Below are 57,671 nucleotides of genomic sequence, written 5' to 3' on the forward strand. Positions count from 1 at the left end.
AGAGACCAGCGAGAAGCGACTGTTTACTAAAAACACAGGTCCGTGCGAAGTCGCAAGACGATGTATACGGACTGACGCCTGCCCGGTGCTGGAACGTTAAGGGGACCGGTTAGCTCTTCGGGGCGAAGCTGAGAACTTAAGCGCCAGTAAACGGCGGTGGTAACTATAACCATCCTAAGGTAGCGAAATTCCTTGTCGGGTAAGTTCCGACCTGCACGAATGGCGTAACGACTTCTCGACTGTCTCAACCACAGGCCCGGCGAAATTGCATTACGAGTAAAGATGCTCGTTACGCGCGGCAGGACGGAAAGACCCCGGGACCTTTACTATAGCTTGGTATTGGTGTTCGGTTCGGCTTGTGTAGGATAGGTGGGAGACTGTGAAGCGGCCACGCCAGTGGTTGTGGAGTCGTCGTTGAAATACCACTCTGGTCGTACTGGATGTCTAACCTCGGTCCGTGATCCGGATCAGGGACAGTGCCTGGTGGGTAGTTTAACTGGGGCGGTTGCCTCCCAAAGGGTAACGGAGGCGCTCAAAGGTTCCCTCAGCCTGGTTGGCAATCAGGTGTCGAGTGCAAGTGCACAAGGGGGCTTGACTGTGAGACCGACGGGTCGAGCAGGGACGAAAGTCGGAACTAGTGATCCGGCCATGGCTTGTGGAAGCGTGGTCGCTCAACGGATAAAAGGTACCCCGGGGATAACAGGCTGATCTTGCCCAAGAGTCCATATCGACGGCATGGTTTGGCACCTCGATGTCGGCTCGTCGCATCCTGGGGCTGGAGTAGGTCCCAAGGGTTGGGCTGTTCGCCCATTAAAGCGGTACGCGAGCTGGGTTTAGAACGTCGTGAGACAGTTCGGTCCCTATCCGCCGCGCGCGTAGGATACTTGCGGAAGGCTGTCCCTAGTACGAGAGGACCGGGACGGACGGACCTCTGGTGTGCCAGTTGTCCTGCCAAGGGCATTGCTGGTTGGCTACGTTCGGAAGGGATAACCGCTGAAAGCATCTAAGCGGGAAGCTCGTTCCTAGATGAGGTATCCCACCCTTTGTGGGGTAAGGCCCCCAAGAGACTATTGGGTTGATAGGCCGGAGATGGAAGGTCGGTAACGGCTGGAGTTGACCGGTACTAATAGGCCGAGGACTTGTCATGAAGGTGCTACGCATCCACTGTGCGGTTCTGAAAGAACCGAACCGGACCATCCCCCTGGTGGTTCCAGACTGTGTCTGGGGCTGTGGGGGGTGCCGTCGGGTTGGTAATTTCATAGTGTTTCGGTGGTCATGGCGGAGGGGGAACACCCGGTCCCATTCCGAACCCGGTAGTTAAGCCTTCCAGCGCCGATGGTACTGCACTCGTGAGGGTGTGGGAGAGTAGGACGCCGCCGAACATTCTTTCCCTCAGGGGTGCCCGGTTTATCCGGGTGCCCCTGAGGGCTTTTTGCGTTACCGTCCGCTGCGTGGCGGATGTGGCGAGGCACGACGATCTGGCCCAGTTCTGGGCGTTGACCAGGGATCTCTTCACCGCGGACCCGGTGTTCCACACGATTCCGATCGCGGCCGTGCGGCGGCGGATCGAGCACCCGCACCCGACCGACGAACCTCCGATTCTGGTGACGGTGTCGGAGGCCGGTGCGGTCGTCGCGGCTGCGGTGCGCACGCCTCCTTGGGCGTTGGCCCTGAGCGGTGTGCCGGTCGACTGGGTCGACACGGTCGCCGAACACCTGGTGGACGTCGAGCTGCCGGGCGTCAACGGTCCGCGCGCGGCGGCCGAGGCGTTCGTCCGGGCCTGGACGGCCCGCACCGGGCAGGGGGCGCGCGAGGCCACGGCGCTGCGCCTCTTCCGGTTGGCGGAGCTGGAGCCGCCCGTGGGCGTGCCCGGCGCCTCGCGCCTGGCCACCGAGGACGACGCCGACCTGCTCGTCCAGTGGTACCTGGGGTTCGTGGACGAGTCCACGCCGTACGAGCCGAACGAGGACCAGGCCGTGACGTTCGTCCGGGGCACGCTGGCGGCGGGTTCGGGGCACGTGCTGTGGCTCGATGAAGGCCGACCCGTGGCGTGGGCGGCGGCGGGCGCGCCCGCGGTGGGCATGTCCCGCATCGGCCCGGTCTACACGCCGAAGGAGCACCGCCGGAACGGCTACGGCGCGGCGGCCACGTCGGCGTGCGCCCGGTGGGCGTTGGAGGCCGGAGCCGAGCACGTCGTGCTGTTCACCGACCTCGCCAACCCGACCTCCAACTCGATCTACCAGCGGATCGGGTTCCGGCCGGTGTGCGACGCGGCGGAGTTCGTCTTCACCCAGGCGGGTGCGGGCACCGACTGAGCACGCCCCACCGCCGACCGGACCGCGACCTGGTCCACGTCTGCTACTGCGAGAGCGCCGAGTGCAACGCCGCCACCAAGGGCGCGGTCCGCCTGTCGTTGCTCGGTTCACGGGTGAAGCGGTTGGCGGGCGGCATCCGGGCGTGGGAGGCGGCCGGCTACCCGGTGGAGGGTTCGGGCATTCACGGGATCAGGTGCGCCTGCTGATCTACCCTCGAACGGGTGACGCGCCTGCTCGTGCTGCAACTCGACGACGACGATCCCCTCGCCCGCCTGGGTGACTGGCTGGCCGGTGCCGGCGCGGTCCTCGACATCGCGAAACCGCACGAGCGGCCGTTGCCCGCGACGCTCGACGGCTACCGGGGCGTGGTGTGCCTGGGCGGTGCGATGGGCGCGTCGGACGACGTCGACCACCCGTGGCTCGCCGACGTGCGCAGGCTGCTGGCGCACGCGGTCGCCGCGCGGGTGCCGACGCTGGCCGTCTGCCTGGGCGCGCAACTGCTCGCCGCGGCGACCGGCGGCCAGGTCCGGCGCGGTGCGCACGGCCCCGAGGTGGGCGTGCTGCTGGTGGCCAAGCGGGACGTCGCGGCCGAGGACCCGCTGTTCGCGGAGCTGCCGTGGACGCCGGACGTGCTCCAGTTCCACCGGGACGAGATCGCGTTGCTGCCGCCGGCGGCCGAGCTGCTCGCCTCCTCCCCGAAGTACCCCAACCAGGCGTTCCGCGTCGGTGAGAACGCCTACGGGGTGCAGTTCCACATCGAGACGACGCCGGAGGTCGTGGCGACCTGGGCGCGGAACGACCCCGAAGCCGCCGCGTGCGCGCGGCCCGGCGGGCTCGACCCCGAGCAGTTGGAGAGCGGGCACGACGACATCCGCGAGGCGTGGCAGCCGTTCGCCGAGCGGTTCGTCCGACTGGCTGCGGGCGACCTCGCCGAGCGGGGAGCCGCCGGCAGGCGGAACCTTCCTTTGGTGTGACGAACGCCCGCTGATGTGAGCGTTCATCGGGTGGACAGGTAGCGTTCACCCCCGACTGTGTCGGTTCAGCCGGAGGAACCAGCGTGGATGCCTCGCTCCTCGTCATCATCGTGGTCATCACGGCGTTGGCGTTCGACTTCACCAACGGCTTCCACGACACGGCCAACTCGATGGCCACGTCCATCGCCACCGGTGCGCTGAAGCCGCGCACCGCCGTGGCGTTCTCCGCGGTGCTGAATCTGGTCGGCGCGCTGCTGTCGGTCGAGGTGGCCAAGACCATCTCCGGCGGCATCGTGGACGACGCCCGCATCACACCCGCCGTGGTGTTCGGCGGCTTGGTCGGCGCGATCGTGTGGAACCTGGTCACCTGGTACGTGGGGCTGCCGTCGAGTTCGTCGCACGCGCTGTTCGGCGGCTTGATCGGGGCGACCTGGATCGCGTCCGGCGCGGACGCCGTGCACTTCGCCAAGGTGGTCGACAAGGTGGTCGTGCCGTCGATCGCCGCGCCGCTGGTGGCGGGGGTCGTGGCGCTGCTGGCCACGTTCCTCACCTACCGGCTCACCCGGAGGGCGCGCGAGTCCGTCGCGCACAAGGGGTTCAAGGCAGGACAGGTGGCGTCCGCCGCGCTGATGTCGCTCGCGCACGGCACCAACGACGCGCAGAAGACGATGGGCATCATCACGCTGACGCTGATCACCGCGGGCACGCTCGCGCCGGGTTCCGCGCCGCCGCTGTGGGTGATCCTCAGCGCCGCGATCGCCATCGCGCTGGGCACCTACCTGGGCGGCTGGCGCATCACGCACACCCTGGGCAAGGGGCTGACCACGATCGAGGCGCCGCAGGGCTTCGCGGCCCAGACCAGCGCGGCGACCGTGATCATGGCGTCCTCGCACCTCGGGTTCGCGCTGTCCACCACGCACGTCGCGTCCGGCGGGATCATGGGTTCCGGGCTGGGGCGGCAGCGGGACGGCGTGCGGTGGGGCGTGGCGGGGCGGATGGCGCTGGCCTGGCTGCTGACCCTGCCCGCCGCCGGGGTCGTCGGGGCGATGGCCGGGAAGGCGGCCGCCACCGGCACCGTCGGCGTCGTGGCCGTGGCGGCGGTGGCCGTGGCGGTGTCCCTGGTCATCTGGCTGCTGTCGCGTCGTGAGCCGGTGCGGCCGGAGCACGTGGTGGACGAGATCGCGGCGCAGGCCGAGCCGCACCGGGTGGCGGCGTGAAGGTCGACTGGGCGGCGCTGGGCACCGTGTTCGGGGTGAGCCTGGCCGTGGTGCTGGGCCTCGTGGTGCTGTTCTCGGTGGGGTTGCGCGCGCTGTCCGCGCGCGAGGAGGCGCGCGAGCGCGGCGGGTCGGTCGCCGTGCCGACGGCCGCTGCGGCGGTCTGCCTCGTGGCGTGCGTGGCCGTGGTGCTGTTCGGGATCTACTTGATCGTGGCGCGCTGATCGCTTCGGCGTCCGCCCCACGGACTACCGTGTTCGGCGATGACCGATCCAGCTCGCACCCCGACGTCCCCCGCCCGGTTCGGCCTGACCTCGGAGGCCGGTGGCGAAGACCTGCGCGCGGCCGGGTGGTGGGCCGACCGCAGGCCCACCGCGGGCAGCGAGCCGATCCTGTGGGCGCTGTCGCGCAGCCCGGACCCCGACCTCGCGTTGCGCGGCGTCGACCGGCTGCGGGTGGCGCTCGGCGACGGGTGGCCCGAGCTGGACGCCGCGCTGCGGTCGGACGAGGTGCTGCGGGGCCGCCTGCTGGCCGTGCTGGGTGCGTCCACCGCGCTGTCGGACTTCCTGGTCGCGAACCCCGACCGGTGGCGGTCGCTGGTCGACCCCGAACCGGTCACGGCGGACGTGTTCGCGTCGGCGCTGCCGGCGGCGGTGCGCGACCTGACGGGCGCGGAGGCGGTGCGCGCGCTGCGGCTGGCGTACCGGGCGCTGCTGTGCCGGATCGCGGCCGAGGACCTGGCGCACGTCGTCGAGCCGGACCTGCCGCACGTGGGGTACGACGAGGTGGCCGGGCTGCTGTCCGACCTGGCGGTGGCGGCGCTGCGGGCGGCGCTGGACGTGGCGCGGCGCGAGGTGCCGCGGTCGGACGAGTGCTCGTTGGCCGTCATCGCGATGGGCAAGTGCGGCGCGCGGGAGCTGAACTACGTCAGCGACGTGGACGTGGTGTTCGTCGGCGAGGGCGACCTCGGGGTGGCGACCCGGCTGGCCGGCGCGTTGATGAGCGTGGCGGGGCAGGCGTGCTTCGAGGTCGACGCGGCGCTGCGGCCCGAGGGCAAGGCGGGCGCGCTGGTCCGGACGCTGGAGGGGCACGCGTCCTACTACCAGCGGTGGGCGCGGACCTGGGAGTTCCAGGCGCTGCTCAAGGCGCGGCCGGTGGCGGGCGACGCGGACCTCGGGCAGCGGTACCTGGAGGTGGTGCGGCCGCTGGTGTGGACCGCCGCCGAGCGGGAGGACTTCGTGCCCGACGTGCAGGCCATGCGCCGCCGCGTCGAGGACCACGTGCCGGCGGGGCTGGCCGACCGGGAGCTGAAGCTGGGGCGCGGCGGCCTGCGGGACGTGGAGTTCGCCGTCCAGCTGCTCCAGCTCGTGCACGGGCGCGGTGACGAGGAGCTGCGCATCGCGGCCACCACGGCGGCCCTGGCGGCGCTGGGTCGCGGCGGCTACGTGGGCCGCACGGACGCCGTCGACTTCGGCGACGCGTACCGGTTCCTGCGCATCCTCGAACACCGGTTGCAGTTGCAACGGCTGCTGCGGACGCACCTGTTCCCGGCCGACGACGACGTGGCGGGGCTGCGCCGGCTCGCCCGCTCGGCGGGCCTGGCCGCCGAGGGCGGGCTGTCCGAGGCGCAGGTGCTGCTCGCCGAGTACCGCAGGCGCGCCAACCAGGTGCGCCGGCTGCACGAGAAGCTGTTCTACCGGCCGCTGCTCCAGGCCGTGGCGAACGTGCCGACGGAGGCGCTGCGGCTGACCACCGTCGAGGCGACCGCCCGGCTGGCCGCGCTGGGCTACGCCGCGCCGGACGGCGCGTTGAAGCACATCGAGGCGTTGACGCGCGGTGTGTCGCGGCGGGCCCGCATCCAGACGGCCCTGCTGCCCGTCCTGCTGGACCTGCTCGCCGCGACACCCGACCCGGACGGCGGGCTGCTGGCCTACCGGAGGGTGTCCGAGGCGCTCGCCGAAACGCCCTGGTACCTGCGGTTGCTGCGGGACGAGGGCACGGTCGTCGACCGGCTCGCGGCGCTGCTCGGCACGTCCAGGCTGGTGCCCGACCTGCTGGTGCGGGCGCCGGAGGTGCTGCGGCTGCTGGCCGACACGCAGGCGCTGACCGGCCGCGACCCGATGACCATCGGCAACCCGCTGCGCAGCGCCGTCGCCCGGTACAGCGACCTGGGCCGGGCGGTGACGGCCGCGCGGTCGCTGCGCAGGCACGAGCTGCTGCGCGTGGCGTCGGCCGACCTGCTGGGGCTGATGTCGCCGCGGACCGTGTGCGTGTCGCTGTCCGAGGTGTGGGTCGCCGTGCTGCAGGCCGCGTTGGACGCCGCCGTGCGGGCCGCGGGCGAACGGCTCGCGTCGATCGCCGTGATCGGCATGGGCCGGCTCGGCGGGCGCGAGCTGGGGTACTCGTCGGACGCGGACGTGCTGTTCGTGTGCGAGGCCGCGCCGGGGGTGACCGACTCCGACGCCGTCCGGTACGCGAGCGCCGTGGTGGAGCAGGTGCGGCGGCTGCTCAGCGCGCCCAGCCAGGACCCGGCGCTGCAGGTGGACGCCGACCTGCGGCCCGAGGGCAGGCAGGGTCCGCTGGTGCGGACGCTGGAGTCCTACCGGGCGTACTACGCGCAGTGGTCCGAGCTGTGGGAGGCCCAAGCGCTGCTGCGGGCCCGGTTCGTCGCCGGTGACGCCGAGCTGGGCGCGCGGTTCATCGACCTCGTGGAGCCCGTGCGGTACCCGGCGGGCGGGCTGGACGCGGCGTCCGTGCGGGAGATCCGGCGGATCAAGGCGCGCGTGGAGGCCGAGCGGCTGCCGCGCGGCGCGGACCCGTCCACGCACACGAAGCTGGGGCGCGGCGGGCTGGCCGACGTCGAGTGGACGGTGCAGCTGGTGCAGTTGCGGCACGCGTTCGAGGTGCCGTCGCTGCGCACGCCGTCGACCGTGGGCGGGCTTCGCGCGGCGTGCGAGGCGGGCCTGGTGTCGGAGGAGGACGCGGCCGCGCTGCGGGAGTCGTGGGTGATGGCGACCCGCGCGCGCAACGCGGTCGTGCTGGTGCGCGGGAAGCCCGGTGACCAGCTGCCCACGGCGGGGCGGGACCTGGCGGCCGTGGCCGGGGTGATGGGGCACCCGGAGGACCCCGGCGCGTTCCTCGACTCGTACCGGCGAACCACCCGGCGGGCGCGGGCCGTGGTCGAGCGAGTCTTCTACGGCTCGTGAACACTGGTGTCCGTGAAGGCGATCGCGCAGGACGAGTTCGGTGACGTCGACGTGCTCCGCGTGCGGGAACTGCCCGAACCGCGGATCGCGTTCGACCAGGTGCTCGTGGAGGTGCGGGCGGCCGGGGTGAACCCGGTCGACCGGCTGGTGCGCATGGGCTACGTGAAGGACCGGGTGCCGCACCACTTCCCGCTGATCCCCGGCTGGGACGTGGCGGGCGTCGTGCGGGAGGTCGGGCCCGCCGTCGACGGGTTCGAGCCCGGTGACGAGGTGTTCGGCTACCAGCGCAAGGACCACGTGCAGCACGGGACGTACGCGGAGCTGGTCGCGGCCACGGAGCGGGGGTTGGCGCACAAGCCGGCGGCGCTGTCCTTCGCGGAGGCGGGCGGGCTGGCGCTGACCGGGCTGACGGCGCTCCAGGCGCTGCGGCGGGTGGGGGTGTCGTCCGGCGACACGGTGCTGGTCCACGCGGCGGCCGGTGGCGTGGGGCACCTCGCGGTGCAGGTGGCGCGCGTCCTGGGCGCGTCCCGCGTGATCGGGACGGCGTCGCCGCGCAACCACGGGTTCCTGCGCTCGTTGGGCGCGGAGCCCGTGTCGTACGGCGACGCGCTGGTGGACAACGTGGCCGAGCTGGTCGGCGGCGACGGCCTGGTGGACGTGGCGTTCGACTGCGTAGGCGGCGCGGCGCTGAACGACTCGCCCGCGCTGGTCCGCGACCCGTCCCGGATCGTGTCCATCGTCGACACCAACGTGCTGGAGCTGGGCGGGCGCTACGCCTACGCCAAGCCCGTGCAAGCCGACCTGGAGTGGCTGGCGGCCCACGCCGACGCGGGCGAGCTGAAGGTCGTGGTCCAGCAGACGTTCCCGCTGGCCGAGGCCGCCGAGGCGCACCGGCTGCTCGAGGGCAGGCACGTACGCGGGAAGATCGTCCTGACGGTGTGAGGGGGCCTCCGCGGCGGAGGCCCCGGTTCACTCCTCGTCGACGGTCGGGACCGAGGTGAGGATCTCCACGACCCACTCCTCGACCAGGGTGTCGTCGGACTCCTCGTCCGGCACCAGCCGGTTGGAGACCTTCACGCCGAGGCCGAGCACGTCCGCCGCGGCGATCGCCTCGATCGCCTCGGCCGCGGAGTCGAAGATGTTGGTGGACAGCACCTGCGCGGTGTTCACGTCATCAGACACGGCGCGACCATAACCGCACGCCACGATGGTGGGACGAGCAGCCCCTGGGACGTCCGCGCCGAGCCCCGGCGAACAGCCGGGGCAGGGCGCCCGGCACACCACCCGACCCGCGCACGGCTCCTCGAACAGGGCTCCGACCAGCGAGAAGACGCCGGCCGGAGCCCTGTGCCGATCACACGTCGTAGGACTGCCAGCGGTCGGCGGCGACCTGCGGTTCAGCCCGCCGTACCATGCTTGACCTGGTGGTTTGCTCTCGACGTTTACCGTCGTCGACCAGTGCTGATCCACGTCTGACGGCCTGTACACGGCCTGATCACTGCGCGGTACGTGTTGTTCTACGGCTTCACGTGGTACGGCCAAACGTTGTAACGGCTGAAGATGTCGGTCGGCTTCATGTATGTGCGTCGGCTTCGTCGATCGTGTTCGCCATCAGCCCCATGTCGTCCCGGAGGGTGCGGTGACCATGCCGTGAGTTGCCATCGGCGCACGATCGGATTGGTTGTATTGCGCTACCCTAGAATGGTGCCCTCGCTCGCTCTCTCGTCTTGGATCACGGTCCGGGGACTGCGGATCGATCAGTTACTGACGGCGCATCGCTCGATCGGCGGCGATGGGCCGGGTCGGCGATGGAAAACTGAGCAACTTAACTGGTCGCTGGTCATGCGCATCGCGGGCGAGTTTCAAGGTTACTGTCGTGATCTTCATGACCAGAGTGTGGACCACTTTGTGGCGTCGGTGAGCGGAGGTAATATTCCGCTTCGAAACTTGCTGCGCATCAATCTTACTGCGGGTCGATACTTGGATAAAGGCAATGCTGGCCCAAGTCAGATATCCGAAGATTTCAAAAGGTTTGGTATGGATCTATGGCCTGCGGTCTACTTGGCGGCCGGAAGTAAAAGTCGGAGATGGAATCCCAGTCTTGCGAAGCTCATTGAAGCGCGAAATGGGATAGCTCACGCGGATGACGGCAAGTTGGCCAGGCTGAAAAATGAAGGTTATGCAATCAATCTGGTTCAGGTGCGAAAATGGGTTGGACACCTGAACGGTTTGGTCAACACGATGGATGACATCGTTGCGGACTATCTAGACCAATTCTTGGGATGTGGGCGCCCATGGTGAAGCATGCTCGTCGCAGGAGGCGAAGCCCCCAAGTGGGGGACAGCGTTGTCGTTGAGTGGGGCCTAGACGAAGTTGTCGGAGAGATTCGGAATGTCTACGAATCGGGTGGAGTAGTCAGGGTTCTCGTGGCAGTTGAGCTTCCTGACAGCGGTCCTGAGACCGTCGTGCTGCCGCTTGACTCCGTTCGATTGATTGATGACCAGCCGATCAAGGAGCCAGGTCATTGGCGGAATCAGGCTGCCCTTCTTCGGGGCATCGCCAAAAGGCTGGCGAATGTCGACAACCTCGATGAGCTTCATGTGAGCCCGCGACTTGCGGACGGCAGGGAGGCCGACCTTGTTCTTAAAGGTCGTGACGGCCGATCGGTCGTCGTAGAGGTCAAAAGTCTACGAAACCCCAGCCAGCAGATTGCACGGAGTGCGATATACGCGCTCAGGCAGTATATGCGGTCGGCCGGTGAAGATAGTCGAGGTATTGCTCTTTTTCTTATCGAAGACGGCCAAGAGGGAGCGCTGAAATTCTTGGAGGAGATCGAAGATCCGCGAATCTCCATAGTTTTCTGGCGAAACGCCAAGGATGGTCAGAGGCTGATGGACGCTGTGGTTAGGCAGCTTGGTGGAGGCGATAGTAACGTCGTGTAGATCATGATGTCGTCGCAGGCCCTGACGGTGGCTGGGATGTAAAGCCCGCCGAGACTCGCGACGCTGTATTCCATGCTAAAACGCAGCGTGAAGCCATCGACTACGCTCGCAAGATGATTGCAGGAGCAGGTGGAGAGATACGCGTGCATAGCGGACCTGGGCGAATTCGGCGTATCAATACCACTAGTGAAGGGTCACAGCAGTCCTGACCTTCAAGGACATTGGCCGTTTATGCAGAGCATGAGCGGCCGCCGATCACCGTGCCCAGCGGTGGTAGCCGTGTGACCGCGCGATCGTCCCGACTTTGGTGGCTGGAAGTGGCTTGGTGATTCGCGTCTTACTCGCGCGACGCCTTCCCGGCCGCGTGCACCGGCTCCGCGCGCGGCCGTCGGGCGGAGCGGAGCGGGAGCCCGGCGTGCCGCGATGCGGGGAGTCGGTGCCTACGTGAGCCAGCTGGGACCGCGCGCCGCCGCAGGCGGCGCGCCTTGATCCTCTAGAGCCAAGTTCGGCAGATGGTCATCCAGCCCGTCCGGTCAGCAGGAGGGGCGGCAGCGCCCGTATGACAGTCGAGCTGATGACTCTTCAGAGCACGGTTTGCACAAGTGAGAGCAGTGGGCGGGCGAGACCGCTGGTTACTGCGATCGTGTGGCGGGAGGACGCGGTGTGGTCGTCTCCGGAGCTGTCCAGCACGAGTGCGCCGGCTTCCCTGGCGATGAGGATGCCTGCCGCGAGGTCGAGTGTCTTGTTGGACAGGATCACCGCTCCGTCAATGCGGCCCTCCGCCAGCCACACGAGATCGTGGGCGGCGGAGCCGAACATGCGGATGCGTTCGACTTCGGCGGCCAGGGCGGCGGTCAGGGCGATTCGCTGCCTGTTCTCCTCGGCAGCGTGGTCGCCGAGGGCGTAGTCGCCTATGGCGATCATGGACTTCGGCAGCTCGGTCGTGGTGCTGGTGTGGATCTGTTGGCCGTTGACGTACGCGCCTCTGCCTTCAGCCGCTGTGTAGTGCAGGTCCGAGTACGGCAGCGAGATCGCGGCCACGACGGCGCGGTCTCCCCGCGAGAGGGCCAAGGACACCCCGGAGAGTGGCACGCCGTGCACGAAGTTGGCGGTGCCGTCGATGGGGTCGAGGCCCCACACGTACTCGCTGTCGGCGGCCTGGTCGCTGCGGCCTTCCTCTTCCCCGATGAACCCGATCTCGGGGGTCGCCTCGGCGAGGTGGGCCCGGATCTCCTGCTCGATGCGCACGTCCACGTCGGTGTAGGTGTCGCGGTCGGTCTTCTCGGTGACGGTCTGCGGGCGGCTGGTCCTGATCAGGTCGTGCCCGATGCGGACGGCCTTCTGCGCGATCTCGACCAGCTGGTCGAGCGGTCGCATCAATCGATCTCCTTCGCGCGGTTCCACATCGAGTCGAAGACCTGCGAGAAGGTACCGAACAGGCCGGGCAGGGCGTCGTCCCGCTCGATGACGAGAGTGGGCGACTGGACGCCTCGCGCGTCCGGCAGGTAGGGCTGGACCACGCACTTCACCTGGTCGGTGATCACGATGTTGTAGCGGATCGGCTCGTCGTAGACGCGGAGGGTCAGCCGGCCCTGTGCGTTGGGGCTGAACTTGGACGCGACTCGGCGCAGGGCCTTGATGTTCTGTTGGTGCCGTTGGGTTCCAGGAACAGCGCCTTGATCACGGTGCCGGTCTCGATCGAGTCCAGCAGGAGCCGGTCGGAGTACTGCTGGCACAAGACGTTGAGCGACAGGGCCGCGATGTCGATCGTCTTCGCACCCTCGAACAGCGCTCGCGCGGGACGCTGTGCAGGAACTCGGTCCGGCTGGCGTAAACGGCGGTGACGTCGGCCAGTCGGGTCTGTTGGGGCATCTGGACCGGACGCGGCACGGGCTGAGCGGAGCCCCCGGTGCGTTGGGGCGGCGTGATCAGGCTTTCCGTGTCGCCCTCGTGGGCGGAGAGGAGCTGTTCGGCGGTCCAGCCGGGGAACATCTTCTCCAGGATGCGGCAGTGGTCGGCGTAGGGCAGGCCCCTCACAGGATGTGTTGCTCGCTGCCGCGAACCGGTATGGCGGGCAAGCGGTGGAGAAGCGCGAATCGGCATAGCCGTATTCGCCCGGTTGGTTCTTGATTTGCGGTCGGTGTGGTCACGGGGACAGAGGCGGGCGTGAGTATCAGGGCGCTCGCCGAATACCTCGGGCACGCGGACCCGGCGTTCACCCTGAGGACCTATACGCATCTGATGCCTGCCAGTCACGAGCGGACGCGGGCGGCGGTTGATGCGGTGTTCGGGCAGGCGGCGTGAATCTCGGAAAGACCGAATGCCGGGTGACTGTGGTGGTCACCCGGCATTCGGCCTGTGGAGGATGCGGCGGCCTCTCCAGCTCAGACGGCCTGGAGACGGCCTGGGTGGGGCTTCAACCAGTGGAACTGCTGGTCAGAGCCCCGCGCCGATCACACGTCGTAGTACAGCGCGAACTCGTACGGGTTCGGGCGCAGGCGCAGCGGGTCGATCTCCTCCTCGCGCTTGAACTTGATCCAGGTGTCGATCACGTCCGGCGTGAAGACGCCGCCCTCCAGCAGGTACTCGTGGTCGGTTTCCAGGTTCTCCAGGACGGCGTCCAGGGTGGCCGGGACCTGCTTGACGTTCAGGGCCTCCTCGGGCGGCAGCTCGTAGAGGTCCTTGTCGATCGGGGCCGGCGGCTCGATCTTGTTCTTCACGCCGTCCAGGCCCGCCATCACCATCGCCGAGAAGGCCAGGTACGGGTTGCCCGACGAGTCGGGGCAGCGGAACTCGATGCGCTTGGCCTTCGGGTTGTCGCCGGTGATCGGGATGCGCACGCACGCCGACCGGTTGCGCTGGCTGTAGACCAGGCTGACCGGGGCCTCGTAGCCCGGCACCAGGCGGTGGTAGGAGTTCACCGTCGGGTTCGTGAACGCCAGCAGCGACGGCGCGTGGTGCAGGATGCCGCCGATGTAGTGCCGCGCGGCGTCGGACAGGCCCGCGTAGCCGGACTCGTCGTGGAACAGCGGCACGCCGTCCTTCCACAGCGACTGGTGGGTGTGCATGCCCGAGCCGTTGTCGCCGAACAGCGGCTTCGGCATGAACGTGACGGTCTTGCCTGCCTGCCACGCCGTGTTCTTGATGATGTACTTGAACAGCATCAGGTCGTCCGCCGCGTGCAGCAGCGTGTTGAACTTGTAGTTGATCTCGGCCTGACCGCCGGTGCCCACCTCGTGGTGCGCGCGCTCGACCACGAACCCGTTGGCCTCCATGTTGAGGACCATCTTGTCGCGCAGGTCGGCGTAGTGGTCGGTCGGCGTGACCGGGAAGTAGCCGCCCTTGTACTTCACCTTGTAGCCGCGGTTGCCGCCGTCCTCCTCGCGGCCGGTGTTCCACCAGCCGGAGATCGCGTCGATCTCGTGGAAGGACGCGTTGGCGGTCGTGTCGAACCGGATCGAGTCGAAGATGTAGAACTCCGCCTCGGCCCCGAAGTAGGCCGTGTCCGCGATGCCCGACTCGGTGATGTACTGCTCGGCCTTGCGCGCGATGTTGCGCGGGTCGCGGCTGTATGCCTCGCGCGTGAACGGGTCGTGCACGAAGAAGTTGATGATCAGCGTCTTCTCGATCCGGAACGGGTCGACGCGCGCCGTGTACAGGTCCGGCAGCAGCAGCATGTCCGACTCGTGGATCGACTGGAAGCCGCGCACCGACGAGCCGTCGAACGCGAGGCCCTCCGCGATGGCGTCCGCGTCGAAGGCCGAGGCGGGCAGCGTGAAGTGCTGCATCACACCGGGCAGGTCGCTGAACCGGACGTCGATGAACTTCACGCCCTCGTCGGAGATGAACTTCAGGACCTCGTCGGGATTCTTGAACACCCTCGTCGACTCCTTCTACTGCGGTGGGGGCGTGGTCGCACGCCGCGGTGTCGGGCGCGGCCTGCCATCGTCGGCGACGCTATGACCGCGGTGTTGCCCGGCAATCACCCTGGTGTTTCGCCAGTGTTAACGGGCCCACCCGAGTGGGCAACCCGACCTGCCGGTCCTCACCCCCCGAGTACGGCCTTACTCTGGAGGGGTGAGCAAGTGGACCGGTTCGTGGCTGTCTGGACCCCGCTCGGCACTGGAGCCGGGCGCCGACTCCGGTGACGGCACCGCGCAGCGCTGGAAGGGCGAACGCCTCGGCCTGCCCCGGTCCGGGCCGGGATCGGTCGCGTCGACGGGGCGGCGGGCGTTCGCGATCCTCGTCGACTTCCTGCTGGCCGCGGGTGTGTCGAGCGTGTTCACCTATCCCGAGCTGCCGCGCAACTGGAGCCTGCTGGCCTGGTTCGCGATCACCGTGGTCGCGGTGGGGTTCTTCGGGTTCACCCCTGGTCACGCGCTGTTCGGCCTGCGCGTGGCGCGGCTGGACGGCGCCGGGCTGGTGGGTGTGCCGCGGGCGGCGCTGCGGACGCTGCTGATCTTCCCGATCATCCCGGCCGTGGTGTGGGACGCCGATGGGCGCTGCCTGCACGACAAGGCGGTCGGGACGGTGGTCATCCGGGTGCGGTGACCAGGTTTTCGCTGGTCGGGCGCGCCGTGGAGGTGTGCCCAGCGCGGCTTTCGCCCTCGACGCCGGCGCGGCCTGTGGCTCCTGCGTCGGCTGCCGCCCCCCGGAGTCGATCCGGCCGGGCCTCCGGAGCCGATCCGGCCGGGGCCTGCGGGCTGCCGATCCGGCTGCGGCCTCCGGGGCGTGAGCAGGCTGCGGCTTGGCGCTCGATCCGGCCGTGGTGTCGCGGTCGCGAATTGCGGCTGTGGACTGCGGCTCGAATCGGCTGTGGCCTCCGGCCCCCGATTCCATTGTCGCACGGGTCACCGACAGTCCGGAGGGGTCGGAGACCGGCTGTGGACTGTCGGCGCGTCCTGTGGACGGAGCGGGTGGGTCAGCGGCGGCGCATGGCTCGCTGGATGTTGCGCATCTTCGCGCCCTGGGGGAGCGGGCCCTTGGGCATCGCCGCGCCACGGCTGGCGAGCGCGGTCAGGCGGTTCTCCAGGGTGTCGACCTGGGCCGCCGAGATGTTGCGCGGCAGCTTCATGAGGTGGCCCTGGAGTTTGCGCAGCGGGACCTGGCCCTCCTCCTTGCCCACGGTGACGTCGTAGATCGGGGTTTCGCCGATCACGCGCGCCACGCGCTTCTTCTCCTGCGCGAGCAGGCTCTTGATGCGGTGGGGCGCGCCCTCGGCGACCAGCACGACGCCGGGGCGGCCGATGACCCGGTGGATCATGTCGCCGCTCGTCGTGCCCGCCACGGCCTGCGTCACGCGCCACCGGCCGCGCAGGTTGTCCAGCGCCCAACCGGCCGCGCCGGGCTGGCCGTCGGCCTTCGCGTAGACGTTGCGCTGCACGCGGCGACCGAAGACGATCACCGCCAGGAGCGCGCCCACCGCGATGCCCAGGGGCAGCAGCAGCCACTGCACGTCCCAGATGAGGCCCAGCAGGAACGCCGCCGCCGCCGCGCCGAGCACGCACGCCAGCATCAGGGGCACGAGCGCCTTGTCCTCGCGGCGCTGCACCTTGAACGCCTCGAAGATCTGACCGCGGCGCGCCTTGGCAGCCGCGCGTCGGGCCTTCGCCGCTTCCTTGGCGGCCGCCTTGTCCTGCTTTCCAGCCATACCCACCAGGATACGGCGCGCCGCGTCGCCCCATCACAGCACTGCCCGCGTGCAATGCGAGGATGCAGCCCATGGACGGGCTGCTGGAGGGACTGGACCCGGAACAGCGCGCCGCGGTCGAAGCGCCGCGTGGCCCGGTCTGCGTGCTCGCGGGCGCCGGCACGGGCAAGACCCGGACGATCACCCACCGCATCGCCTACCTGGTGCAACGCGGCCACGTCGCCGCCGGCCAGGTGCTCGCCGTGACGTTCACGGCGCGGGCCGCGGGTGAGATGCGGACGCGGCTGCGGGCGCTGGGCGTGGCCGGCGCGCAGGCCCGCACGTTCCACGCCGCGTCGCTGCGGCAGCTCCGCTACTTCTGGCCGCGGGTCGTGGGCGGCCCCCAGTGGGACCTGATCGACCGCAACAAGCTCCGGTTCGTCGCGCAGGCCGCCAACCGGGTCGGGCTGTCCACCGAGTCGGACTCGCTGCGGGACCTCGCGAGCGAGATCGAGTGGGCCAAGGCGTCGCTCGTCGCGCCCGACGAGTACCCGGTCGCCGCCGGTCGGGCGCACCGCGACACGCCCGCGCCCGCCGAGCAGGTCGTGCGGGTCTACCAGACCTACGAGCAGCTCAAGAACGAGGCGCAGCTGCTCGACTTCGACGACCTCCTGCTGCACACCGCCGCCGCGCTGGAGGAGCACACCGACGTCGCCGAGGAGTTCCGCGACCGCTACCGGTGCTTCGTGGTGGACGAGTACCAGGACGTCACCCCGTTGCAGCAGCGAGTGCTCGACGCGTGGCTGGGCACGCGCGACGACCTGACCGTGGTCGGCGACGCGAACCAGACCATCTACTCCTTCGCGGGCGCCTCGCCGCGCCCGCTGCTGGACTTCCCCCGCCGGTTCCCGCACGCCGCCGTGGTGCGGCTGGAACGGGACTACCGGTCGACACCGCAGGTCGTCGCGCTGGCCAACGACGTCATCCGGTGGGCGCGGGGACGTCCCGCCGGGTCGCGGCTGCGGCTGATCGGGCAGCGCCCCGACGGCCCCGCGCCCCGGTTCACCGAGTTCGACGACGAGTCCGCCGAGGCCGCCGCCGTCGCGGGGCGCGTGCGGGCGCTGCTGGACGAGGGCGTGGCGGCCAGCGAGATCGCCATCCTCTACCGCGTCAACGCCCAGTCCGAGGTGTTCGAGCAGGCGCTGACCGAGTTGGGCATCCCGTACCAGGTGCGCGGCGGCGAGCGCTTCTTCCACCGCGCCGAGGTGCGCAAGGCGATGGTCGCGCTGCGCTCGGCCGCCGCCCAGCAGCTGCCCGGCGAACTGCCGAAGGTCGTGCGCGAGGTGCTGACGGGCGTCGGCCTGACCGACGAGCCGCCTGCGGGCGGCGCCGCGCGGGAGCGCTGGGAGTCGCTGCTGGCCTTGGTCGAGCTGGCCGAGGAACTGGCGGCCACCGTCGAGGGCGCGGACCTGCCGAAGTTCGTCACCGAGCTGGACATGCGCGCCGAGGCGCAGCACCCGCCGACCGTGGAGGGCGTCACGCTGGCGTCCCTGCACGCGGCGAAGGGCCTGGAGTGGGACGCCGTGTTCCTGGTCGGTCTGGTCGAGGGCACCGTGCCGATCCTGCACGCCGACGGCGACGAGGCGGCCATCGAGGAGGAGCGCCGACTGCTGTACGTGGGCGTGACCCGTGCCCGCGAGCACCTGTGGCTGTCGTGGGCGCTGGCGCGCGCCGCCGGCGGTCGCCGGTACCGCCGGCGCAGCCGGTTCCTCTACGGGCTGATCCCGGACGACCACCCCGCGTCGCGGACCGCCAAGCGGGAGCCCGTGCAGCGCAGGCCCAAGCCGCTGTGCCGGATCTGCGGCGCGGCCCTGGTCGACGCGCGGGCCGTCAAGCTGAGCCGGTGCGCCGACTGCCCGTCCGACCTCGACGAGGAGCTGCTGGACCGGCTGAGGGCGTGGCGGGCGGGTCGGGCGCGCGAGCTGAAGGTGCCCGCCTACGTCGTGTTCACCGACTCCACCCTCGTGGCGATCGCGGAGCAGCGGCCCGAGGACGTCGCCGGCCTGGTCGCGATCGCCGGCATCGGCGCGGCCAAGCTCGATCGCTACGGAGCCGACGTACTGGCCCTTGTCCAGGGCAAACGCTGAAACTTCACACGATCCACAGGTATTTGGAAAAACCGGTTGCATCCGCCTGGGACAGGGTCATAACCTGCTGAGGCCGGGCGCGGAGCGCCCGCTGGGGATCTTGATAGAGCGTTGCTTCGAGACGAGCCACCCGAGGAGGTGACCGGTGTGAAGACTTTCATGGGCTTCCAGACGCGCGGTCACCTCATGACCGGTGTTCAGGCTGCGTCCGGCACCGCTCGTGTCGTGGGGGACCAGTCTGCCCGCGATCGCCGTGGCGTCTCGAACCGAGGCGTCGAGCGAGTGCCGTCCGTCCAGGCGCGGGCCACCTACGCGCTCACCGTTGTCCCGACTCAGCACGTTGTGCCGTCCGCGCAGGAGCGAAGTACCTGACCCACCCGTCAGGAAACTGAGGCTCACGAAGGCCGCGGACCCGTAACCGGATCCGCGGCCTTCGTGTTTGTTCGACCCGTTTTGAGCAGGACAAACCCCATCGCAAGACCTGTGACAGGAGTCCACCTGATGTTGTCCGCGACCGTCCCGATAGCGGGGACGTTGCCCACCGAGTCCGACCTCGCCGGAGCCGGCGTCGCATCCCTGATCGACACCGCGCCCGACGCAGGCTTGGAACTCCCTTGCCGCACCAACAACCCCGACCTCTGGTTCGCCGACGCACCGGCCGAGCTGGAGGAGGCGAAGAAGTTCTGCGCCACCTGCCCGGTGATCGCGGAGTGCCTGGCGGGCGCGCTCGCCCGGCACGAGCCCTGGGGGGTCTGGGGTGGCGAGATCTTCGAGCGCGGAGCCGTGATCGCGCGCAAGCGTCCCCGTGGACGCCCGCGCAAGGACGCGGCACCCGTTGTTCCCGCGGCGCCTGCCGCGACCGTTGTCCGGGGGGCTAACGACCAGGAGGCCGCCGCGTGACCACGTACCGCACCACCACCGACGACACGCTGATCATCGAAGTGAACCCGCGAGGTAACCCCTTGTTGCTCGAAGAAAACCTGGCCAGATCCCGAATGCATGACGCGGAGGTATTCGCCCGACAGCAACGCGTGGCCCACCGGCTCGCCGTCGCCCGCAGATGGCGTCGGCTGGCCGGTTGGGCCGAGCGCAGGGCTCGGCTGAAGGCGTGGGCGCTCTGACGCTCGCCGCCTGACGGGCGACCTCTGAGGGGGAGACCTCCGACAGGAGACCCCTGCGACGAGCCCTGACGACGAGCCCCGACCCAAGCCCTGACGACCGCGGACCCGAGGTCCGCGCGCACCGGCACCCGCGGCCTGACGAACGACCTGGCACCGACCGCGGACCGAAGGCGCGCACCCTGGCACCCGCGGCGTGCAGGCCCTTGGCGTCGACCGCGGCGAACCCGGCCCGCCCTCCGCTCGGAGCGAAATTCGAGCGGAGGGCGGGCTGACTCCTCGGTACGGTCTGTCCTGTGGCCGCTCACACTCATGACGGGATCGACTGGACGACACGCCTGGCCGCACTGCGGCGAGCCGACGAACTCGACGCGGAGAACCTGCGCGTGATCGCGCGCAGACTCGTCCGCCCACTGCCGGACAACCCGACCGTGGTCGACATCGGCTCCGGCGCGGGCGGCATGAGCGTCGCGCTCGTGGAAGCCCTGACCGCCCGCGGCGGCGGCACGATCGTCGTCGTCGACGCCGTGCCCGAACTCCTCGACGCCGCCGCGTCCGCCGCCCGAGCAGCCGCGACCTACGAGCCGGACGCCACCACCCCGACCGTCCACGTGCGGCCGGTGCTCGCCGACCTGGCCACCGAACACCCCGCCGACATCGCCGGCGGCGCGCACCTCGTATGGGCGGCGCGCGTCGTCCACCACCTGCCCGACCAGCGCGAGGCCGTGACCCGCCTGACCGCGGCCCTCGCCCCCGGCGGCTGGCTGGCCCTCGGCGAAGGCGGCCTGGAGAGCCGGTTCCTGCCGTGGGACATCGGCATCGGCGAACCCGGCCTCCAGGACCGACTCGCCCACGCCCGCGCGGAGTGGTTCGTGCGGATGCGCGAGTCGATGCCCGGCTCGGCCCGCCTGCCCGTCGGCTGGAACCTCGTCCTGGCCGAAGCCGGCCTGCTCGACGTGACCGCGTTCAGCTACCTCGTCGACCACCCCGCGCCCGCCAAGCAGGCCGTGCGCGAGTCGGCCGTGGAGCACCTGACGTGGCTGGCCGAAGCCGGCGGCCCCCGCCTGCACGCGAGCGACCGCCGCACCGTGGCCCGCCTCCTCGACCCGCAGGACCCGGCGTACGTCGGGCTGCGGGACGACGTGTTCATGCTCGCCGCGGGCACCGTGCACCTGGGACGCAAGCCGTGACACCTGCGGGTCACGACCACATGTCCGTGGGCGCGAACTGCGGCGACCTGCACCGTGCCAGCCGAAAGCTGAACCGTGAGCACGGGGGTCGTGAGCCTGCGGACCGTAGCCGTTGGCCCGTGGGCCGGTCAGCGGTGGCGGACCCAGGGTCTGTCGGCCTTGATGTCCGTGGCGCGCGAGCCGTGACGCACCTCGGGTGCGACGAGCCGTGACCGGAACCTGCGCCCGTTGCGGCAGAGCCCGCGAATCGGTCACCGACCCCGCCCTCCTGCTGGCGTGGGTGCGGGAGCGGGAGGACGGCACCGACCGCTGGTTGTGCCACGAGTGCGCGCGGGCACACGTGCGGGACATCGAAGGCAAGCTGCCCACCGACTACTGGTGACGACGCCGATTACTGCCGGCCGGGTGCCACCGGGATTACCTGACTAGGTGACTCCTTTCGTTGTGGGAACTGGCCGGTGCGGAACCGGCCGGCGTGGGCATGGCGGGCTGAGCGCCGCCGCGGGGTGGTGGGTGCTCAGCGGCTGCGTGGGCATCGCGTGATCGGACGCGAGCCGATCGGGCGGGATGTTTGCCACCGGGCAGGGGCCGGTGCTGTGCCACCGGGCAGCGCCGGTGGTTCGCCACCGGGCAGCGCCGGTGGTTCGCCACCGGGCAGCGCCGGTGGTTCGCCACCGGGCAGCGCCGATGGTTTCCGACCGGGCAGCGCCGGTGCACGCGGCAGGGCGGTCAGGGGAAGGCCGCCTGGTGGTCGAGGGCCAAGCGGCGCAGGGTGGTCCGGGGTGTGCCGGCTCCCCGTTGGCTCCCGGCGTCGAGTTCGCGCAGCAGGGCCGCGACCGTGCACGCACCCCGCCGGAGCACAGCCGTGATCATGGCCTGCTGACGCCGCGGGTGCGCCTCGTTGCGCACGGCGTCCAGCACCGCCCGCTCGGGTGGCGCGAGCGGCAGGCCGTCCTTCACCACCGCCTCCGGCAGGCGCGTGGTGCGCTCCAAGCGCAGGTGGTGGTCACCGGTCTTGCGGCGTGCGGCGGGCTGGAGGAGGTGGATGCGGGGCGGCAGCGGCAGGTCCGGGAAGCCCTGCTCGCGCAGGGCGTCCACCCCGGTCAGCACGGCCTCCGGGCCGGCGTAGGTCAGGGCGGCCCGCACGCGTTGCGCCCTGGTCGGAGGGCCGGCGCTGAGCAGCAGCACACCCGGCAGGATGCGCTGCCACGGCCCGCCGGGGCGGCAGCGCAGGGCGATGGCGTAGCGGGGGACGCCCGCGGCTTCCAGGTCGGTGGTCTTGATCACTCGGGTCATGGGGTGATCTTCGGCCGGGGCGGGGGTGGGGCGCGAGGGGCGGATCGGGATCTGTGGACAACTCGGTGGCTGTGGACAACTCCAGCACCGAACGACTCCAGCAACCGGACGACGAGCAACGGACGACGAGCAGCGGGCGGCTCGGTCATGGGCCGCTCAGTCGTCGAACCCCGGCTGCCACCGGGCGACGATGGCGCGGGCGGGCACGTTCGCGTCCAGTTGGCACAGGATGCCCGTCGCGCCCAGCGTCACCCGGTGGATCAGCAGGTACTGCGGCGGCAGGTTCAGCGAGCGTCCCGTCTGCGAGTCCGGGCTGCGCAGGTCGCCGACCCGCTCCGCCTGCTGCTGGAGCCACCGCCGCGTGAAGTGGAACGTCTCCGCCCGCAGCGGCTCCACGAACGGCGCCAGGTAGTTGAGGACGTCCTGCTCGTGCAGCTCCGTACCCGGCCGGATGAAGTGCTCCGACCGCAGCAGCTCCACCAGGTCGCGCGAGCGGCCGTCCAGCGCCAGCCTCGTCATCAGCCCCAGCGTCCTCGGCAGGCCGTCGGGCAGCCGCGCGACCGCCCCGAAGTCGAGCACGCGCAACCGGCCGTCCGCGCCCAGCATGAAGTTGCCGGGGTGCGGGTCGGCGTGCAGCAGCCCCGACCGCCTCGGCGCGGAGAAGTGGAACTCCGACAGGAGCCGACCCGCCAGGTCACGCTCCTCGCGTTCACCTGAACGAATGATGCCGGACAGCGGTTTGCCGTCCGTCCACTCCGTCACCATCACCTTCGGCGCGCTGGCCACCACGCGCGGCACCAGGACCTGCTCGTCGCCCTCGAACGCCTTCGCGAACGCCCGCTGGTTGTCCGCCTCGGTCCGGTAGTCCAACTCCTCCAGGTACCGGTCCCGCAGCTCCTCCAGCAGCGGTTTCACCTCGGTGCCCGGCATGATCGCCTGGAGCAGCCTGCTGAACCGCAGCAGCTGCTTCAGGTCGGCCTGAAGCGCCTCGTCCGCGCCGGGGTACTGCACCTTCACGGCCACGTCGCGGCCGTCGTGCCACACCGCGCGGTGCACCTGCCCGATCGAGGCGGACGCCGCGGGCGCGTCGTCGAACGACGCGAACCGCTTCACCCACCCCGACCCGAGCTGCTCGGCCAGCACCCGGTGCGTGGTGCGCGCGGGCATGGGCGGCGCGGCCGCCTGGAGCTTGGTCAACGCCTCGCGGTACGGCTCGGCCAGCTCGTCCGGCACCGCGGCCTCGAACACGCTCAGGGCCTGCCCGAACTTCATCGCGCCGCCCTTGAGCTGCCCCAGCACCGCGAACACCTGCTCCGCGGTCTTGGCCGACACCTCGGCGCTGACCTCTTCCGAACTGCGACCTGCCAGCCGCTTGCCCCAGCCGCCGACGACCCGGCCGGCCACGCCGATGGGCAGGCTGGCCAGCTTGGCGGTGCGCTGCACGGCCTTGCGCGGGATCTCGCTCACCCGAAGATTCTCCCCCCGCCGGAACGACGCGGTCGCAATGGTTGACGCCTCTCCCGAACCTACACAGCACTGGCTGAGGACCCACTCACGCGAGGGAGCGGCATTCACAGCGGGGGTGCACCGGCGCGATCCGGTGCTCGACCAGCCCCGAGTACGCGTCCACCTCCAGGGTCGCGTCCCACGTCGGCGGTCGGGTGCGGGCCGCCCGGTGGTCCAGCGCGAGCAGCGCCTGGCCGGTCGCGAGCCCGGCCGTGGCCGTGACGGTCGCCAGGTCGGCCTGCTGGGGCTGGTCGACCAACTGCGCGGCGAGCACGGGCCAGCCCCGGTCGGCGTCGGTCCGGTGCAGGTCGGCGCACCTCAGGCAGCTGCTCCGACCAGGCACGACGAGCGGCCCGACCACGCCGAGGCCCTCGCCCGCCCGCACGGCCAGGTGCGGCGTGCCCTCCAGCAGCAGCGTCCGCAGCAGCTCCGGCGGCGGCACCAGCGCGTCGGCGAGCACCACGAGGTCGGGCGCCCGCACGCTGGTCGCCGTGCGCACGGTGCTCGACACCCGCCGCAACGCCTCGGCGGCGGCCTCGGCCCGGTTCCGCCCCACGTCGGCGTCGAGGTAACCCGAACCGGTGTCCTCCGGGTTCACCCGACCGCGCGCGACCACCCGGACGTGGCCCACGCCGGCGGCGGCCAGGTGGGTCGCGACGGCGACGGTGAGCCGCCCGTCGCCGTGGACGACGACCGACCGGGCCGCGCGGGTGTCCGCCAGGTGGGGCGCCGGCCGGCCGGTGCGCAGCGCCCAGGTGGTGGTCTCGGGTGTCAGCCGGCCGTGCGGGGGCGGGACGGTCTCCTCGACCAGCCCGGCGTCGGCCAGGCCGTGCAGCAGCCGCACCAGCTCGGCGGCCTGGTCACCGTGGTCGGCGAGCTGTTCGCGCAGCTCGGGGACGGTGTGCCGACCGGACAGGTCGAGCAGTGCGCGGTCCATCGGCGACGGGACGTCCTCGATCAGCAGCGAGTGCCGGGAATCGGTGCCGATCTGCACGGCGTCGGCGCGGCGGCGCAGGACCGGCAGGCCCGGCAGCACGCGGGGGCGGTGGGGCAGGTTCACGTCGTGCAGCGTGCCGGTACCCCCGGCCCGGGGCGAAATGGCCGTCCACAGATGGGGGACTTGTCCACAGACAGGCCGCCGGGCCCTTGACAGGTGGCCGGGCGGGCACCCGGCCACCCGCTCGTTCAGACCTTCGCCTTGCCGAGTATCCGGGTCACCGTGGTACCGCAGACCGGGCACTTGCCCTTGGCCATCCTGCGGTTGTTGCTCTCGTGCACCTCGCCCGTGAAGTCTCGCTTCTCACGGCACTTGACGCAGTAGCCGTTATAGGTCTCGGCCACGGCTTCCTCCCTTGTTTCGGGAGTGCGGAGCGATGTGCGCCACACTCGGGGGCTGCGCAGCACGCTACCTGGGCGGACGCGCAACCGCTGCACGTCGTGCTCAGCGTGTCCAGCCGTCGTTCGGGCGAATCTGCTGGGCCGTCCACCCACGCACCGCCGCTTGGCCGCCGCGAATTGTCGGTGCGGGGCTTTACCGTGAACGCCATGCCCGAACCGCAGGTGGAGGTACGGCGTAGTGCTCGGCGCCGTCGCATGGTGAGCGCGTACCGCGAGGGGGACACCGTCGTCGTCCTGCTGCCGGCGCGCATGAGCAAGACCGAGGAGAAGCACTGGGTGGCGGAGATGCTCAGCCGCCTGCAGCGCAGCGAGACCCGCCGGCGCTCACCCACCCGCACGTCCGACGCCGCGCTGCTCGCCCGCTGCGAGGAGCTGGCCGACCGGTACCTCGACGGCGTGCAGCCGAGCAGCGTGCGCTGGGTGCCGCCGATGCGGACGAGGTGGGCGTCGTGCACGCCGGCCGAGGGCACCATCCGGATCAGCGAACGGCTCCGCGACGTGCCCGCGTGGGTGCTGGACTACGTGCTGGTGCACGAACTGGCGCACCTGCGCGTGCCGGGGCACGGCAAGGACTTCTGGGACCTGGTGCACCGGTACCCGAAGTCCGAGCGGGCCATCGGGTACCTGGAGGGCTTGTCGGCGGCGGCCGGCCTGGGCATCACCGAGGAGGACTAGCGCCCGCTCGCCGGACGGGCCGCCACCGGCCGCCACGTCCGGGCAGCCGAACCGGCCCGGTCGCGGCGGCTACTCGTCCCCGCCCTCGTCCTTCCCGTCCTGCTCGCGCAGCGTGCGCTCCAGCTCCGCCATCGGGTCCTCCAGGGCCTTGCGCGTCCGGCCGAACCGCTCCGCGAACTCCATCGGGTCGTCCAGGTCGGCGGCCGACGGCACCAGGTCCGGGTGCTCCCAGACGCCGTCCCGCTGCTCGATCCCGTGCTGGTCGCCCAGCAGCTTCCACAGCGCCGCCGCCGACCGGTGCCGGCGCGGGCGCAGCTCCAGGCCCACCAGGGTCGCGAACGTCTGCTCCGCCGGACCGCCGGACGCCCGCCTGCGCCGCAGCGTCTCGCGCAGCGCCTCGGCACCGGGCAGGCGCTCGCCGACGGCGTCCGCCACCACGACGTCCACCCAGCCCTCGACCAGCGCCAACAGGGTCTCCAGGCGCGCCAGCGCGGCCTTCTGCTCGGGCGTGGTCTGCGGTTCGAGCATCCCCGACTTCATGGCCTCCTCGATGGAGGCCGGGTTCGCCGGGTCGACCTGGCCCGCGAGCTGCTCCAGCGCCGAGGTGTCGACCTTGATGCCCCGCGCGAACTCCTCCACGGTGTCCAGCAGCCGCTGCCGCAGCCACGGCACGTGGCTGAACAGCCGCTGGTGCGCGGCCTCGCGCGCGGCGAGGAACACCAGCACCTCGCTGGCCGGCCGCTCCAGGCCCTCGGTGAACTTCTCGATGTTCGCGGGCAGCAGCGCCGCCGTGCCCTCCGGACCCAGGGGCAGGCCCACCTCGGTCGACGTCAGCACCTCGGAGCCAAGCTGCGCCAGCGCGCCGCCCAGCTGCGAGCCGAACGCCATGCCGCCCATCTGGCCGAGCATGGACAGCAGCGGACCCGCCGCCTCCTTCGCCTCGGCGGGCATCGCCTCCACCCACGCGCCGGACACGCGCCGCGCCACCGGGTCGCACAGCCGCTGCCACGTCGGCAGCGTGCGCTCCACCCAGTCGCGCGCGCTCCAACCCTCGGACCTCGTGGTGCCTGCGGGCAGCGCCGTCGCGGGGTCGAGCCACATCTCCGCCAGGTGCACCGCGTCGGCCACGGCGCTGCTCTGGTCCGGGGTGAACCCGATGCCGCCCTTCCCGGCCAACTGCTGCAAGGCGATCTGCTTCGCCAGGTCGTAGTTGACGGGACCGGACGACGTGCCCGCGTTGCTGAACATCGCGCCGAGCTGGCTCAGCATCGCGCCGAGCTGGTTGAAGTCGAACGGGTTGCCCGCCGGCTCCTCCGGTTTGCGGCCTCGGTCGTCGGGGTCCTGCGGGCTGAACCCGAAGGGCACGTCACTCATGCCCCCACGGTACGCGGGCCGGGGTGCCCGCGCGGGACCGGTTCGCCCACGGCGTGCGAGGGTGGTCGTACCCTGTCGACCGTGAGCGAAGGCACCGACACCGCCGTGGACCAGCCGACGGCCCGACCGGCCCGCCCCCGGCGCGGCTTGACCAGGCGCACGTGGACGCTCGTGATCAGCTTGGTGCTGGTCCTCGTGCTCGGCATGCTCGGCGGGTTCGCGCGGGTGCCTTACGTGGCGCTGGGTCCCGGCCCGACCTACAACACGCTGGGACAGGTCAACGGCGCCGACGTGGTGCAGGTGGAGGGTCAGGAGACGTTCCCGACCAACGGCACGCTCACCATGACCACCGTGTCGGTCACCGACGACGTGTCGCTGTTCGGCGCGCTCGGCCTGTGGATCAGCGGTCGGTACGCGCTCGCGCCCCGCGAGGAGTTCTTCCGGCCCGGCGAGTCCGAGCAGCAGGTGCGCGACCAGAACGTGAAGGCGTTCCAGGACTCCCAGACCAGCGCGGAGGTCGCCGCCCTGCGCTACCTGGACTACCCGGTGAAGGTCGTCGCCGCCGAGATCACCAAGGGCAGCGCGGCGGACAACGTGATCCAGCCCAACGACCGGCTGCTCAACGTCAACGGCCGGGACGTCGCCGGCTACGAGGACGTCCGCGCCGCGCTGGAGAGCACCAAGCCGGGCGACCAGGTCGACATCACCTTCCAGCGCGAGTCCGCCCGGCAGACCGCCCGGATCACCCTGGGCAAGGTCGAGGACCGGCCGACCGGGTTCCTCGGCGTTCTGCCGGTGGACCGCGCCGACGTCCCGTTCGACGTCAAGATCAGCCTGGCCGACGTCGGCGGCCCGTCCGCCGGCCTGCTGCTGGCCCTGTCCATCGTGGACAAGCTGACGCCGGGCGAGCTGAACGGCGGCCTGCCGATCGCGGGCACCGGCGAGATCAACGACCAGGGCGAGGTCGGCCGGATCGGCGGCATCACCTTCAAGATGGTCGCGGCGCGCGAGAGCGGCGCGACCACCTTCCTGGTGCCCGCGGGCAACTGCGACGAGGCCAAGCAGCACGCGCCCGAGGGGCTGCGGCTGGTCAAGGTGGAGAAGCTGGACGACGCCGTGACCTCGCTGAAGGCGCTGGTCGCCGGCCAGGACACGCCCACCTGCTGACCCGGCCCCGACACGTCCGGGACGTCGTCGGAGCCGGTGCCCGCGCGCTCCGGGGCCGCCGGAGCACCGCACCGCCGGGTCAGGGCTTCAGCGTCTCCAGCAGCGCGTTGGTGAGGTTCGGGGCCAGCTCCGGGTGCTCCACGACCTCCTCGGGCACCTCCGCGGTGCCGCGCAGCCGCAGCACGCACGCCGCCGAGCCGTCCCGCAGCACGGCCGCCACCAGGCGCGCCTCCCGCCGCTGCGGGTGCTCCGCCGCGAACTGCCGCGCCGCCTCGTCGTCGAGGTCCTCGGACAGCTCCGGCTCGGCGTCCGGCGGCAGCACGACGATCTCCTGCGCCAACGCGCACCCGCGCACCGCGTCCGGCCAGGCGATGCCCGCCAGGGCCTCGTCCAGCTCGGCGGACGGCAGCGCGTCCTGCGCGATCGGCGTCAGCGGCGAGGCCACCGGGTCCAGCTGACCGGCCAACTCCGGCTGCTGGATGAGCAGGTCGGCGGTCGGCACCAGGGCGAACAGCTGCGGGCCCTGGTCCCAGCCCGCGGTGGACACGAACTCCTCGACCTCGCGGGCCACGGCGGGCAGCGCGACGGGCGGCGTTTCACTGGCTGACACGCCCGACATCGTCCCACCCACCCGAAACGGGCGACCGAACGGGGAACCCGGGGCGGCCTCCGTACAGTTGGACAGAACGTACGAAAGCCATTACCGCGATCCAGGAGCGTGCCCAGTGGCCACTCGGCCCCCGGTCGGACTGCCCAGGCTGTCCCGTCGAAGCCGGATTCTGCTCATCGTCGGTGCGGTGGTCCTGGTCGGTCTGATCACCGGCTCCAGGTTGCTCGGCACCTACGTCAACTGGTTGTGGTTCGGCGAGGTCGGCTACCGCAGCGTCTACGGCACCATGCTGGCGACCCGGTTCGGGTTGTTCTTCGCCGTGGGCCTGCTGGTGGGCGGCCTCGTCGCGCTCAACCTGTTCCTCGCCTACCGCACCCGGCCGGTGTTCGTGCCGGTGTCGGGGCCGGACGACCCGGTGGCCCGCTACCGCGCGGTGGTGACCCGGCGGATGAAGCTGTTCGCGATCGGCCTGCCCGCGCTGGTCGGCGTCATCGCGGGCACCTCGGCGCAGGGCGAGTGGCAGCGGTTCCAGCTGTTCGCCAACGCCACCCCGTTCAACGCGACCGACGCCGAGTTCCAGCACGACATCGGCTTCTACGCGTTCCAGCTGCCGTTCTACACGTGGCTGCTGTCGTGGCTGTTCATCGCCACGGCGGTGTCGTTCGTCGGCGCGGTGGTGGCGCACTACCTGTTCGGCGGCATCCGGCTGGCCGGTCGCGGCGGGCAGCTCTCCGGGCCGGCGCGCGCGCACCTGTCCATCGTGGCGGGCGTGTTCGTGCTGCTCAAGGCGGTGGCGTACTTCTTCGACCGGTACCAGCTGCTGTTCTCCGACCGGAACGACAAGTTCCACGGCGCCACCTACACCGACCTGAACGCGGTGCTGCCGGCCAAGCTGATCCTGCTGTGCATCGCGGTGTTCTGCGCGATCGCCTTCTTCGTCGGCGCGGTGCTCCGCAACCTCCAGCTGCCCGCCATCGCGACCGTGCTGCTGGTGCTGTCCAGCATCCTGGTCGGCGCGGCGTGGCCCGCGGTGCTGGAGCAGTTCTCGGTGCGGCCCAACGCCAACGAGAAGGAAGCCGAGTCGATCAGCCGGAACATCCTCGCGACCAAGGACGCGTTCGGGCTGACCGACGACAAGGTCGAGACAAAACCGTACGAGGGCAAGCAGAACGTCTCGCTGGACGAGCTGAAGAACGACCAGGCGACGATGGGGAACGTGCGGCTGCTCGACCCCGCGGTGATCTCCAAGACGTTCACCCAGTTCCAGCAGCTGCGGCCGTTCTACGCGTTCCCGGAGAAGCTCGACGTCGACCGGTACAAAGTGGACGGCGAGCTCCAGGACTACATCGTCGCGGTCCGCGAGCTGCAGACCTCGGGCATCCCGCAGGGCCAGCGCGACTGGATCAACCAGCACCTCATCTACACCCACGGCAACGGCATGGTGTTCGCCGAGGCCAGCAAGGTGAACTCGCCCGCGGACGAGGGCGGCAACGGCGGCTACCCGGTATTCCAGGTCGCCGAGGTCGACCAGGACGGCAAGGTCAAGCCGGGCCCGTTCGGCGTCCAGCAGCCGCGCACCTACTTCGGTGAGCTGGGCAGCCGGTCGGACTACGCGATCGTCGGCGGTCGCGGCGGCGACGCGCCGGGCGAGTACGACACCGACCGCGCGCAGTACACCTACGACGGCAAGGGCGGCGTGCGGATCGGCGGCCTGTTCAACAAGCTGGTCTTCGCCGCCGCCTACGGCGAGCGGAACATCCTGTTCAACTCGGCCATCGGCGACGACTCGCGGATCATCTTCAACCGCCACCCGCGCGACCGCGTGGAGGCCGTGGCGCCGTGGCTGACCGTGGACGCCGACCCGTACCCCGCGGTGGTGGACGGCCGCATCACGTGGATCGTCGACGGCTACACGACGCTGGAGAACTACCCGTACGCGCGCCGCACGTCGCTGGCGTCGGCCACGAACGACTCGCTGCCCGGCGTCGCGCAGCAGCCGAACAAGGAGATCAGCTACATCCGCAACTCCGTCAAGGCCACTGTGGACGCCTACGACGGCACGGTGACCCTGTACGAGATGGATCAGAAGGACCCGGTGCTCAAGGCGTGGATGGGGGTCTTCCCCGGCACGGTGAAGCCGAGCAGCGAGATGTCGCAGTCGCTGCGCGAGCACCTGCGCTACCCGGAGGACCTGTTCAAGGTCCAGCGCGACACGCTGGCGCGCTACCACGTCGACCAGCCGCGCGACTTCTACTCCGGCGTCTCGTTCTGGGGCGTGCCGTCCGACCCGGCGATCGACAACGTCACGTCGGCCGAACAGCAGCAGCAGAACAGCCAGCAGCAGCGCGACCAGCAGCCGCCGTTCTACGTGCTGGCCGGTGACCCGACCGGCGACCCGAGCAAGGTGAGCTTCCAGCTGACCAGCTCGCTGGTGCGGCAGAACCGCGAGTTCATGGCGTCGTACGTGAGCGTGCGGTCGGACCCGGACAACTACGGCAAGATCAGCGTGCTGACCTTGAACAACGAGGCCAAGGGACCGCAGCAGATCCAGACCCAGTTCCTCACCTCGGGTGAGGTCAGCGGCGAGCTGAACCTGCTGACCCAGCGGCAGACGAAGGTGGTGTACGGCAACCTGCTGACCCTCCCGGTCGGCGGCGGCCTGCTCTACGTGGAGCCCATCTACATCGAGCGGGCCAGCCAGAACACCCAGTTCCCGCAGTTGTTCAAGGTGCTGGTGAGCTTCGGCGACAAGGTCGGGTACGCCTCGACGCTGAAGGAGGCGCTGGAGAAGGTGCTGACCGGCGCGGCGGCGCAGCTGCCCGACCAGACCGGCACACCGCAGACCGGCACGCCGACGACGACGCCCACGGCGCCGAACGGCACCGGGCAGAGCCCCGAGCTGCAACAGGCCGTCCGGGACATCCAGGGCGCCCTGGCCGCCATCAAGGCCGCGCAGACCAGCGGTGACTTCGCAGCGCTCGGCAACGCCTACAAGGCGCTGGACGAGGCGACGAAGAAGTTCGAGTCCGCGAGCGCGGCGGCGAACACGCAGCCGCCGCAGCAGACGTCGGTGCCGCCGACGACGCCGACCGGCTGACCTGCGGGAAGAGGTGGGTCGGGTGGTCCGGGACACGTTCCGGCCACCCGATTTGCCTTTCCGGGTAACCCCGGCGTAGAGTTCACATTACAACGCGGGGTGGAGCAGCTCGGTAGCTCGCTGGGCTCATAACCCAGAGGTCGCAGGTTCAAATCCTGTCCCCGCTACAAAGTCGGGAAGCCCTGTCCGCGGAATGCGCGGACGGGGCTTTTCCGCTATTGCGTCGGGGGCGCGGCCCCCGAACCCCGCGCAGGGCGGGCGTCGCCCCCCTGCACCCCCCTTGGCTGGGCGCGTCGCGTCGTCGGCTTGCGGAAGCCGCGACGGATGGCGGCGGAAGTCGTGCGGTGGTGTCGTGCGGGTCGGTGCGCGGACGGGGCTGACCTGCGGCGGGACGCGGTTCGGGGGGTGGTGCGAAGTGGGTTTTCCAGGTGTGTATAGTTGGTCTTACCCAACGCGGGGTGGAGCAGCTCGGTAGCTCGCTGGGCTCATAACCCAGAGGTCGCAGGTTCAAATCCTGTCCCCGCTACTGCACGGAAAGACCCCCTCTTCGATTTCGGAGAGGGGGTCTTTCGCTTGTCCGGGTCAGCTCATGTTCTCCGCCCAGTACTGCGCGCAGACCAGTGAGCACACCCGTCCCTCGCCGGCGACCGTGCGGTGCCGGCGGATCTGCTTGCCGCACACCATGCACTCGTCCTTGCCGCCTTGTTCGGGTATCGATCCGCTCGCCCACGCCTTCGCGTTCTTGACGACCTTGTTCTCCATCCACTTGATGCCCACCACGCACCTCCCAGAGAACTGCCTACAAGGAGTGATGATCCCAGCACACGTGGTATCCGCCAGGCCAGGAGGCGCACATCACCGTGTTGTGCTAAGCCCGGCGGCCCCGAGCAAGACCAACAGCGCTCCCCGTCACCTCCGCCGGCCGTTCGGGTGAACGCAAAAGTGCGGTTTCCCTTGCCCGCCAAGCTCTTTCCAGCCGGACTGGACAATTCCGGTCAAGCGGCCGAAAGCGTGGCGTTGATCAGTTCGTGGTCACGGAACGGAGCTTCCCGTTGCTCCGCTTGGCCCAACCGCACTAGCCCGTGATCAGCCACAGTGGACAGAACGGCTGACCATTGTGGACAGCTGCACCTGAAAGTGGCACCGTTGGTGTTGTGTCGGACCTGAACGCTACTGCCGCCGCCCTGCTCGGGCTGCTGCACGACGGACCCAAGACCGGTGGCCAGCTCGTGGCTGAGGCCGGGGAGCGCTTCGGAGCGTTCTTCAGCGTCACCCGCAGCCAGGTCTACCGCGAGCTGCCCGCGTTGGCTGACGCGGGTCTGCTGCGCCTCGGCAAGCAGGGCCCACGCTCCAGTCAGCAGTACGTCCTGACGGCCGCAGGCAAGAAGGCCTTCAAGAACTGGCTGCTGTCCGAGCCCGGCCCGGACCACCTGCGCAGCCCACTCATCCTCCGGCTGGTGCACGCCGGCTCGCTGACCGCCAAGCAGCGGCAATCGCTGGTCGACGCGGCCCGCGCGAGCTACACCGCCGACCAGGAGGCCGCCCGGACGGCGGTGAAGACCGCGGAGGACGCCTACGCCAAGGCGGTGGCCGAGTTCGCCCTGGCGCACGCCAAGGCCGTGCTCAAGCTGCTCGACGCGATCCCCACTGGCTGACGAGCGCCGACCGGTCGCACTCCGCGGCCGGTCCTGGCGTAATCTTCTGCCGTGAACCCGGACGTCGAAGCAGACATCAAGGACCTCTCCGCCACCCTCGCGAGCATCGAGGCGGTGATGGACCTCGCTGCGCTGCGCGCCCAGGTCGCGGAGCTGGAGGAGGCCGCCGCCAAGCCCGACCTGTGGGACGACCAGGAGAAGGCGCAGCGGGTCACCAGCCAGCTCTCGCACAAGCAGGGCGAGCTGCGCCGCGTCGTCGGCCTGCGCGACCGCCTGGACGACCTCGGCGTGCTCTACGAGCTGGCCGAGGACGAGGGCGACGCGGGCAGCATCGCGGAAGCGGACGCCGAGCGCGCCAAGCTGCGCGAGGAGATCTCCTCGCTGGAGGTCCGCACCCTGCTGTCCGGCGAGTACGACGAGCGCAACGCCCTGGTCACCATCCGCGCGGAGGCGGGCGGGGTGGACGCGGCCGACTTCGCCGAGATGCTGCTGCGCATGTACTCGCGGTGGGCCGAGCGCCACGGCTACGGCGTGGACGTGTTCGACACGTCCTACGCGGAGGAGGCGGGCATCAAGTCCGCCACGTTCCGCGTCACCGCCCCCTACGCGTACGGCACGCTCAGCGTCGAGCAGGGCACCCACCGGCTCGTGCGCATCTCGCCGTTCGACAACCAGGGCCGCAGGCAGACGTCGTTCGCGGGCGTCGAGGTCGTGCCCGTGGTGGAGCAGACCGACCACGTCGACATCGACGAGAAGGACCTGCGGGTCGACGTCTACCGCTCGTCCGGCCCCGGCGGCCAGGGCGTGAACACCACCGACTCGGCGGTGCGGCTCACGCACATCCCGACCGGAATCGTGGTGTCCTGCCAGAACGAGCGCTCCCAGCTCCAGAACAAGGCCACCGCGATGGCGGTGCTCCAGGCGAAGCTGCTGGAGCGCAGGCGGCAGGAGGAGCAGGCCAAGATGGACGCCCTGAAGGACTCGGGGTCCAGCTGGGGCAACCAGATGCGCTCCTACGTGCTGCACCCGTACCAGATGGTGAAGGACCTGCGCACCGAGCACGAGGTCGGCAACCCGTCGGCGGTGCTCGACGGGGAGATCGACCAGTTCCTGGAGGCGGGCATTCGCTGGCGGAAGCAGCAGCAGGGGTCCTGATCGATCAAGCCGCCGTTTCGTCCGGGGTTCGCCGGGCGAGACGGCGGCTTTACCCAGGCCACCGGTAGACTCCCCCGTCGTGATTCGCCTCGAACACGTGTCCAAGGTCTACAAGACCTCCACGCGCCCCGCGCTCGACAACGTCTCGGTCGAGATGGACAAGGGTGAGTTCGTGTTCCTGATCGGACCTTCCGGGTCCGGAAAATCCACGTTCCTACGACTTCTGCTCCGCGAAGAAGTGCCGAGCAAGGGTCGCGTGTACGTGTCGAATTTCGACGTGGCCAAGATGTCCCGGCGCCGGGTCCCCCGCCTGCGCCAGTCCATCGGCTGCGTGTTCCAGGACTTCCGACTGCTCACCAACAAGACCGTGGCCGAGAACGTGGCGTTCGCGCTGGAGGTCATCGGCAAGCCGCGGAACACCATCGTGAAGGTGGTGCCCGAGGTGCTACAGCTGGTCGGCCTCGACGGCAAGGCCGACCGGATGCCGCACGAGCTGTCGGGTGGTGAGCAGCAGCGGGTGGCGATCGCCCGCGCGTTCGTCAACCGGCCGCTGGTGCTGCTCGCCGACGAGCCGACCGGCAACCTGGACCCCGACACCAGCCAGGACATCATGCTGCTGCTGGAGCGGATCAACCGCACCGGCACGACGGTCCTGATGGCCACCCACGACCACTCCATCGTCGACTCCATGCGCCGCCGTGTGGTCGAGCTGGACCACGGCCGCATCATCCGCGACGACGCGCGGGGTGTTTACGGCGTGGGCCGCTAGAGACCACCCTCATCCCCCGACCCTGAGGAACGTTCCCCCCGATGCGTACCAGCTTCGTGTTCAGCGAGGTCGTCACCGGCCTGCGCCGGAACGTCACGATGACCATCGCGATGATCCTCACGACCGCGATCTCGCTCGGCCTGCTCGGCGGTGGTCTGCTCATCGTCCGCATGGTCGACAAGATGCAGGACAACTACCAGAGCAAGCTCGAGGTCTCGGTCCTGCTCACCAACGACGTCAGCGCGAATGACAAGGACTGCGCGCAACAGCCGTGCGCCGGCCTCCAGAGCGCGCTGCAGAGCACGTCGGGCGTGGAGACGGTGGTCTACGAGAACCGCGAGAAGGGCTTCGAGCGGTTCAAGAAGATTTTCGAGGCGCAGCCCGAACTGGTGAAGCTCGCCCGACCCGAGGCCATCCCCGCCACGTTCCGGGTGAAGCTGGAGGACCCGGCGCGGGCGAGCGTCATCGTGCAGGCGTTCTCCGGCAAGGCGGGCGTCAAGGCGGTCAACGACCAGGGTGAGTTCCTGGGCAGGCTGCTGGACGTGTTCAACGGCCTGCGCAACATCGTCCTCGTCCTGGCGCTGGTGCAGGCGCTGGCGGCGCTGCTGCTGATCTCCAACACGATCCAGGTGTCCGCGTTCACCCGGCGCACCGAGGTCGGCATCATGCGACTGGTGGGCGCGACCCGCTGGTACACGCAGCTGCCGTTCCTCATCGAGGCGGTGGTCGCCGGCGTCATCGGCGCGATCGTCGGCGTGGGCGGGCTGGCGCTGCTGGTGTTCGGCGGCACGAAGGTGTCCGGGGACCTGTTCACCTCGCAGATCCTGCCGCCGATGGGGATGCTGGACGTGCTGATCATCTCGCCGATCCTGCTGGGCGTGGCGGTGTTCATCTCGGCGCTGACCGGGTACGTGACGCTGCGCCTGTACGTGCGGCTGTGAGTCCGATATCCGCTGGCGTGCTCACGTAAGGTTGCTGGCATGGTCAAGGAACGCGGTCAGAAGGTGATCGCGTCGAACCGCAAGGCTCGGCACGACTACACCATCCTCGACACCCTGGAAGCGGGCGTCGTGCTCGTCGGCACGGAGGTCAAGAGCCTCCGCATGGGCCGGGCGTCGCTCGTCGACGCGTTCGGCCAGGTCGACGACGGCGAGGTGTGGCTGCACGCGTTGCACATCCCGGAGTACGTGGCCGGCACCTGGACCAACCACGAGGTGCGCCGCAAGCGGAAGCTGCTGCTGCACCGCAAGGAGATCGAGCGGCTGATCGGCAAGACCAAGGAGAGCGGTCTGTCGCTGATCCCGTTGCAGATGTACTTCAAGGACGGGTACGTCAAGGTCGAACTCGCGCTGGCACGCGGCAAGAAGGCGTACGACAAGCGACAGGACCTCGCGAAGCGCGACGCCCAACGCGAGATCCAGAAGGCACACGGCCGCGCGCTCAAGGGCCGTTACTGAACGACCCCTGGCCTCATACGGGTGTGCACCGCACACACCACGGCCGGCTGCGTGTCATCCCCGTACGGCCTGCCCGCAGGGCAACCACGCTCGTCAGAGGGGCGCAAGCACGCTTCACCGCTTGCGCCCCTCTGACGAGCGTGGTGGTCTTTGACAGGTCGTACGGGGATGACACGCAGCCACCAAAGCTTTCAAGCGAAGCTTGAAAGCTTTGCCCCCATCCTCGGTGGCCTGCCCAGCGGCGAGCGCCCTTCTTTAAGCTTTGACCCGCTAAAACCGAAGAACTTCCGCGCGGAAGGCGCCCGCACAAGCTTTAAAGAAGCGCTCGCCGCTGGGCAGGCCGCCGGGGGAGGAAAAGCTTTAAAGGCGTCGTGTTCTCCCCGCATGGCCTGTCAAAGACCACCACAGTCGGTCAGGGGGCGCAAGCGGTGAAGCGTGCTTGCGCCCCCTGACCGACTGTGGTTGCCCTGCGGGCAGGCCATACGGGGAGAACACGAGACCAGAAGTCTGTGCTGCGCGGTGCGGGCGGGGTGGTGTGGTCAGCCCAGGTTGAGGTAGGCGAGGACGGCGCGCACTCGGCGGTGTTCCGAGGTGCTGGGTTCCAGGCCGAGTTTGGCGAAGATGTTGCCCACGTGCTTTTCCACCGCGCCGTCCGAGACGACGAGTGACTTGGCGATCGCCGCGTTCGACAGGCCCTGTGCCATGAGGCCGAGGACCTCGCGTTCGCGCTGGGTCAGGGAGTCGACCGGGTTGCGCTTGTTGCGGACCATGAGCTGGGTGATGACCTCGTGGTCGATGCTCGTGCCGCCCTCGGCCACCCGGCGGACCGCCGCCACGAACTCCGAGACGTCGGCCACCCGCTCCTTGAGCAGGTAGCCGACGCCGTTCGCGCCGCCCGCCAGCAGTTCGACGGCGTAGCGCTCCTCCACGTACTGCGACAGGACGAGGACGGGCAGGTTCGGGATCCGCTTCCGGGCCTCGATGGCCGCTCGCAAGCCCTCGTCGGTGAACGTCGGCGGCATCCGCACGTCCACGATCGCCAGATCCGGCCGGTGCTCCTCGATCGCCCCGAGCAGCGCGTCGCCGTCTTCCACCGCGGCGACGGTCTCGATGCCCTCGTCGGAGAGCAGGCGTTCCACGCCCACCCTGAGCAGGACCGAATCCTCGGCGATCACAACGCGCACGGCAGCTCCGTCCGGATCACGGTCGGCCCCCCGACGGGGCTGACCACCACGACCACGCCGTCAATGGTCGCAGCACGGTCCGCCAGGCCCGCCAGCCCTCCTCCCGGACGGATCTCCGCGCCGCCGTGGCCGTTGTCGGTCACCTCCACGACCACGGAGTTCTCCGTGCGCGTGACCCTCACCGCGGCCTGCGTGGCGCCCGCGTGCTTGGCGATGTTCGTCAGGGCCTCGGCGACGGTGAAGTAGGCGGTGCTCTCGACCGCCGTCGGCGGGCGCGGGTCGACGTCGACCGACACGTCCACGGGGATCGGGCACTTCGCCGCCAGGGACGACAGGGCCGCGTCCAAGCCGCGGTCGCCGAGCACCGACGGGTAGATGCCGCGCGCCAGGTCCCGCAGCTCCGAGATGGCGAGCTTGGCGTCGGCGTGCGCCTCGGCGATCAGCTCGGCCGCCGCGTCGGGGTCGGTGTCCATCTTGCTGCGGGCCCGGCCGAGGCCCATCGCCACCGCCACTAGGCGCTGCTGCGCCCCGTCGTGCAGGTCGCGCTCGATGCGCCTGCGCTCCGCCTCCGCGGCCTCGACGCCTCGCGCGCGGCTGGCGGACAGGCGACCGGTCTCGGCCTCCAGCAGGCTGGTGCGGGACGGGCCGAGCAGGGCCTGCGCGAGCGCCGCGTGACCCCGGCCCAACGCCTTGATCAGCGGCAGGACCAGCAGGCCCAGGACGATGCCCACGAGGGACACGGGCAGGGCCTCGGCGAACGAGTCGACCAGCCACTCCGAGTTGCCCAGCGAGACCTGGATGTTCGCGGGCAGGAACTGGTAGTAGACCGGCAGGAACACCGCCGCCAGCACGACCGGCCACAGGGCGACCACCAGGGTGAACTCCACGATGCCCACCGGCAGCATCAGCACCCAGTAGGCGAAGTCGCGCCACGTCGCCGGGTCGGTCACCAGCGCCTTGGTCCGCACGTACAGCGAACCCTCCGGCAGCTGCCGGTACGGTCGCTGGACGTCCACGCCGAGCGTGACCCGCAGCCACGACCGCTCGACGGTCGCCGCGAGCCGGGCGAGCAGCAGGGTCAGCGCGAGCAGCGGCAGTCCCACCCACACCACCGCCGTGCCGATGCTCAGCACCAGCAGCGGCACCAGGAGGCAGAACCAGAAGAGGCCCGTCGCCAGGTTGAACAGGAAGTACCCGCTGGTCCGGACGATGTCCGGGTTGGCACGCGCAGTCATGTTTCCCCACCTTCACGCCCGATGTACCCGACCAGCATCGCCCGTCCGCGCGGCCCGAACCATCAGGTCGGCCGCCGTCCGGGAGGTGGGGACAGCCCTACCCGCCGTATTGGGAATGAACCCGGTCCCCGGACACGTTATGATGGGTGGACGCAAGACCCAGACCAGGGGGTGAACGGTTTCGACTTTGTGCGTTGATTCAAGGGAAGCGTGTCGGTGCAGGCGAGAGACCACCGTGAGCGTCATCGCAAACCAATAAGCGCCGAGTCTAACGACCAGGCCGCTTACTCCCTCGCCGCCTGAGGCTAGGAGAGTGAGCTGTCAGCCCGGAGGAGCCTCCGCTCCGGATGCTGGCATCAGCTAGGAGGCTCACCGCCGTCCCCGGTCACGGGGGACGGTCGGGACACCCACAGTGACTGGGCCCGTCACGAGCGACTTGTCCGCGTGATCGCCGGGGCCGAGTAGAGGCACAGCGGACTGCACACGGAGAAGCCTTGATGAAGCGGCAGAGGACCCGGGTTCGATTCCCGGCACCTCCACGGCCTCGGCCGGCCTGCGTTCGCGGAGTGCGCGAACCTGGTCGGCCGTCATGCTTTCCGGGGGTGCGACCCCCGGGCCCCGCCCGGGGGTCGCACCCCCGGACCCCCGGCCGCTCGGCTTCGCCGTCGGGCCATCCCGCGACCCCGTTCGGTGGAGTCGCCTCGGCTTTGCCGTCGGGTGGCGCCTCCGACCAGTGGTATCGCCTGGTGGGCGTGGGTCAGGGGTGGATGTCCTCGGCGAGGATGGTGGCCAGGTTGCGCTCCGCCAGGGCCGTGATCGTCACGAAGGGGTTCACGCCCAGGGAGCCGGGGACGAGCGCGCCGTCGGTCACGTAGAGGTTGGGGTAGCCCTTGACGCGGCCGTGGTCGTCCGTGGCCTTGCCCAGCACCGCCCCGCCGAGCGGGTGGTAGCAGAAGTCGTCGGCGAACGCCTTCGCGCCGCGGAACACGTCGTAGCGGTAGCCGGTGCCGTTGGCTTCGTTGATCCGGTCGAACGTGCCGCGCGCGGCGGCCACCGCCTCGGCGCTCTGCCCCTCCCGCCACTGGAGGACGGCCTTGTCCGCCGCCCGGTCGTAGACGAACCTCCCGCGCTCCTCGCCGCGGGTGATGGCCAGGTAGAGGCTCAGGTAGGTCTCGATGCCCGCGGGCACGGGGGCGATCTCCGCGAAGACCTGCCGCTCCGGGTCGTTGATCGCGAGCACCGGGATGGCGGACTGCCGCGCGCCCGTCGGGTGCCACAGGTGGTTCGCGCGGGCGATCATCACGTTGCCGTTGGGTCCCCAGCCCTCGCCCACCTCGGCCGAGAGGTCGGGCAGGTCGCCGTTCTCCCGCGCGCGCAGCAGCAGCTCGGTGGAGCCGAGGCTGCCCGCGCCCAGGAACAGGTGGTCGCACGTGACGTGCTTCTCGGCCACCGGCGCGCCGTCCGGGGTGATCTCGCGCACGGTCAGGGCGTAGCCGGTGGCGGTCCGCTGGACGCGGGTGACCTGGTGCAGCGGGGCGATGGTGACGTGGCCGGTCCGCTCGGCCTCGGCGAGGTAGCCCTGGTCGAGGGTGAACTTGCCGTGGTTGTTGCCGTAGATGACCTCGGTGGCGAGCGCGGACTTCGGCGCCTCCCCGCGCTCCTCCGCCGCCATGTGCTCGAACGAGTAGACGTTCGGGACGAAGGTCGTGTCGAACCCGGCGCGGCCGGCGAGCGTGCGGGACAGCCGCGCGAACCGGTAGTGCTCGCTGGCCTCGAAGAAGTCGTCGGGGATGCGGTTGACCCGCAGCATCCGGTTGGCCAGCGGGAAGAAGCGCCGGTACATCTCGTCGGCGTCGACGGTGGGGAAGCGGCGGGCGAAGTAGTCGCGGTCGGGCACCACGGCCATGCCGCCGTTGACCAGCGAGCCGCCGCCGACGCCCCGGCCGACGTACACGCCCATGTTCGGGAAGTTCACGCGGTCCAGGACGCCCGCGTGCCGCCGGATGGGCCGGTTCGCGAGGTCGAGGAACATGACCCCGTTGATCGGCGCCTCGGTGCGGTCCTTGAACCACGTGGAGCGCTGGTCGGGGTCGAGCATCCCGCAGAACACCTTGCCGTCGGGGCCGGGGCGGTCCCAGCGCTGACCCATCTCCAGCACGAGGGTCCGGACACCCGCCTCGCCCAGGCGCAGCGCCGCGACGGCCGCGCCGTAACCGCTGCCCACGACGACGGCGGGCACGTGCCGGGTGGACGCTTCCGCGCGGCCGGTCACGACGAGGCTGCCCGCGGTCACCGCGGTGACGCCGAGGAACCGGCGGCGGGAGAAGTTGTTCATGCTCCCGGAGGCTAGCTGTTCGGAAACATTTTCACGTACGCCCGAGTTCGGCTCGCCGTAGGCCGCGGGGCTAGCGGCGGGCCGGTGGCGCGGTCAGCGGGTCCTCCGGCCAGCGGTGCTTGGGGTAACGGCCGCGCAGCTCGGCCCGTACCCTCGGGTAGCCGGTGCGCCAGAACGACGCCAGGTCGCCGGTCACCGCCGTCGGGCGGCCGGCGGGCGACAGCAGGTGCAGCACGACCGGCACCCGGCCGCCCGCCACGCGCGGGGTGTCGGTCCAGCCGAACACCTCCTGGACCTTCACCGGCAGCACCGGCTCCGGGCCCGAGTAGTCGACGCGGACGCGGGAGCCCGAGGGGACCTCGACGCGGTCGGGCGCGAGGTCGTCGAACCGCGCGGCGGCCGGCCACGGGAGCAGCCGCCTCGTCACCTCCTCGCCGCTGATCCGCGCCAGGTCGGCACGCCGCCGCGCGTCGCCGAGGTCGATCACGGCCAGCAGCGCGTCGTCGTCCACGGCCGGCCACGGGTCGCCCAGCACGCGGTGCAGGAACGCCATGCGTTCCCTGGTGCGGACGCCGTCGGCGTCCCAGCGCAGCAGGTCGAGCCCCTCCGCGCGCAGTCCCGCCAGGAGGGCGGCCCGCAGCGCGTCGGGCGTGCGCAGCGGCCGGGCGGACAGCGTGATCGCCCCCAGCTTGCGCAGGCGGTTCGCGACCACGTCGCCGTCCCACCGGATGTCGTCCTCCTCGGCGAGCAGGGTCGGCGCGGCCCGGCGGGCCAGCTCCTCCGACGCGCGGGCGGCGAGGCGGATGCGGCCGTGGCTGCGGCCGGGCTCCCGGTCGGCGACGGCGACCGCCAGCCACTCCGCGTCGGCCGGACCGCCGCCGGGCGGGAGCTCGGCGGCCGTGCCGCCCGCCATGAGGTAGACCGGTGAACCGGGCGAGCGCCGCCGCGCCAGGCGTTCCGGGAAGGCCAGCGCGACGACCAGCGCGCGGGCGTCGGCGTCGTCGACCGGTGGCCCGGTCCGCGCCGGTTCGCCGACCAGGGCGGCCAGGCGCCGCACCTCGCGCGGGTCGGCCCGCCGGGCGGACAGCTCCACCCCGTCGGCCGCGCGGTCGTCGTCCAGCACGGCGACCACCTCGGCCGCCGTGCGCGCGCCGACCAGCTCGGCGCCGTCCAGCAGCGCCCGCGCCAGCCTCGGGTGCAGCCCCAGGTCGGCCATCCGGCGGCCCCGGTCCGTCGCGCCGCGCCCGTCCAGCGCGCCCAGCGCCCGCAGCACGGACCGGCCGGCGTCCAGCGCGCCCGGCGGCGGCGCGTCCCACCAGGCCAAGCCCTCGCCGGACGGCACGCCCCAGCAGGCCAGCTCCAGCGCCAGCCGGGTCAGGTCGGCGGTGCGGATCTCCGGCTCGGGGTAGCGCGGCAGGGTGCCGTGCTCGTGCTCCGGCCAGCACCGGTACACGCGTCCGGGCGCCTCGCGGCCCGCCCGCCCGGCCCGCTGGTCGGCCACCGCCGCGCTCACCCGCACCGTGGCCAGGCCCGCCAGCCCGCGCCGGTGGTCCACGCGCGGCACGCGGGACAGGCCCGAGTCGACCACCGCCCGCACGCCGGGCACGGTCAGGCTCGACTCGGCGATCGCCGTGGCCAGCACCACCCGCCGGCGCGGGCCCGGCGCGAGCGCCGCGTCCTGCGCGCCGGACGCGAGCCTGCCGTGCAGCGGCACCACGTCCACGTCGTCCAGCAGCGCCGCGCACCGCCGGATCTCCGCCACACCGGGCAGGAACGCCAGCACGTCGCCGTCCACCTCGGCCAGCGCACGGCGGACCGCCCGCGCGACCACGGCCTCCACGCGCTCGGCGCGGGCGGGCGGCACGTGCGCGACGTCGACCGGGTGCGTCCGCGCGGACACCCGGATCACCGGCGCGTCGCCGAGCAGGCCCGCCAGGCGGTCGGCGGCCACCGTCGCCGAGGTCGCGAGCAGCCGCAGGTCCGGCCGCAGCCCGGCGCGGGCGTCGAGCAGCAGCGCCAGCAGCAGGTCCGCGTCCAGGTGCCGCTCGTGGCACTCGTCGAGCAGCACGGTGCCGACGCCCGCCAGCTCCGGGTCGTGCTGCAACCGCCGCACGAGCAGCCCCGAGGTCACCACCTCCACGCGGGTGTCGCGGGACGTCCGGCGGTCACCGCGCACCGCGTAGCCGACGGTCCGGCCGACCGGCTCGCCGAGCAGGCCCGCCATCCGCGCGGCGGCGGCGCGGGCGGCGATGCGGCGCGGCTCGGCCACTACGACGCGGCCCTCCAGGGCGAGCGGCACGAGGGTCGTCTTGCCGGTGCCCGGTGGCGCGACGAGCACTGCCGAACCGCGCGCGGACAGCGTCCGGACCAGCTCGTCCAACACACCGGCGATCGGCAGCTCCACGGTGCGCCAGTGTGGACCCCGACCCGGTCGCGGTGCGACGCAGGTACCGCCGCGCGCACCCACCTCCGGCCGACCCGCGTCCGGTTCGCCGCGCGGTCGGCACGCGACCACGCCCGCCGGCTACGCACCGTTCGCCCGCCCGACGGGCGTGCGACCATCCGCGCGACCTGCGGCCACGGCCGGGTGACGAGTGTTCCGAGGTCTGTCCACATCGGATTAGCGTGGGTCGTGGTCGACGTTCGCCGGCCGTGAAAGCGCTGGTAGGAGGGCACAGCAATGTCCACAGTAGAGCAGGGTGCGCAGATCGCGCCGCCGGTCGGCGTCCAGTTCCAGCTGACCGTCCTCAACCGGTCGTCGGACCGGGCGAACGTGATGCTGTTCCCGAGCGTTCCCGCCGGCACACCGGGTCACCCGGTCGTGTGGCGGTCGTTCGAGTTGCTGCCGGAGGAGACCTCGATGCTCCACTGGCGGCACACGCTCAACTTCGTGCGCGGCGGCCTGACGGACTTCGCGCCGGGGCGTGACTACGAGCCGGTGGAGATCATCTCGGCCGTGCCGGGCGAGTCGAACCAGGTGACGCTGTCGCTGGTGGGCGGTGAGCTCGCGTTCACCGACCCGCGGCCCGGACCGCCCGGAACCCTGCTGGTCGAGCAGGACCCGAGCGTGCCGCCGCGCGCGGGCAACGTGGGCGTCGGCATCGGCGGTTTCGGCACGCTGATCTCGGCCACGCAGGCCGGGACGAGGCAGTCCTACGGGTACGCGCCGCAGTTCTACGTCGGGACCGGCACCTACCAGGAGGGCGAGTTCCTCAGCACGATGGGCATCGACACGCAGGCGGCGCTCAACTACCCGGTCGGGGTGACCGAGGCGACGGCGCTGTTCGACGGCAACGGCTGGGTCATCAACTACTAGTGGACCGGTTCCGCCCCGGTCGGGCGCGGCGGTGGTCCCCGGACCGGGGGCTCCGGTGGGTGGCGGGTCCGGCCGGGGTGTCGTCGGGCCCGTGACCGGCGCGCTCACCACCCCTCGTCGGGGAGTGACGAGGGGTGGTGAGCGCGAGCGGCGTGTCGTGGGCGCCCGCCGCGGAGCGGCGTGGGTGGGCCGCGGCGTGCGAGGCTGGTCGGCGTGGTTGACCCGTTGCGCGATCCCGACGACCCCGAACTGCTCGACCCGTACCGCTCGCGTGAGCTGGCCGGCCTGGTGGAGGCGGCGCGGCTCGCGTCGGGCGCGGTCCGGTACGGCAAGGTCGGGCGGGTCGGCTGTGCCCGGGTGGTGGTGAACCGGGACAACCCCCTGCCCCTCGGCAACCACGCGTGCGCCCTGGACGGCTCGTCGGCGGAGGTCGCGGGGACGCTGCTGCGGTTGGAGCAAACGTTTGCGGACGTGGGGCGCGCCGAGGCGGTGGTGTACGCCTCGCCGACCACGGTGGCCGAGATCGAGGGCATCGCGGACGACGCGGGCTGGTACGCCGTGGAGGAGTCGCTGGCCGTCGTCCACCGGGGTCCGGTCCGCGCGTCGACCGTGCGGGTGGCGGCGGACGCGGACCTGGCCGGCATGGCCGGGCTGCTCGCCGACGACCTGGGCGCGGACCCGGCGCGGCTCGCGCGCCACCTCGGGCAGCGGCTGGACGACCCGCGCTGCGCGTTCGTCGCGGTGGACGACGGGGACCGGCTGGCCGGGTTCGCCGCCGGCTTCGTCGAACACGGCGTCGGTCTGGTCGAGCACGTCGTGGTGCGGCCCGCCCGGCGGCGGCGCGGTGTCGGGTCGGCGCTGGTGAACGGGGTGGTGGCCGCCCTGCGTGACGCCGGGGCGCTGCTGGTGGCGGCGCACGTCGCCGAGGGCGGCGGGGGCGAGCGGTTCGCGGAGGCGTGCGACTTCGACGCCGGGTACCCCGTCACCGCGTATGCACGGAGAGTTGACGAGCTGTTGGATTGAGCCCCCGGTTGCCCCAGGGCATATCCTTAGCACAGCTAACTGAGATCGGAGGCACTGTGCTGGGGAGTGACGCACCGGCCAAACCCCGGCTGCCCGGCGAGGTGTGGGTGCTCGTCGTGGCGAGCTTCATCATCGCCATCGGGTTCGGCATCGTCGCGCCGGTGCTGCCCGCCTACGCCAGGAGCTTCGACGTCGGCACGACCGCCGTGTCCGCGATCGTCAGCGCGTTCGCCCTGGTGAGGCTGCTGTTCGCGCCGGTGAGCGGACGACTGGTCAGCCGGTTCGGGGAACCCCGGACCTACATCGCCGGCATCCTCATCGTGGCGATCGGCACCGGGGCGTGCGGGTTCGCCACCGCGTACTGGCAGCTGATCGTCTTCCGGTCGTTCGCGGGCGTCGGCTCCACCATGTTCACCGTCGCCGCCGTCGGCCTGCTGATCCGGATCACGCCGCCGCCCATGCGCGGCCGGGCGTCCGGGCTGTGGGCGACCGGCTTCCTGCTGGGCAACATCGGCGGGCCGATCGTCGGCGCGGCCCTGGCGGAGATCTCCATCCGGGTGCCGTTCGTCACCTACGCCGCCGCCCTGGTGCTCGCCGCGCTCGTCGTCTGGTGGTTCCTGCGCCGCTCCACCCTCGCCGCGCTCGACCAGAACGCGCAGCACGCGACGCTGGGCGTCGGGCAGGCCCTGGGCTCGCCCGCCTACCGCGCCGCGCTGGCGTCCGGGTTCGCCAACGGCTGGGCCGTGTTCGGCGTGCGGATCTCGCTGGTGCCGCTGTTCGTGGTGGAGGCGCTGCACGGCAGCCCGGCCATCGCGGGCATCTCGCTGTCGGTGTTCGCGGTGGGCAACGCCGCCGTGCTGATCATCTCCGGCAAGCTGTCCGACAGCATCGGGCGCAAGCCGATGGCGATGGCCGGGCTCGCGGTGTCCGCGGTCGGCACCATCTGGCTCGGCTTCACCGCGGGCGTGCCGATGTTCATGGTGGCCTCGCTCGTCGCGGGCGTCGGCGCCGGCCTGCTCAACCCGCCGCAGAACGCCGTCGTCGCGGACGTCATCGGCACCAAGGCCAAGGGCGGGCCGGTGCTCGCGGCGTTCCAGATGGTCACCGACTGCGGCGCGATCATCGGGCCGTTGCTCGCCGGCGTGCTGGTCGACCACTTCTCGTACGGCGCGGCGTTCACCCTGACGGGGGTGATGATGGTCATCGCGCTCGGGTTCTGGTCGTTCGCGCCCGAAACCCTGCCGAAGGAGCCGTCGTCGCACGTCGCGGAGGTCGTCGCGAACGAGTCCGGCCGCCTGGACGAAGGTCCGGAGGTGCCGACCGGCGAACGGCTCGCCGGTCGGCCGCGTCAGCCGGACGCGTGATCACTCAGGTTCAGCTCAGCATCGCTCGGTAGCCTGCGGGCCGCAGGTGACCGGGAAGGGAACGGCGACGTGGGTGGTGCTGAGCGCAACGCTCGGAAGAAGAAGCAGGAGCAGCAGGCCGCGAGGGCGGTGGCCGCGGCGCGCGGCGCCGGGGGCGACCGGACCAAGGTCGTCATCGGCGTGGTCGTGGTCGTGGTGCTGGCGCTGGTCGTCGTCGGCGGCGTGATCTGGTCCAAGTCGAGTTCCGACGACAGCGCGAGCGCCCCGCCGACCGACGTGGCCGACGTGGCGGCCCCGGTCAAGCGCGAAGGCGCCGTGGTCGTGGTCGGCAAGGATGGCGCGAAGGCCACCATCGACGTGTACGAGGACTTCCTGTGCCCGGCGTGCGGGCAGTTCAAGAAGATCTACGGCGACCAGATCAAGCAGGAGATCGAGAAGGGCACGCTGCGCGTGCGCTACCACGCGCTGCCGTACCTGGTGCGGCTGTCCGACCCGCCGGGCTACTCGAAGGACGCGGCCAACGCCGCGCTGTGCGCCGCGGACGAGGACAAGTTCTGGCAGTACCACGAGTCGCTGTTCGCCAAGCAGCCCGAGGAGGGCGGGCCCGGCTACACCAAGCAGGAGCTCGTGAAGCTCGGGACCGACCTCGGGATCACCGGCGACAAGTTCAAGACGTGCGTCGACGGCGACACCTACGACAAGGACACGCAGGCGGAGCTGGACAAGGCGCGTGGCCTGCCGTACTTCAAGGGCACGCCGACCGTCGCCTCGGGTGACCAGAAGGTCGATCTCGGCGACGACAGCTGGCTGGCCGACCTCGTCAAGTGAGGCCGGGCGCCGGCGGCGGGCCCCCGTCCCAGCGGGCCAGCCGCCGCGCCTTGCCGGTCTCGGGGCGCGGCAGGGCGCCGGGCGGTGCGACGACGACCCGGCACGTGAGGCCCAGGCGTTCCCGCAGCGCGGCGGTCAGGTCGCGGCGCACGCCCTCGGCCGGGTGGCCGTCCGCCCCCTCGGCGGGCCGGCCGTCCGTTCCCTCGCCGCCGGTCGGGTGGCCCTCGACGACCACCCACAGCTCCGGGCGTTCCCGGCGGTCCTCCACCACGAGGTAGTGCGGGCCCACGCGGGGATCGGCGAGCAGCACGCCCTCGATCTCGCTGGGGAACACGTTGACGCCGCGCACGACGAGCATGTCGTCCCTGCGCCCCAACACCTTGCTCATCCGGCGCAGGGTCCGCGGGCTGCCCGGTGCGGGTGGGGCCAGCGTCGCCACGTCGCCGGACCGGTAGCGCAGCAACGGCATCCCGGTCTTGGTCAGCGTGGTGAACACCAACTCGCCCGGCGTGCCGTCCGGCACCGGGACACCGTCCGGGTCGACGGCCTCCACCAGGAAGTGGTCCTCGGCGACGTTCAACATCCCTTGCGAGTCCAGTGATTCGCACGCCACACCGGGCCCGATGACCTCGGAGAGCCCGTAGATGTCGAGCGCGCGGAGCCCCAGCAACCCCTCGATCTTCGCGCGCATCCCGTCCGTCCACGGCTCGGCGCCGAACACGCCGACGCGGAAGGCCGGCTCGACCCCGCCGCGCCGCAACGCCTCCCCGAGGTGGATGGCGTAGGAAGGCGTGCAGCACAACACATCCGGGCGCAGGTCGGCGATCAACCGCACCTGCCGCTCGGTCATCCCGCCCGACATGGGCAGCACGGCGGCCCCCAACCGCATCCCGCCGTGGTGCACCCCCAGCCCGCCCGTGAACAGCCCGTAGCCGTACGCGTTGTGGATGCGACTGCGGGAGGTCGCGCCCGCGCCGCCCAGGGCGCGGGCCATGACGGAGGCCCAGACGTCGACGTCGTGGGCCGTGTAGGGGACCAGCGTGGGCCGCCCACCGGTGCCGGACGAGCCGTGGACGCAGACGATCCGATCGTCCACCTGGAACCCCGTCGGGTAGTGCTCCCAGAGGTCCTGCTTGGTCACGAACGGCAACCGCGCCAGGTCGTCCAACGACACCTGACGCGCGTCCCGAACCCCGACGTCCCGCAACCGACCGGCCTGCACCCCGTCGGCCGCCAACAACCGCCCCACCAGCGCGCGCAGGCGACGTTCCTGCACGCCCCGACGAACCTCCGGCCGGACGCCTTCGGCATCCGGCTCGACCAACGGTGATCCACCCATGCACCCCGGTCTAGCAGGCCGAACGCGCCCCCGGTACCCCCGATTTCCACCCTGACGGGGGGATGTTGTACGGTATTGCCACACGAGAACGGCGGGGTTGACCACCGGGAACGTGACTGCACGGGGCTGTGGCGCAGCTGGTAGCGCATCACACTGGCAGTGTGAGGGTCAGGGGTTCGAGTCCCCTCAGCTCCACAAGTTAATGGTTCGTCTGATTCGCCCGCTGACCTGCGGTAATGCAGGTGGCGGGCGATCTTGCGTTTGTGTCCGTTCTGGATCAGACCTGCCGATCTGGAGCAAATCTGGAGCAGGCGGTCAATCCGCACGAAATTCGTCAGCTGTGTGCTCCAGCTCTCACTAACCCAGCTGGGTGGATCTGCTTCGGTCGCCGTGGCCGCGGTCATGTTCGGCACCGGTGTGACTCCTTGGTGGCTTCGCTGTCGTGTGGTGGACAACGGGCGGCGGTTTGTTCGTTTTCGATAACGGCGGCTGTGGCTGCTGCTACATTGCGACACCAGGCGGTAGCAGGGGGTGACGTGGATGGGGGCTCCTGGTCGGGGCTATGCGCTCGATCCGGGCGAGTTCGAGCAGTTGAAGGCCAGTCTCAGAGCGGCTGGAGAGGCGTTGGGGCTACAGGACTTCCGAGCCAAGGCCAGCCTCGAGGGCAGCATGACGGTGCAGTCCGTGAGCCCGCACGAGAACATCGAGGAGACCGTTGACGAGGTGATCCTGGCGTTGACGAAGTTCGTCGATCAGGACTACGCCCGGACAAGTCAGGCCGTGCAGGACTTCATCAACCGGGTCCACACCACGATCGAGACGGCGATCGACGGCGTCCATCGGACGCAGCAGGAGTACGTGGGGGCCGAGAAGCTCATCGGTGAAGGGCTCCGCCGGATTCACCCGGAATGACCAGGGGGAGGAGCACGTGGGCTTTCTTCAGACCGTGATCACGGACTCATTGCTGTCGGACGCGGGGGAAATCGACGGGTTCGCGGCCCGGCACGCTCCCGGTCTGCCGTCCATCCAGGCCACCTTGAGGGTGATCAGGGACATCGACCCGGAGTCGTTCCGCCAGACGGGCGGGACGTGTGGGGCACCGGGCAATCCGACGGGGCGGATCAGCTCGGCAAAGCGATCGACGGCTGCGTGAAGGGCTTGGAGACGGCGGCCAACCAGGCTTCGGCGTGGACCGGTGAGGCGAGCAACGCCTATACCGAGCGAATCGATCGGATGAAGCAGGCGCTGAGCGAGATGCGCAAGCCCGCCCACGACGTCGGTCAGGCACTGGTCGACCTCGCCGACGGCTTCGAGTTCAAGGCTTCGGACATGTGGAACAACATCTGGAGCGCCATCGGGTTCGCGGTCGGCATCATCGGTGTCATCGCGGGCATCATCGTCGGTCTGACCGGGATCGGCGCCGTCGTGGGACTGATCCTGGGGATCCTCGGCGTCCTGGTGGGCTTGGCCGCGTGGTGGCACTCGCAGAAGTTCAAGGCCGACGAGCAGATCGCCAAGTGCGCCGAGGCGTCCGCCGACGCTACCAAGGCGATGGAGTCACTGGGCAAGCTGCAGCCCTAGGAGGGGACGTGGACCCGCAGGAGATGGTCGCACAGGCGCAGGAACGTTTCGCCAAGATCAGGCGCGACCCGGAGAAGGCGCTGTTCAGCCAGCACAAAGGTGTGTCACCCAGCGGTGCGGTCACGGTGTGGGTGGACATGATGGGCAAGCTCGTCCGCGTGCACATCGCTCCCAACACCCTTTATGAGGGTGGAGAACCCTGGTTGACCGAGGAGTTCATGGCGGCGCACGAGGCGGCCAAGCGGGCTGCCGAGGTGCTCGACTTCAACATGGCCGACCTCGCGCGTGAACTCGACGACGCGCTGGCGTTGAAGCAGCACGTCACCGCTGCTCCCGAGCTGCCGTCGGTTGAACGGCGCCCCACCGCACGTCGCCCTGATGACGACGAGTGGTTCGAGAACCGGAGTCACCTGCGCTGACATGTCGCGACCACACATGAACGACCGCGGCCTCGCCGTGTCGTGCGCACTGGTCTTCGCGATCCTCCTGGGAGTCGTGGCGCTCGGTTTCGCCCAGATCGCGTCGACTTACCAGTGGTGCGAGGGCGATGCGGCAGGGCAACTGGCGTCGATCCGGGCGGTGGCTGAGCTGCGCCTTGACGCAACACCGGCCGTTGTTTGCCGAAGCGGTGAGGTGACCGTGGAGTTGCCGATCGCGCCGGCTGTCGCCGTCGTGGCGTTCGCCGTGGTCGGCATGGCGATCAGCCTCGTCACAGTCGTCGTCACCGCCCGGCGGGTTCGTGCTGCCAAACGGCGTTGACGGCGAGAACGGCCACTTCGGTGGTTCATTCAGCGCACCGGCTGGGGGACCCGCCAAAGAATCGTCCGTCGGAGTTGAACTTCGACTCGGTTCCTTGCTAGTTGTGGACTCGGTTCCCCAAAACGGAGTATGGCGCGAAAGCCGTCAATTCATCTTCGACGGAGGGGTGCTCACGCCCGAGCAGGTCACCGCCCTCAAGGCTCACGATCAGGAGCTTGACGGCTTGAAGTTCCTCTCGCTCGACTCGGCTGCTCCACACATTCACCCATCGCTGTACCGGAGGCTTCAACTGGCCATCGAAGCGGCTGACTCCGGGCGAACTGTCTATGCGGAGTTCGGTCGAGCGCTGTAGCTGTGTTCAGAGTTTCTTTTCTTCATCAAGAGACTAAAGAAGCGCTCGCCGCGCGGCAGGCCAGCAGGATGACCAGGACGGCACCCCCGGTTCGGCTATCAGCGTGGGACGGGCTTCGTATCATCCCGCCGACCTCCCCGAGGGCAACCACACGTGTCAAGGGGGCGGTCCCGGTCCGACAGTCGGGACAGGATCTCCAGCACCGCCGGGTGGGTGATGCGGGGGCCGATGGCGCGTTCGAGTGCGGGGTGGACGCCGGTGAGCAGGCCGCGGATGCGGTTGGCGATCCGGGTGGCCTCGCCGGCCAGGTCGTCGTCGAACCCGACCAGCACGTCCAGCTCCGCCAGGGCGTCGTCACCGACGTCGACCGGGCGCAGGGTGTGCGGCAGGCTCCGGGCGGCGTCGGCGATGACGAACGCGTCGCGGGCGTCGGTCTTGGCCCGGCCGGGGTAGAGGTCGGCGATGCGGCGCATGGCCAGACCGGGCAGGTAGGCCACCCGGTGACCGGCCGCGCGGGCCACCGCGACCGGCAGCGCCCCGATCGTGGCGGGTTGGTCGACCACCACCAGCAGCGGCCCGTGGACGGCGAGCTTGTCGAACAACGCGCGCAGCTTCGGTTCGCTGTTGGGCAGCGGTGCGTCGTGCAGCCGCTTCCCGGCGGGGTCCAGGCCCACGGCGTGGTGTTCGCCCTTGCCCACGTCCAGGCCGAGGAACACCCCGAAAGTACTGGTCATCGGTCGTGCCGTTCGTTCGTCGCGGGTGGTCGCGCGGTGGGCATCGCAGGCCGGCACCCACGTTACGACGAGACCTGCCCGGCGGGCGGCCGTGTCCCTATCAGCGGTCCGGCGATGCCACCGGGTCCGGTGACACCACCCCCCCCCGGATCATGCCTTCGGCTGGGGGCGTCAGTCATGCCGGACCCGGCGACCACAACTCCTTGATCAGGAGCTACGAAAAAGGTAACGGGGGCTCGCCGACCGGCCCAAGCGTGGTCGACCGGGGCAAGACCGGCTCCAGGATCCACGTGCTGACCGAGCGCGGCGGCCTGCCGCTGGTCACCGGCGTCTCCGGCACCCACACCCACGACAGCCAAGCACTCAAACCCCTGGTCAGAGGCATCCCCGCGATCCGCACCCCGCACGGACGCCGCCGACGCCGCCCGCACAAACCGCACGGCGACAAGACCTACGACGCCGATCACCCGCGCGACTGGTTACGCGCACGAGGCATCCTCCCGCGCATCGCCCGCACCGGACGCGACACCGGCACCCACCTGGGACGCCACCGATGGGTCGTCGAACGGACACTGGCCTGGCTCACCGGCTACCGGCGCCTCACTCGCCGCCACGAACGCCACGCCACCCTGTTCGCCGCATTCCTCAGCCTCGCCGCCACCCTCACCTGCTGGAAACGCCTCACCAAACCCACATCAGACACGTCCTTAATACAACTCCAATTGCTCATACTCGCCGGGCAGGAGTGGCACAACAGGCAGCACGACACGCGCACCATGGCTGACCGGTCGCGTCGTCTGATTCGCCGTGACCGCTGCCAACACGTCTGTCCGCCTGCTGCGTGGGGCCAACCAGCGGCGCATCCACCACGCCGAGATCGACTCAACATTTCCGTTGCTGGAACGCCAGCGAAACTTGTAACTCGGCTCTGCATCGGCGCCAAGCAGGTACGGCAACAGATTGTTCACCAGACTGATACCGTAAATGATGCGCTGACGCCCGTGCTGCAGCAGGACATCAGACGGCCATCGCAACAGGTCAAACCCGTGACGCACCTTGCGGAACTTGGGGTTCACCCCCTCACCGAAAATGCTGTTGACTCGCGCACCTCCAGCGGTCTGCTCCGCAAGGCGGACCAACGCTCGCACTGACTCAGCAGACAGGTGTGACGTTCCGAACGACTTCGATCGACCCAACTGTCGGAATTCAATAGACGAGGAGCCGCCCAGGACCTCTGGCGGAATTCGGATCCGGTTGTACTGGCTAGCACCTGAGCCGTAGAGCGATGTCGTGCCTATAAACACGAGATTGGACCGCCGACGGATCGGCCTACCGGCCATCGAAGAAGCAATTTCGCTTGCATAGCTCGAATAACGCTGCTTGTATGCTTTCACTACTGTAGGGCTGACGGCCAACATACTGACCAGCTTGCCACCCAGCAATGAGTTGTACGGAGCTACAGCTCCGCAGACCGTGAGATCGGCGATCTCAGTGCCCACCGCGTCAGCTTTGGCACGCCGCAGCACGGATACAATCGCCCTTCGTGCTTTGGGGTCCTCGAGTGCACGGGACAGCCCTGAGCGCGTTGGCTTCGGATATAGATATGGCGCGAGCGCTTGCCGGGCACCAAGCAGGTCCGCCAACGCCAAACATCGCTTGCTGCGGAAGAGGTCCAACTCTGCACGCCGACGCCACGCGTCGACGTCATCAGCATCATGAAGTTTCTTGAACTCAGTCGGCTTGACGAATCGATGATGATCGCGCCGTCGACTCTCGGCTTCCTTCAGCAGTCGCTCGATCGCGTCGGTGGTCGGGTTGTCCCACAGCGACGGCCAATAGAGGCCGTCCTTCACTAGGTCATCGACGTACAACTCATTCAGCGCGGTCTGTAGCCGAGCTGCGATCCAACGAGCCATTCGCAGAGTTGGGGTCGCACTCAGGTCCTCCAGGAACACTCCGGACTGCCAACCGATCCAGTCATCCCTCTCCGCTAGTTGCACGACGGCGCTACCAAGCGCTGCAATTCCAATGACTGGATGGAACGGGGCCGCACGATCCCGAATCAAGATCATCAAAGTGCGTCCCGGAGTGCTGGTGTACTGGTTCGACCAGGTATGACGGAAGTACCGCCAAATATCCATGAGCTTGAACCCTGTTTGTGTACAGCGCTCACCTGTCACGATCTGCACGTACGGGTCGATTACCCTGCGCAGTTTTTTCGGGTCTGCGGCTGCACTGTCGTCAAGGGCTCGAAGTGCCGTCGCGAGCTCCTTTCCGTCACGCATAAGACTGAAGATCGATACGAATTTCCCGTCGAACTCCCGGGGCTTCTCCATGGCAACGACGAACCGCCGCACCGATGGGACCGCCAGTTGTTCATCCCGTTTGATGAGCTCCTGGCGCCGGACTCGGCGCTTTTCCTCTACCGGATCACCGACGCCCAACGGAGGTGCAACGGAAACTTCGTCACCATTGACTTGCACATTCCAACCTTGGCCGACAAGGTCGAGTAGTACATGAGTCGCGGCTGTGAGTGCAGCATTATCGCGAGCAAGACACCGTTCGCGCGCCTTTTCAGGCACCAAGCCCCCAACGCCCGCTAGCGCTCGACCAAGAGTTGCGAAAGCACGTCGTTCGGCAGCGCGACACCCTGGCGGACACGGCAACGGATACCAAGTCTTGGTCATGTCAGGCGTTCATGAAAGTAGCGAGTACATCGGCCGATGTCTGGCGCAGTTGCTGCGCATGCCCTCGCTCCACTTGCCGTTGCAGCGTGGCTTCAGCACGGGCAGATGCAAGGACAGTAAGCGCAACCTGGCGCGCAAGATCGTGATCCCTGCCCGATTCACTCATCGCTAGCGGACCGTAAAGATCGCGATACCAAGGATGCTTGGTATTTAGCAGAACGACGACCTGTCGGTCACGTACGACTACCTCGTACGCGCTCATCGTAGGCAACTCCGCAGCGGCGATTTGGTATGGAGCCTCATGCCGGATCAAGCCGTCCACCAGCACCTTTATTTCCTCTGGGATAGGTCGACGTCCACGCGGCAACGATGGTAACGACGCATCCGCGCGCGCTGCCTGCTGCTCCGCAGCACTCAGCGGCTCGGTAGCCTTGACCAGAAGGAATCGGTTGCGAACGCGGCTATTCAATGCTCGGGCGATCGTTTCCAGGTCTGGCGAGATGATTTCCCATAGCTCCGGCCGCGGCGAGATGGCTTGCTTGGCGTGAGTAATTCCAAACAGCTCATCGAGGATGGGATCAAACCTGATCTCGCATCGCCACCAATCGTCATAGTTCTCACGACGCTTTCCGCCCATGAAAAACCATCCACGATCGATCTCACGACTCGCACGTACAACCGATATCGGCGGACCAGCCGTCACGCCCATGGTCCGCTTCTCTTGAGCGGACAATGCGTGCCAGCGATCAACAGGAAGCTCGCTGAACGTGACCGAGATGGTGCCGACTGTGGACCCCACCGGAATCTCGTACAGAAGATCGTCTCCGAACTGTGTGCCACCGGCGATCTTGGACTGGGGCTGCAGGCAGAGGGGGTCATTCGCAACTACTGGTTGACCGTTCACTTGCAAGCTGACCCCGTCGGCGAGGAAATGTCGATAGATTCGGCCGAGATCATCTCTGAGCCTCCGGGCAAGCGCTGACGAACGCTTGTACTCTACCCTATCGCAGCGCATCAACCGCACCACCGTACCTGAATCCGTGTCTGGCACGAACCCCGGCCGTTCAACAAGCTCGACAGGCGGCAGCACCGCAGCATCCGCGTTGACCAACTCGTCGATGTCCAGCCTCGACCAGAGGACACCAGTGCCGGGCCGCCACGTGTAGACTTCGACGCGACGACTGCGGCTCAGCGCACCGTTCGGCAACCCCATACCGTAGCGCCCTAGGGATGATCGATCGTTGAACCGACTCGTCCCACCAAAGGTCAGGGCCTCGGCGAGCGATTCGGCGTCCATACCACCGCCATCGTCGATCACCGTGATTTCAATTTGCCTATCGGCACTTCGCGCCGTTGCGGCTTCCACCTTGACGTGTCGTGCTCCGGCTTGCAACGAGTTGTCGATCAACTCCGCGATCGCAAGTCCCGTCGTCTTGTAGCCAGTATCACGGGTGGCAAAGAGAAAGTTGGCGGGGTCCACCAGCCTAGGCCGAACGGCCGGACCGCTGTCGACGCGCGTCGCCATCAGTTTATCGCCCTTCCGCCAGCGTACTAGGTAGGCGATGATCATACATCGGCGGTAATATGTAGCGTCGGCGCATCAGATGCGCGTCCCCGGAGAGACTACCTCGGTGCCCGGCGCAGTAACGTGACCGCGCGGCGACGAATCAGCATCGATACGCCCCCGCCTGAGTGTCCCGAGAAGCGTGCCAGTGCCGATCATCGATCGTCTCGACGACCTTGTGGTCCTAGCCCAGATCTTTCACGTAGCTGGCGGCTTGCTTCCTGACCCTGTCGGCCGCGTTCGTCGCCTGGCTCGCGGTCGGCGTGGTCGGGGCGGCGGGTGCGCTGCGCATCGCGAAGCTGCCCCGATCTCTGCGGGCGAGCGCTCGTGCGTTGTGGCTGCTGCTCGTGGTACCGGCCATCTTTGCGATCAGCTGGGCCGTGGCGTCGGGGGACGTGGTCGGCCGGCTGGTGTTCGCGCTGCCGGTGGGAGAAGCACTGCCGCCGCCTGATCGTGGACGCGATCTTCTACGTGGT

At 69.9% G+C, this 57,671-nt stretch carries 50 protein-coding genes, 3 tRNA genes, 2 rRNA genes, 1 other RNA gene and 4 pseudogenes (2 of these 60 only partly in view); 40 read left to right on the forward strand and 20 right to left on the reverse strand.

Annotated elements, in window-relative coordinates:
- From C8E97_RS06370 to C8E97_RS06410, 8 genes are all read left to right on the forward strand, one after another.
- Positions 1–1,147, forward strand: a 23S ribosomal RNA gene (locus tag C8E97_RS06370); it begins 1,935 nt to the left of the window's first position.
- Between the two features lie 118 nt (positions 1,148–1,265).
- Positions 1,266–1,382 (forward strand): 5S ribosomal RNA (gene rrf, locus C8E97_RS06375).
- 69 nt (positions 1,383–1,451) lie between these two features.
- On the forward strand, positions 1,452–2,315 hold the full coding sequence (locus tag C8E97_RS06380; RefSeq protein ID WP_170211649.1) for a GNAT family N-acetyltransferase: 864 nt from the start codon (positions 1,452–1,454) through the stop codon (positions 2,313–2,315).
- Positions 2,316–2,536: 221 nt separating this feature from the next.
- Positions 2,537–3,289 carry a type 1 glutamine amidotransferase gene (locus C8E97_RS06390; RefSeq protein WP_121002536.1) on the forward strand — a complete coding sequence of 251 codons (753 nt, stop codon included), beginning with the start codon at positions 2,537–2,539 and terminating at the stop codon, positions 3,287–3,289.
- Between the two features lie 83 nt (positions 3,290–3,372).
- Complete coding sequence (locus C8E97_RS06395; RefSeq protein ID WP_121002538.1) at positions 3,373–4,506, forward strand: inorganic phosphate transporter; 1,134 nt, start codon at positions 3,373–3,375, stop codon at positions 4,504–4,506.
- Positions 4,503–4,727, forward strand: coding sequence for a hypothetical protein (locus C8E97_RS06400; RefSeq protein ID WP_121002540.1), 225 nt, complete (start codon positions 4,503–4,505; stop codon positions 4,725–4,727). The genes C8E97_RS06395 and C8E97_RS06400 overlap by 4 nt, the downstream gene beginning before the upstream one ends.
- A gap of 39 nt (positions 4,728–4,766) precedes the next feature.
- A complete protein-coding gene (locus C8E97_RS06405; protein ID WP_121002542.1) occupies positions 4,767–7,709 on the forward strand; it encodes a bifunctional [glutamine synthetase] adenylyltransferase/[glutamine synthetase]-adenylyl-L-tyrosine phosphorylase in 2,943 nt (980 codons plus the stop codon).
- Positions 7,710–7,721: 12 nt separating this feature from the next.
- The gene (locus C8E97_RS06410) at positions 7,722–8,651 is read left to right on the forward strand and encodes an NADP-dependent oxidoreductase (protein WP_121010905.1); all 930 of its coding nucleotides are present in this window, start codon (positions 7,722–7,724) and stop codon (positions 8,649–8,651) included.
- A gap of 27 nt (positions 8,652–8,678) precedes the next feature.
- On the opposite strand, the gene C8E97_RS06415 is transcribed toward C8E97_RS06410, so the two are convergent.
- Positions 8,679–8,891, reverse strand: a complete 213-nt coding sequence (locus C8E97_RS06415) for a hypothetical protein (RefSeq protein ID WP_121002544.1) — start codon at positions 8,889–8,891, stop codon at positions 8,679–8,681.
- Between the two features lie 522 nt (positions 8,892–9,413).
- Between C8E97_RS06415 and C8E97_RS33965 the strand changes: the two genes are divergently transcribed.
- From C8E97_RS33965 to C8E97_RS36765, 3 genes and pseudogenes are all read left to right on the forward strand, one after another.
- Positions 9,414–10,010, forward strand: a complete 597-nt coding sequence (locus C8E97_RS33965) for a hypothetical protein (protein ID WP_147455005.1) — start codon at positions 9,414–9,416, stop codon at positions 10,008–10,010.
- A 32-nt stretch (positions 10,011–10,042) separates the two neighbouring features.
- Positions 10,043–10,651 (forward strand): hypothetical protein, encoded by a 609-nt coding sequence (locus C8E97_RS33970; RefSeq protein ID WP_147455006.1) that lies wholly within the window; start codon positions 10,043–10,045, stop codon positions 10,649–10,651.
- Positions 10,652–10,671: 20 nt separating this feature from the next.
- A pseudogene (locus C8E97_RS36765) lies at positions 10,672–10,860 on the forward strand (DUF2188 domain-containing protein); the annotation flags it as partial.
- A gap of 373 nt (positions 10,861–11,233) precedes the next feature.
- Here C8E97_RS36765 and C8E97_RS06430 read toward each other — a convergent pair.
- Positions 11,234–12,028, reverse strand: coding sequence for an inositol monophosphatase family protein (locus tag C8E97_RS06430; protein WP_121002550.1), 795 nt, complete (start codon positions 12,026–12,028; stop codon positions 11,234–11,236).
- Positions 12,028–12,387, reverse strand: coding sequence for a DUF5919 domain-containing protein (locus C8E97_RS35825; protein ID WP_246018703.1), 360 nt, complete (start codon positions 12,385–12,387; stop codon positions 12,028–12,030). Before C8E97_RS35825 ends, C8E97_RS06430 begins: the two co-directional genes overlap by 1 nt.
- Before the next feature lie 421 nt (positions 12,388–12,808).
- On the opposite strand from C8E97_RS35825, the pseudogene C8E97_RS36910 reads away from it, so the two are divergent.
- Positions 12,809–12,955: pseudogene (locus tag C8E97_RS36910) on the forward strand (site-specific integrase); the annotation flags it as partial.
- 149 nt (positions 12,956–13,104) lie between these two features.
- Here the strand turns inward: C8E97_RS36910 and glnA are convergent.
- A complete protein-coding gene (gene glnA / locus C8E97_RS06435; RefSeq protein WP_121002553.1) occupies positions 13,105–14,529 on the reverse strand; it encodes a type I glutamate--ammonia ligase in 1,425 nt (474 codons plus the stop codon).
- Between the two features lie 199 nt (positions 14,530–14,728).
- Here glnA and C8E97_RS06440 point away from each other — a divergent pair, with 199 nt between their 5' ends.
- Positions 14,729–15,202: an RDD family protein gene (locus tag C8E97_RS06440; protein ID WP_121002555.1), complete on the forward strand. Its 474-nt coding sequence runs from the start codon at positions 14,729–14,731 to the stop codon at positions 15,200–15,202.
- Between the two features lie 370 nt (positions 15,203–15,572).
- Here C8E97_RS06440 and C8E97_RS06445 read toward each other — a convergent pair whose 3' ends face one another.
- Complete coding sequence (locus tag C8E97_RS06445; protein WP_121002557.1) at positions 15,573–16,301, reverse strand: DUF4191 domain-containing protein; 729 nt, start codon at positions 16,299–16,301, stop codon at positions 15,573–15,575.
- A 71-nt stretch (positions 16,302–16,372) separates the two neighbouring features.
- Between C8E97_RS06445 and C8E97_RS06450 the strand changes: the two genes are divergently transcribed.
- From C8E97_RS06450 to C8E97_RS34315, 5 genes are all read left to right on the forward strand, one after another.
- Positions 16,373–18,427 (forward strand): ATP-dependent DNA helicase UvrD2, encoded by a 2,055-nt coding sequence (locus C8E97_RS06450; RefSeq protein ID WP_211346926.1) that lies wholly within the window; start codon positions 16,373–16,375, stop codon positions 18,425–18,427.
- Positions 18,428–18,928: 501 nt separating this feature from the next.
- Entirely contained in the window at positions 18,929–19,327 is a 399-nt protein-coding gene (locus C8E97_RS06460) for a WhiB family transcriptional regulator (RefSeq protein WP_121002563.1), read from the forward strand.
- Positions 19,324–19,548 carry a hypothetical protein gene (locus C8E97_RS06465; RefSeq protein ID WP_121002565.1) on the forward strand — a complete coding sequence of 75 codons (225 nt, stop codon included), beginning with the start codon at positions 19,324–19,326 and terminating at the stop codon, positions 19,546–19,548. Before C8E97_RS06460 ends, C8E97_RS06465 begins: the two co-directional genes overlap by 4 nt.
- 293 nt (positions 19,549–19,841) lie before the next feature.
- Positions 19,842–20,735, forward strand: coding sequence for a class I SAM-dependent methyltransferase (locus tag C8E97_RS06470; RefSeq protein WP_121002567.1), 894 nt, complete (start codon positions 19,842–19,844; stop codon positions 20,733–20,735).
- A 208-nt stretch (positions 20,736–20,943) separates the two neighbouring features.
- A complete protein-coding gene (locus tag C8E97_RS34315; protein ID WP_170211653.1) occupies positions 20,944–21,117 on the forward strand; it encodes a hypothetical protein in 174 nt (57 codons plus the stop codon).
- 347 nt (positions 21,118–21,464) lie between these two features.
- On the opposite strand, the gene C8E97_RS06475 is transcribed toward C8E97_RS34315, so the two are convergent.
- The 4 genes from C8E97_RS06475 to C8E97_RS34320 form a co-directional block, all read right to left on the reverse strand.
- Positions 21,465–22,031 carry a hypothetical protein gene (locus C8E97_RS06475; protein ID WP_170211655.1) on the reverse strand — a complete coding sequence of 189 codons (567 nt, stop codon included), beginning with the start codon at positions 22,029–22,031 and terminating at the stop codon, positions 21,465–21,467.
- Positions 22,032–22,187: 156 nt separating this feature from the next.
- Positions 22,188–23,498, reverse strand: coding sequence for an ABC1 kinase family protein (locus C8E97_RS06480; RefSeq protein WP_121002571.1), 1,311 nt, complete (start codon positions 23,496–23,498; stop codon positions 22,188–22,190).
- Positions 23,499–23,583: 85 nt separating this feature from the next.
- On the reverse strand, positions 23,584–24,597 hold the full coding sequence (locus C8E97_RS06485) for a ThiF family adenylyltransferase (protein ID WP_246018704.1): 1,014 nt from the start codon (positions 24,595–24,597) through the stop codon (positions 23,584–23,586).
- Positions 24,598–24,722: 125 nt separating this feature from the next.
- Complete coding sequence (locus C8E97_RS34320; RefSeq protein WP_015098458.1) at positions 24,723–24,878, reverse strand: DUF5679 domain-containing protein; 156 nt, start codon at positions 24,876–24,878, stop codon at positions 24,723–24,725.
- A 204-nt stretch (positions 24,879–25,082) separates the two neighbouring features.
- On the opposite strand from C8E97_RS34320, the gene C8E97_RS06490 reads away from it, so the two are divergent.
- Positions 25,083–25,610, forward strand: coding sequence for a M48 metallopeptidase family protein (locus tag C8E97_RS06490; protein WP_121002573.1), 528 nt, complete (start codon positions 25,083–25,085; stop codon positions 25,608–25,610).
- 69 nt (positions 25,611–25,679) lie between these two features.
- Here the strand turns inward: C8E97_RS06490 and C8E97_RS06495 are convergent, their stop codons facing one another.
- Positions 25,680–26,984 carry a zinc-dependent metalloprotease gene (locus C8E97_RS06495; RefSeq protein ID WP_121002575.1) on the reverse strand — a complete coding sequence of 435 codons (1,305 nt, stop codon included), beginning with the start codon at positions 26,982–26,984 and terminating at the stop codon, positions 25,680–25,682.
- An 81-nt stretch (positions 26,985–27,065) separates the two neighbouring features.
- Here C8E97_RS06495 and C8E97_RS06500 point away from each other — a divergent pair, with 81 nt between their 5' ends.
- Entirely contained in the window at positions 27,066–28,151 is a 1,086-nt protein-coding gene (locus C8E97_RS06500) for a YlbL family protein (protein WP_121002577.1), read from the forward strand.
- A 79-nt stretch (positions 28,152–28,230) separates the two neighbouring features.
- Here C8E97_RS06500 and C8E97_RS06505 read toward each other — a convergent pair whose 3' ends face one another.
- Entirely contained in the window at positions 28,231–28,770 is a 540-nt protein-coding gene (locus C8E97_RS06505; RefSeq protein ID WP_121002579.1) for a PPA1309 family protein, read from the reverse strand.
- Positions 28,771–28,876: 106 nt separating this feature from the next.
- Between C8E97_RS06505 and C8E97_RS06510 the strand changes: the two genes are divergently transcribed.
- From C8E97_RS06510 to C8E97_RS06520, 3 genes are all read left to right on the forward strand, one after another.
- Positions 28,877–31,858, forward strand: a complete 2,982-nt coding sequence (locus C8E97_RS06510; protein WP_121002581.1) for a UPF0182 family protein — start codon at positions 28,877–28,879, stop codon at positions 31,856–31,858.
- A gap of 93 nt (positions 31,859–31,951) precedes the next feature.
- Positions 31,952–32,025, forward strand: a tRNA-Met gene (locus tag C8E97_RS06515).
- Between the two features lie 285 nt (positions 32,026–32,310).
- Positions 32,311–32,384: transfer RNA gene (locus tag C8E97_RS06520), tRNA-Met, on the forward strand.
- A gap of 56 nt (positions 32,385–32,440) precedes the next feature.
- On the opposite strand, the gene C8E97_RS06525 is transcribed toward C8E97_RS06520, so the two are convergent.
- Positions 32,441–32,635, reverse strand: coding sequence for a hypothetical protein (locus C8E97_RS06525; protein ID WP_121010911.1), 195 nt, complete (start codon positions 32,633–32,635; stop codon positions 32,441–32,443).
- 377 nt (positions 32,636–33,012) lie between these two features.
- Here C8E97_RS06525 and C8E97_RS06530 point away from each other — a divergent pair, with 377 nt between their 5' ends.
- The 5 genes from C8E97_RS06530 to smpB all read left to right on the forward strand — a co-directional run bounded on the left by C8E97_RS06530 (position 33,013) and on the right by smpB (position 36,894).
- The gene (locus C8E97_RS06530; protein WP_121002583.1) at positions 33,013–33,513 is read left to right on the forward strand and encodes a PadR family transcriptional regulator; all 501 of its coding nucleotides are present in this window, start codon (positions 33,013–33,015) and stop codon (positions 33,511–33,513) included.
- Between the two features lie 51 nt (positions 33,514–33,564).
- A complete protein-coding gene (gene prfB / locus C8E97_RS06535; protein ID WP_121002585.1) occupies positions 33,565–34,668 on the forward strand; it encodes a peptide chain release factor 2 in 1,104 nt (367 codons plus the stop codon).
- 79 nt (positions 34,669–34,747) lie between these two features.
- The gene (ftsE, locus tag C8E97_RS06540; protein ID WP_121002587.1) at positions 34,748–35,437 is read left to right on the forward strand and encodes a cell division ATP-binding protein FtsE; all 690 of its coding nucleotides are present in this window, start codon (positions 34,748–34,750) and stop codon (positions 35,435–35,437) included.
- Positions 35,438–35,478: 41 nt separating this feature from the next.
- Positions 35,479–36,378, forward strand: coding sequence for a permease-like cell division protein FtsX (gene ftsX / locus C8E97_RS06545; protein ID WP_121002589.1), 900 nt, complete (start codon positions 35,479–35,481; stop codon positions 36,376–36,378).
- Positions 36,379–36,417: 39 nt separating this feature from the next.
- Entirely contained in the window at positions 36,418–36,894 is a 477-nt protein-coding gene (gene smpB / locus C8E97_RS06550; protein WP_121002592.1) for an SsrA-binding protein SmpB, read from the forward strand.
- A gap of 539 nt (positions 36,895–37,433) precedes the next feature.
- Here smpB and C8E97_RS06555 read toward each other — a convergent pair.
- On the reverse strand, positions 37,434–38,078 hold the full coding sequence (locus C8E97_RS06555) for a response regulator transcription factor (RefSeq protein WP_170211658.1): 645 nt from the start codon (positions 38,076–38,078) through the stop codon (positions 37,434–37,436).
- Positions 38,066–39,313 (reverse strand): sensor histidine kinase, encoded by a 1,248-nt coding sequence (locus C8E97_RS06560; protein ID WP_121002596.1) that lies wholly within the window; start codon positions 39,311–39,313, stop codon positions 38,066–38,068. Before C8E97_RS06560 ends, C8E97_RS06555 begins: the two co-directional genes overlap by 13 nt.
- A gap of 167 nt (positions 39,314–39,480) precedes the next feature.
- Between C8E97_RS06560 and ssrA the strand changes: the two genes are divergently transcribed.
- Positions 39,481–39,855, forward strand: a transfer-messenger RNA (tmRNA) gene (gene ssrA, locus C8E97_RS06565).
- Positions 39,856–40,070: 215 nt separating this feature from the next.
- On the opposite strand, the gene C8E97_RS06570 is transcribed toward ssrA, so the two are convergent.
- Together C8E97_RS06570 and hrpB are read right to left on the reverse strand one after the other, a co-directional pair.
- The gene (locus C8E97_RS06570) at positions 40,071–41,648 is read right to left on the reverse strand and encodes a GMC oxidoreductase (protein WP_121002598.1); all 1,578 of its coding nucleotides are present in this window, start codon (positions 41,646–41,648) and stop codon (positions 40,071–40,073) included.
- A gap of 70 nt (positions 41,649–41,718) precedes the next feature.
- A complete protein-coding gene (hrpB, locus tag C8E97_RS06575; protein WP_121002600.1) occupies positions 41,719–44,052 on the reverse strand; it encodes an ATP-dependent helicase HrpB in 2,334 nt (777 codons plus the stop codon).
- 276 nt (positions 44,053–44,328) lie between these two features.
- On the opposite strand from hrpB, the gene C8E97_RS06580 reads away from it, so the two are divergent.
- The 4 genes from C8E97_RS06580 to C8E97_RS06595 all read left to right on the forward strand — a co-directional run bounded on the left by C8E97_RS06580 (position 44,329) and on the right by C8E97_RS06595 (position 48,179).
- On the forward strand, positions 44,329–44,964 hold the full coding sequence (locus tag C8E97_RS06580; RefSeq protein WP_121002602.1) for a hypothetical protein: 636 nt from the start codon (positions 44,329–44,331) through the stop codon (positions 44,962–44,964).
- A 213-nt stretch (positions 44,965–45,177) separates the two neighbouring features.
- Positions 45,178–45,987: a GNAT family N-acetyltransferase gene (locus C8E97_RS06585; protein WP_121010914.1), complete on the forward strand. Its 810-nt coding sequence runs from the start codon at positions 45,178–45,180 to the stop codon at positions 45,985–45,987.
- 56 nt (positions 45,988–46,043) lie between these two features.
- Entirely contained in the window at positions 46,044–47,351 is a 1,308-nt protein-coding gene (locus C8E97_RS06590; RefSeq protein ID WP_121002604.1) for an MFS transporter, read from the forward strand.
- Positions 47,352–47,420: 69 nt separating this feature from the next.
- Entirely contained in the window at positions 47,421–48,179 is a 759-nt protein-coding gene (locus C8E97_RS06595; protein ID WP_121002606.1) for a DsbA family protein, read from the forward strand.
- On the opposite strand, the gene C8E97_RS06600 is transcribed toward C8E97_RS06595, so the two are convergent.
- Positions 48,172–49,455, reverse strand: coding sequence for a phenylacetate--CoA ligase family protein (locus tag C8E97_RS06600; RefSeq protein ID WP_246018706.1), 1,284 nt, complete (start codon positions 49,453–49,455; stop codon positions 48,172–48,174). The two genes, C8E97_RS06595 and C8E97_RS06600, sit on opposite strands and share 8 nt — an antisense overlap.
- A gap of 185 nt (positions 49,456–49,640) precedes the next feature.
- On the opposite strand from C8E97_RS06600, the gene C8E97_RS06605 reads away from it, so the two are divergent.
- The 5 genes from C8E97_RS06605 to C8E97_RS06630 all read left to right on the forward strand — a co-directional run bounded on the left by C8E97_RS06605 (position 49,641) and on the right by C8E97_RS06630 (position 51,858).
- Positions 49,641–49,713, forward strand: a tRNA-Ala gene (locus tag C8E97_RS06605).
- Between the two features lie 345 nt (positions 49,714–50,058).
- Positions 50,059–50,430 (forward strand): hypothetical protein, encoded by a 372-nt coding sequence (locus C8E97_RS06610; RefSeq protein WP_147455007.1) that lies wholly within the window; start codon positions 50,059–50,061, stop codon positions 50,428–50,430.
- Positions 50,431–50,607: 177 nt separating this feature from the next.
- Positions 50,608–51,099 carry a WXG100 family type VII secretion target gene (locus C8E97_RS06620; RefSeq protein WP_147455008.1) on the forward strand — a complete coding sequence of 164 codons (492 nt, stop codon included), beginning with the start codon at positions 50,608–50,610 and terminating at the stop codon, positions 51,097–51,099.
- An 8-nt stretch (positions 51,100–51,107) separates the two neighbouring features.
- Positions 51,108–51,518: a YbaB/EbfC family DNA-binding protein gene (locus C8E97_RS06625; protein WP_246018707.1), complete on the forward strand. Its 411-nt coding sequence runs from the start codon at positions 51,108–51,110 to the stop codon at positions 51,516–51,518.
- Positions 51,519–51,534: 16 nt separating this feature from the next.
- Complete coding sequence (locus C8E97_RS06630; protein ID WP_147455009.1) at positions 51,535–51,858, forward strand: hypothetical protein; 324 nt, start codon at positions 51,535–51,537, stop codon at positions 51,856–51,858.
- A 534-nt stretch (positions 51,859–52,392) separates the two neighbouring features.
- Here C8E97_RS06630 and C8E97_RS06640 read toward each other — a convergent pair.
- Positions 52,393–52,944: pseudogene (locus tag C8E97_RS06640) on the reverse strand (IS110 family transposase); the annotation flags it as partial.
- A 230-nt stretch (positions 52,945–53,174) separates the two neighbouring features.
- On the opposite strand from C8E97_RS06640, the pseudogene C8E97_RS33980 reads away from it, so the two are divergent.
- Positions 53,175–53,627, forward strand: a pseudogene (locus C8E97_RS33980) (IS5 family transposase); the annotation flags it as partial.
- A 24-nt stretch (positions 53,628–53,651) separates the two neighbouring features.
- On the opposite strand, the gene C8E97_RS06650 reads toward C8E97_RS33980, so the two are convergent.
- Positions 53,652–55,526 carry a Druantia anti-phage system protein DruA gene (locus C8E97_RS06650; RefSeq protein WP_211346927.1) on the reverse strand — a complete coding sequence of 625 codons (1,875 nt, stop codon included), beginning with the start codon at positions 55,524–55,526 and terminating at the stop codon, positions 53,652–53,654.
- A gap of 106 nt (positions 55,527–55,632) precedes the next feature.
- Positions 55,633–57,201: an ATP-binding protein gene (locus C8E97_RS06655; protein WP_121002622.1), complete on the reverse strand. Its 1,569-nt coding sequence runs from the start codon at positions 57,199–57,201 to the stop codon at positions 55,633–55,635.
- A 357-nt stretch (positions 57,202–57,558) separates the two neighbouring features.
- Here C8E97_RS06655 and C8E97_RS06660 point away from each other — a divergent pair, with 357 nt between their 5' ends.
- Positions 57,559–57,671: the start of an IS5 family transposase gene (locus C8E97_RS06660; RefSeq protein WP_170211662.1), read on the forward strand. The gene runs 688 nt beyond the window's last position; only the first 113 of its 801 coding nucleotides appear in the window; the start codon lies at positions 57,559–57,561; the stop codon falls past the right edge of the window.

The organism is Saccharothrix australiensis, assembly GCF_003634935.1.
GTDB lineage: Bacteria > Actinomycetota > Actinomycetes > Mycobacteriales > Pseudonocardiaceae > Actinosynnema > Actinosynnema australiense.

What these genes read in the sequence shown, in the direction of transcription:
- C8E97_RS06405 (WP_121002542.1), top strand. Translation starts at nt 4,767, where the DNA reads ATGACCGATCCAGCTCGCACCCCGACGTCCCCCGCCCGGTTCGGCCTG.
- C8E97_RS06430 (WP_121002550.1), bottom strand. Translation starts at nt 12,028, where the DNA reads ATGCGACCGCTCGACCAGCTGGTCGAGATCGCGCAGAAGGCCGTCCGC.
- C8E97_RS06445 (WP_121002557.1), bottom strand. Translation starts at nt 16,301, where the DNA reads ATGGCTGGAAAGCAGGACAAGGCGGCCGCCAAGGAAGCGGCGAAGGCC.
- C8E97_RS06450 (WP_211346926.1), top strand. Translation starts at nt 16,373, where the DNA reads ATGGACGGGCTGCTGGAGGGACTGGACCCGGAACAGCGCGCCGCGGTC.
- C8E97_RS06460 (WP_121002563.1), top strand. Translation starts at nt 18,929, where the DNA reads ATGTTGTCCGCGACCGTCCCGATAGCGGGGACGTTGCCCACCGAGTCC.
- C8E97_RS06475 (WP_170211655.1), bottom strand. Translation starts at nt 22,031, where the DNA reads ATGACCCGAGTGATCAAGACCACCGACCTGGAAGCCGCGGGCGTCCCC.
- C8E97_RS06490 (WP_121002573.1), top strand. Translation starts at nt 25,083, where the DNA reads ATGCCCGAACCGCAGGTGGAGGTACGGCGTAGTGCTCGGCGCCGTCGC.
- C8E97_RS06495 (WP_121002575.1), bottom strand. Translation starts at nt 26,984, where the DNA reads ATGAGTGACGTGCCCTTCGGGTTCAGCCCGCAGGACCCCGACGACCGA.
- C8E97_RS06505 (WP_121002579.1), bottom strand. Translation starts at nt 28,770, where the DNA reads ATGTCGGGCGTGTCAGCCAGTGAAACGCCGCCCGTCGCGCTGCCCGCC.
- ftsX (WP_121002589.1), top strand. Translation starts at nt 35,479, where the DNA reads ATGCGTACCAGCTTCGTGTTCAGCGAGGTCGTCACCGGCCTGCGCCGG.
- smpB (WP_121002592.1), top strand. Translation starts at nt 36,418, where the DNA reads ATGGTCAAGGAACGCGGTCAGAAGGTGATCGCGTCGAACCGCAAGGCT.
- C8E97_RS06560 (WP_121002596.1), bottom strand. Translation starts at nt 39,313, where the DNA reads ATGACTGCGCGTGCCAACCCGGACATCGTCCGGACCAGCGGGTACTTC.
- C8E97_RS06570 (WP_121002598.1), bottom strand. Translation starts at nt 41,648, where the DNA reads ATGAACAACTTCTCCCGCCGCCGGTTCCTCGGCGTCACCGCGGTGACC.
- C8E97_RS06580 (WP_121002602.1), top strand. Translation starts at nt 44,329, where the DNA reads ATGTCCACAGTAGAGCAGGGTGCGCAGATCGCGCCGCCGGTCGGCGTC.
- C8E97_RS06610 (WP_147455007.1), top strand. Translation starts at nt 50,059, where the DNA reads ATGGGGGCTCCTGGTCGGGGCTATGCGCTCGATCCGGGCGAGTTCGAG.
- C8E97_RS06630 (WP_147455009.1), top strand. Translation starts at nt 51,535, where the DNA reads ATGAACGACCGCGGCCTCGCCGTGTCGTGCGCACTGGTCTTCGCGATC.
- C8E97_RS06655 (WP_121002622.1), bottom strand. Translation starts at nt 57,201, where the DNA reads ATGATCATCGCCTACCTAGTACGCTGGCGGAAGGGCGATAAACTGATG.